Below are 57671 nucleotides of genomic sequence, written 5' to 3'. Positions count from 1 at the left end.
ATGACGAACCGTATGTAGTACAGCCTCTGGCACCTAACCACTTCAGCGTGGAGGTGGATGAACTGGGCTATGCCAGCCTCACCTGGAATGCGCAGCTTGACAAGACGGAACCTACCGCCAAGCCAACCAGCTACATTGTTTATCAGGCAGAAGGCAAAGGCGGATTCGACAATGGTACGATAGTTCGCTCCAACATCTACAACGTGAAGCTGGAGCCAGGCAAGCTCTACAACTTCCGGGTAGCAGCCGTAAACCAGGGCGGCGAGAGCTTCCCATCAGAAACCCTCTCGGCACTCTACAATCCTACAGCTACCAACAAGATTCTGATCGTGAACAATTTCCATCGCCTTGCCTCACCGCAGGTGGTAGATAACGACAATATCCAGGGCTTCGACTTCGACCAGGACCCAGGCGTAAGCTATGGTCTGACGGCGGGCTGGAGCGGCAAGCAGCAGGTATTTGACATCCATAGAATGGGTATCGAATCTTCCAGCGGACTGGGATACAGCGGCAACGAGATGATAGGACAGTTTATAGCTGGCAATGACTTCAACCATACCGTGGAGCATGCCCAGGCCATCGCTTCCGGCAACAAGTACAGCATCGCCAGCTGTTCGAGCGAAGCCATCCTTTCGGGAAGAGTGAAGATGACCGATTATCAGGCAGTGGACCTCATCAATGGTCTGGAGCGCTACGACGGATATACCCATCAGTACTACAAGACCTTCACCCCAGCCATGCAGAAGCGCATCAAGTACTATGCCCTCAACGGCGGAAAACTGCTTGTGAGCGGCTCCTACAACGGCAGCGACATGCAGGATGAAGAGGAGAAATCATTCATGGGCGCTATCCTGAAAGTAAACTATGAACCTACCGGCACCAAGTTTATCGTGCAGGATGTCAATCCGGAAGATTCCACCATTACCGAGCGAGACAGCATCGTTACCACATCGCCAACGGTAAGCGGACTGGGCAAGGAATTCAGCTACTATCATTCGCTGAATGCCAAGCATTATGCAGCCACCCATCCGGAAATACTCAAGCCAATAGGCAGCACAGCCTTCTGCGCCATGCGTTATCTTACGGGAACCAGTGCAGCAGTTGCCTACAGGAGTACCAGCTACCGCACCTTCACCATGGGATTCCCACTGGAGTGCATCAGCGATGAGAAAACCCGCTACAGCATCATGCAGGGTATTCTGAAGTTCTTAACAGAATAAATTTAAAATCAATAAAATATGTATAAGATTCAAGCAAACCAGTCTGGTACACGCTCTATCGAAGTGAGCGACCAGCATTTAGAGACTATTGACAAGTATCAGTTGCTCCGCAACCTCGTAGATAGCAACGGCATCATCGACGAGGAAGTGCTCGACAAGTTAAGATTCAACGTCCGTTCTCTTCTGGAGAGCAGCGACATCAAGGACAAGGAGCTGCTCGACCTCTGCCTCGACGTAATCTACAACCAGAATATGAAGGCACTCGGCCTCCACAACCTCGTATTGCTCTACGTAGATTGGAAGGACAAGAAAGATGCACAGGAAGCAGCTGAGGTTGAGCCAGATGCAGTGAATGACTAAAGTATATTGAATGGATTATAAGTTAACAGATTTTCTCCCAACAACCAAGAAGGAGTGCGAACTCAGAGGATGGGACGAACTGGACGTCATCCTCTTCTCGGGTGATGCCTACGTAGATCATCCATCCTTCGGACCGGCTATCCTCGGAAGAATCCTGGAGGCTAACGGCTATCGCGTAGCCATCGTGCCTCAGCCCGACTGGCATGGCGACTTCCGTGACTTCAAGAAGCTCGGTCGCCCTCGCCTCTTCTTCGGCGTATCTCCGGGAGCCATGGACTCGATGGTAAACCGCTACACGGCCAACCGCCGTATGCGCAGCGAGGATGCCTTCAGTCCTGACTCCCGCCACGACATGCGTCCCGACTATCCGTCTATCGTCTATACCCAGATACTGAAGAAGCTCTATCCCGACGTACCTGTGGCACTGGGCGGTATCGAGGCATCACTGCGCCGCATCAGTCACTACGACTACTGGAAGGATGAACTCCGCAAGTGCATCCTCTGCGATTCGGGTGCCGACCTCATCCTCTATGGTATGGGCGAACGCTCCATCGTGGAACTTGCCAATGCATTCGCCGAAGGCAAGACCATGGACCAGATTCACGAGATGCCGCAGGTGGCTTTCTACTGCAAGGAGAAGGACATTCCTGGCGGATTCAAGGACGATGACATCATCCTGCATAGCCACGAGGAGTGCCTGCATAACAAGAAGGGACAGGCGGAAAACGTGCGCCATCTGGAGGAAGAAGCCAACAAGATGCATGCTCAGCGCATGATTCAGGAGACCGATGGCAAGTATGTGGTGGTGAATCCACCATTCCCGCTGATGACCACCGAAGAGCTGGATGCTGCCTTCGACCTGCCTTACACCCGTCTGCCTCATCCTAAGTACAAGGGCAAGACCATTCCGGCATACGAGATGATCAAGTTCTCTGTGAACCTGCATCGTGGCTGCTTCGGCGGTTGCTCGTTCTGTACAATTTCGGCGCACCAGGGCAAGTTCGTGGTTTGCCGAAGTAAGGAGAGCATACTGAAAGAGGTGAAGAAAATCATCGAGATGCCTGATTTCAAGGGCTATCTGAGCGATTTGGGCGGTCCTTCGGCAAACATGTATGGCATGCACGGCAAGAACCAGAAGGCGTGCGAGGTGTGCAAGCGCCCATCGTGCGTGAACCCTCAGATTTGTCCGAACCTGAACACCGACCACAGCAAGCTGCTGGAGATCTATCATGCCGTAGATGCCCTGCCGGGTATCAAGAAGAGCTTCATCGGTAGTGGTGTGCGCTACGACCTGCTCCTACACAAGAGCAAGGACGAGAAGGTGAACCAGGCGGCAAGGGAATATACCCGCGAGCTGATCACCAAGCACGTGAGCGGCCGACTGAAGGTAGCACCGGAACATACCAGTCCAGAGGTATTGAAGTTCATGCGCAAACCATCGTTCGACCTCTTCTACGAATTCAAACGCATCTTCGACAAGATCAACAAGGAAGAGGGGCTCAACCAGCAGATCATTCCATACTTCATCAGTTCGCATCCGGGCTGTCATGAAGAGGATATGGCAGAACTGGCAGTAATTACCAAGGGACTCGACTTCCATCTGGAACAAGTACAGGACTTCACCCCTACCCCAATGACGATTTCTACGGAAACCTGGTACACGGGATACGACCCATACACCTTGGAAGCAGTATTCAGCGCCAAGACCCAGAAGGAAAAGCTTGCCCAGCGCATGTTCTTCTTCTGGTACAAGCCAGAGGAGCGCCGTGCCATAGAGAGCGAGCTTCGCCGTATCGGCAGAACGGATCTCATAGACAAGCTATACGACAAGAAGAGCTTCGGCGGAAATCATGGCGGAGGTTTCAAGGGCAAGAGGACCAACTTCGACGACAAGGCGATTGGTTCTACCTATGATAATCCGGGCGTAGGCAGAGGAGCCAAGGGCAAGCGTGGTGCCGGCAGAAATGCAGCAGAGCCAAATGGCGGAAGAGGCCGTGGCAGAAATGCAACAGACCGCTTTGCACCAAAGGGATATGGCAATGTGGGTTGCTATGATGAGGAGAAATACCTCAATGAAGGCCGTCCTTTGAATGGTAAATTTTCAAGAAACAGTCATGCTCAGCAAGGCAGAGGAAATAATGCTCCGCAGGGCAGAAGCAACAACGCCAATGCTAATATCCGCGATGCAGTAGCCGCAGCCAGAGCCGAGCTCCGCAATCAGAAAGAGCAAGGTGCCGGCTTCTTCAAGGACAAGAAGAAAAAGAGTTTCAATCCTAATTTTGACACCGACAACCACAATCGCAAGAACCGCTATAACAGCGGAGATAAGAACGAGCGTGGCAGCGGACGTGGAAACCAGGAAAGAAACGAAGGAAGAGGCAGGAGAAGATAATATGAAATTAATAAAAAATCGCCGTTTATCTCGAATATGAGATAAACGGCGATTTTTTTATTAATATTGTCTCAACGCCCCGAGCAATTCAGCATTCTCAGTCTTGTTTCCGATGGTGATTCTCAGACAGTTGCCGCAAAGCTGAACCTTATTGCGGTTTCTTACGATGATGCCCTGTGCCACCAGATAATCGTAGATGGCCTGCGCATCAGTAACCTTTACCAGGAAGAAGTTGGCATCCGTAGGATAAACCTTCACGGTGATAGGCAGATCCAGGAAGGCAGCCATCACCTTCGAACGCTCCTGAAGGATGTTCTTCACCCACTCATCCACCTTCAATGGATTCTTCAAGACCTCAAGTGCCTGCTGCTGGGTAAGCAGATTCACATTATAAGGATATTTCACCTTATTGAATATGTCAATAATCTCCTTGCTGGCAAACGCCATACCCAGACGAAGCGCTGCACAACCCCATGCCTTACTCATCGTATTGAGCACGATGAGATTAGGGAAATGCTTCAGCACACCACGGAAGGTGCGCTCGGAAGAGAAATCGCTATAAGCCTCATCCACAATGACTATACCATCAAAGAGGCGAAGCACCTCTACGATAGCCTCGCGATTGATGTGATTGCCCGTCGGGTTGTTAGGGCTGCAGAACCATACCACCTTGGTATTCTCATCGCAGGCATCAATGATCTTCTCTGCAGAAATCTGATAGTTCTCATCGAGCAACACAGAGCGATACTCCACGTCGTTGACATCAGCACAAACCTCATACATACCATATGTAGGAGCGATGGCTACCACATTATCCTTGCCAGGGCGACAGAATACACGGTAAACCAAGTCGATGGCCTCATCCGAACCATTGCCCAGGAAAATCTGGTCTTCAGCTACCCCCTTGATCTTACTCACCTGTTTTTTCAGTTCCACCTGCAGTGGGTCAGGATATCGGTTATAAGGGTCGTTATAGGGATTCTCGTTGGCATCGAGGAAGACGCGGGCATTTCTACCAGCGAATTCCGTGCGTGCGCAACTGTAAGGTGCCAAGTTCCAGATGTTTTCTCGGCACAAGTCTTTTAAATCTTTCATACCTTACTTTTATTTTAGACTTTTTACTCTCAATCTCATGGCGTTGGCATGTGCCTCCAACTGCTCGTTCTCCGCCATCGTCACCACAGCATCACCTATGTTACGAATACCTTCTTCCGTGAGATGCTGGAAGGTGATCTTGCGGTTGTAACTGTCGAGGTTCACGCCATTGTAAGCCAGTGCATAGCCATGGGTTGGCAGGGTATGATTGGTACCACTGGCATAGTCGCCGGCACTCTCACATGCATAGTTGCCCAGGAATACGCTGCCCGCATTCACCACTTTCTCTGCAAGCTGCTCATAATCAGCAGTTGCAATGATGAGATGCTCAGGGGCATAGGTATTGCAGAGATCGATGGCTTCCTCTTCGTCCTTCACAAGGATGAACTTGGAGTTGTCCAATGAGGTCTGCGCCATCTCCTTACGTGGCAACTGTTCCAACTGCATTTCCACTTCCTTCTTCACATCTTCCAAAACCTTCTCGGAAGTAGTGATGAAGAAAACCTGAGAGTCGAAGCCGTGCTCAGCCTGCGACAAGAGGTCGGCAGCCGCAAAGACAGGGTTGGCAGTTTCATCAGCGATGAGACAAACCTCTGAAGGTCCTGCCGGCATATCGATAGCCACATCGTGGAGAGAAACCTGCTGCTTGGCAGCCATCACAAACTGGTTGCCCGGACCGAAAATCTTATATACTTTAGGCACACTTTCTGTTCCGTATGCCATCGCACCGATGGCCTGCACGCCGCCAGCCTTGAAAATCTTGCTTACGCCAGCGATTTTTGCCGCCATCAGGATAGCTGGATTTACCTTACCCTCCTTGTTAGGAGGCGTGCAGAGAACAATCTCCTTGCAACCGGCAATCTTGGCAGGAGTGGCGAGCATCAATACGGTGCTAAACAAAGGTGCAGTACCACCAGGGATATACAATCCCACCTTCTCTATCGCCACGCTCTTCTGCCAGCAGGTGACACCAGCACAGGTTTCCACCTTCTTACCCTCAAACTTCTGGCTCTGATGGAATGCGGCAATGTTATGATGGGCGAGGTGCAAAGCGTCTTTCAGTTCTTGAGAAACCAGTTGCTCAGCCTCTTCGATTTCAGCCTCAGTCACAGCCAAAGAATCGAGATGGGCATGATCAAACTTCTCCTCGTAACGCTTCACGGCTTCATCGCCATGGTTCTTCACATCGTCGAGTACACCTTGTACGGTCGCATTCAACTGCGATACATCCAGGTGTGGGCGTTCTACAATCTCGCTCCATTCCTCCTTTGCAGGATACTTTATTACCTTCATTCCTTATTATACTTTGAAATTTATTAATACATTGAACTTTGCAAACAGTTCAATGTTACAATATCATCTTCTCGATTGGTGTCACCAGGATGCCCTGTGCACCGAGTTCCTTCAACTTACCAATGATTTCCCAGAAGCGCTTCTCATCGAGAACGGTGTGGATAGAGCACCACTCCTCGTCTGCCAATGGGATGATGGTAGGGCTCTTGATACCAGGCAATACCTGGGTAATCTCCTCGACCTTTGCCTTAGGGGCATTCATCATCACGTACTTCTTGTCCTGGGCAGAGCGTACAGCCTCGAAGCGGAACAGCATTTCGTTGAGAATCTGATGCTTCTCATCATCCATTTTCCAGTTGCCGATGAGCAGAGCCTCGCTCTTCATCACTACCTCAACCTCGGCGAGATTGTTGCTTACCAGTGTAGAACCAGAGCTGACAATATCAAAGATACCATCTGCCAGACCGATACCCGGGCTAATCTCCACAGAACCAGTGATGACGTGAATGTCAGCATTGATATTGTTCTTCTTCATGAAGTTGCGCAGGATGTTAGGATAAGAGGTAGCAATCTTCTTGCCATTAAACCATTTCAATCCTGGATAATCAATCTTCTTAGGGATGGCAAGACTCAAGCGGCACTTGCTGAAACCCAATCGGTCGATAATCTGTGCGTTTTCACCACGCTCTACAAATTCATTCTCACCCACGATACCGATGTCGGCAACGCCAGAGGCTACGCTCTGAGGAATATCGTCATCGCGGAGATAGAGCACCTCCAGAGGGAAATTACTTGCCTGCACCAGAAGAGTGCGCTTTGAGGCGCTAACCTTGATGTCCGCCTCTGCTAAAAGATTCATTGTGTCGTCGAACAGACGACCTTTACTTTGTACTGCTATTCGTAACATATTTCTGTATTTTGTTTGAAAAACATTGCAAAAGTACATAAAATTGTTAGAATATGCAAATAATTTCGCACTTATATGCTTTTTTTTTGTACTTTTGCAGTCGCAATGAGAAAAAAAATATATTTATACACATTATATTCGCTGTTTTTGCTTGCCAGTTGCGCTGACAAGAAACCGCAACAGGAACTCACTCCCTGGGGAACTCCCGTGGGCGAAGTGGAATCTATGGACGGTTCGGACGAAGAGGAATCTGACGAAAACGCAGCAGATGGCGATGCTGGCGCTCAGGCTCAGCAACGGGGTTTGTCGCTGTCGGATATCCAGGACAATGGCGAGCTGATCATGCTTACAGTGAATGGTCCTACCACCTATTATGATTACCACAACCACGGAATGGGTCTGCAGTACCTGCTCTGCGAGAAGTTTGCCCAGCAGATTGGTGTGTCGTTGAGAGTGGAGGAATGCAAGGACACTACCGAGATGATTCAGAAACTCCAAAAGGGAGAAGGCGACATCATCGCCGTTCCCCTGCCCCGTCATATATTAAAAGGTGAAAAGTCATTGGCAGGAAAGAACAATACGGCTGCAAAATCGGTTTCCGGAGATAGCAAGACTATCAATCTACTTTTCTGCGGCGTAACACCTGATAAAGGCAAGACGCAGTGGGCGGTAGTTGGCGGCAACAAGAGTCTCGCCGATACACTGAACGGATGGTTCAAGCCAAAACTGATAGCCGAGGTAAAGAAGGAAGAGTCCTTCCTGCTCTCTACGGCAAGCATCCGCCGACATGTCTATTCTCCTTTCCTCAACCGTTCCAAGGGAGTCATCTCCCGCTACGACCATCTCTTTATGAGATACAGCGGAACGGCACGTATGGACTGGCGCCTGATGGCTGCACAGTGTTACCAGGAGAGTTGCTTCGACCCGAATGCCAAATCATGGGCTGGCGCCTGCGGACTGATGCAGATCATGCCATCTACCGCTGCCCACCTGGGATTACCGATGAGTGCCATCCACGATGCAGAGGCGAATGTGGCAGCAGCAGCCAGATACATGGCAGAACTCCAGGGACATTTCTCGGATGTAGGCGATCCGGCACAGCGTGCGCTCTTCGCTCTGGCTGCCTATAATGGTGGTTTTCACCATATCCGTGATGCAATGGCACTGACCAGGAAACATGGTGGCAACCCACAGAACTGGGGACATGTAAGAGAATACGTGCTGCGCCTTACCCAACCCGCCTATTATGGCGACCCTGTGGTGAAATATGGTTATATGCGAGGTACAGAGACGGCAGATTATGTAGATAGAATCCGTGCCCGCTGGAGCGAGTACTGCGGCGGAGCCAGCTTCCACGAGAGCTATCGTGGCGGCAGCCGTGGTCCGCACATCGGAAGAGGTGCCGACTCCTTCAACGGAGCACCGGTAAAATCAAAGAGAAACTATCAAAGAAAATACCATATATAATAGGTATAAGGAAAATCAAATACTCTAAAATGACAAAGGCTTCTGCGAATCCGCAGAAGCCTTTATCATTATTTCAAAACTTCATCGAGCAAGGTGTAGAATGCTGGATCCTCACCCACGATGGTCTTCACAATCTTGCCGTCAGGACCCACAACTATCTTGGTAGGGAAACCCTGGACACCATATTTATCCAGAAGATCGCTACCCTTTGGATTATACACGTGAATCCAAGGCAACTGATGCTTCTCTACGGCAGCCTTCCACTTAGCCTCGGTATCATTGCAGTCAACACCCAGGATTTCGAACTTACCCTTATACTTCTCGTAGTACTCCTTCATCTTAGGCATACCCTTGATACACCAACCACACCATGAGCCCCAGAAGTCGATGACAACATACTTGCCACGGAGACTAGAGAATGTAAATGGCTTGCCATTGATGTCGTTCAATGTAAAGTCAGGAGCATCTATACCGGAAGCCTGCAACTTCTTAGCCTTCTCATCAGCCTCTGCACGCTTCTTAGCCATATCAATAAAATACTGATAATAGGCCTTCATTCTTCCATTCTTCACATTCTCAGAGAGTAAGCCCAGAAGTTCCTTCATCTGGTCGTAATCATCCATCTTCTCGAAAAGTGTGGCACATGCCTCGTTATCAGGGTTCTGCTTGACGAAAGCAAAGATTTTCTCCGTTCTAGCCTTCAGCAAAGCAGGCATTTTTTTCTCATACTCATTCATGATGGTCTCACGGTCTTCACCATTCTTCGTGCGAGCATTCAGAGATTCAGAATACTCCTTCAAATCCTTCTCGGCAGACTCCATCATCAAATCAACCTCATGATACTGCTGGTAGAACTTGCTACCGGCAATATCGAAACGGGTAGCGAAATCACCCTTTATCTCAGCCTTCTCGCCTGGCACGCAAGGGAAGTTGAACATCTTTCTTTCCAAACCACGATAGGTCTTTGGTGTCAAGAAAGCACGGTTTGACACCTTGGTAAGGTTATCAGAATAGGTAAACTTACCATTCTTAACCAAGATGGTATCCATCTTCACATCACGGCCCTTGAACACGATTACAGAATCGGTAGCAAAGTTCTTCAAATCCACTTTTACCTGAAAGTTGCTCTTCTGAGCCATTGCAGCTGTTGATGCCAGCACCAAGGCTGCACTCAAAATCATTTTCTTCATTTTGAATTATGTTTTATCTTTTATATTTCCACATTAACTTTTATCCATACCTTATTATATAAGGCATTCTTTATTCCTCATACTCCGTGGTATCCTCGATACCCGCCTCAGCCAGGGCTTCCTTGCGCTCCACGCAGGTACCGCACTTTCCGCAGTGCTTCTCACCACCCTTGTAGCAGCTCCAGGTCTCGGCATAGTCAATGCCCAGCTTCTTGCCGATGGCTGCAATCTCGCCCTTGGTGATGTTGGTATAAGGAGCCACCACGCGAACATCTACGAAGGTGCCAGCCTCGGCAGCCTCATCGATTGCCTTGATAAATTCAGGGCGACAGTCCGGATAGATAGTGTGGTCGCCGCCGTGATTGGCGATGAGCACCTTCTTCAGATTGTTGCTCTCAGCGATACCGATGGCGATACTCAGCATGATACCATTACGGAAAGGCACCACGGTAGATTTCATATTGTCATCGGCATAATGTCCCTCAGGGATGGCATCGGCACCTTCCAGGAGAGAGCTCTTGAAATACTGATGCATGAATCCCAGATCAATGGTGATATGCTTGATGCCCAGTCGCTCGCAGTGCATCTTGGCGAAAGGAATCTCCCGCTCGTTGTGATTGCTTCCATAGTTGAAACTGATACCCAGGGCAATCTCGTCCTTCTTGTCATAGAGCAGGGTAATACTGTCCATACCGCCGCTCACAATAATTACTGAATCCTTCATTTATTTTGAACTTTTTATTTTAAAGTCAGATTATACAATATTCATAAAGTCAAATTGTACACAAAAATCTGCGGAATCCGAGAAATCTGCGTGAGATTTTACCCGAACAGGCAGCGAAACGCCTCTTCCACCTTCCTTACGGGATGAATCTCTATCTGATATTTCTTATGGTCGAAACCATGATAATTATACTTCGGAATGATGATATGCTGGAATCCGAGCTTCTCTGCCTCAGCGATGCGCTGCTCGATACGGCTCACCGGACGAACCTCGCCACTGAGTCCTACCTCGCCACACATACACCAGCCCTGCTCTATCGCTGTATCTACATTGCTGCTCAATACCGCAGCCAGTACACTCAGGTCCATCGCAGGATCCGTCACTCGCAAGCCTCCCGCAATGTTCAGGAACACATCTTTCGCCATCAACTTGAAGCCCACTCGCTTCTCCATCACTGCAAGGAGCATATTCAGTCTTCGCTGGTCGAAACCCGTTGCCGAGCGCTGGGGAGTTCCGTATGCCGCCGTGCTCACCAGAGCCTGCGTTTCCACCAGGAACGGGCGTACACCCTCAATGGCAGCACTGATGGCAACACCCGACAATCCGTCGTGGTCTTCCGTAAGGAGCAGTTCCGACGGATTGCTCACCTGTCTCAATCCTCCCTGCAGCATCTCGTAGATGCCGAGTTCCGAAGTGCTTCCGAATCGGTTCTTGATGCTTCGCAGGATGCGGTACATATAATGCTGATCACCCTCAAACTGGATGACGGTATCCACAATATGCTCCAGAATCTTCGGACCAGCCAGGGTTCCCTCCTTATTAATATGTCCGATCAGGATAACAGGGATACCGCTGGTCTTGGCAAATCTCAGGAGCGATGCTGCACATTCACGCACCTGGGATACTGAACCAGGAGAGCTATCCACGCTCTCTGTAGCAATTGTTTGGATAGAATCGATAACTATCAGTTCTGGAGCCACTTGCTGAATATGGGAAAAGATTTTCTCTAACTGTGTTTCACAGAGAATCGTAATATGATCGAAGGCATTCTCCGGTGGGGTTCCTGCTAACGATGCTACGTCATCTGTCGAAGTTCCCTTCAGCATAGCTTGTCCCTTCGCCAGTCTGTCAGCTCTCAGTTTAATCTGATGGGCACTCTCCTCGCCGCTCACATACAGCACCCTTCTATGTTTCATATTCAGGATGGTTTGCAGCGTAAGGGTACTCTTTCCGATGCCCGGTTCACCGCCCAGCAGGGTAATGCTTCCCGGCACCATACCGCCACCCAGTACGCGGTTCAGCTCCTCGTCCATCATATCGATACGCGGCTCATCCACAGCCGAAATATCCTTCAGATTCATCGGCTTGGCATCTGCGTCGGAGTGTTGCCCACCAAACATGGTAACAGCCCCGCCATGCCTCATGGTCATGCCAGCGCTTTTAGCCGCCTGCGATCCCGAATCAGCCGCAATGCGTATCTCCTTAAAAGTATTCCATTGTCCGCAGCTAGGGCATTTACCCATCCACTTGGCACTTTCCTGCCCGCAGTTGCTGCAAACGTATGCTATCTTATCTTTTACCATAACGATTGAATTTGTCGGCAAAGATACAGTTTTTTTTTCTTTAAACACTAAAAAAGTAACCATTTTTACATTTTATAACCATCGTTTTGCAAAGTAGATATGGCAAAAAAGCTTATCTACCACAAAAAATCTTTAAATCGTAGCAGAAAGATTTGGTAGTACCGATTATTTTTGTTACTTTTGCCTACGGAAAGAGTTTGTTACGACCCGACACCACTCCTATTTTATATAGTATGCACATAGGAGCCTGATAAGCTCACTAGTCGTAGGGCAAAGGTCGTTTCAGCAGTAAACAGGGTTAATAACATAATACTAATATAAAAATTTAGGTAAAATGAAAATTGAGAATTTTAACTTTGCTGGTCACAAGGCAATCGTACGCGTTGATTTCAACGTGCCATTGGATGAGAATGGTAATGTAACAGACGACACTCGTATCCGCGGTGCCCTCCCTACTTTGAAGAAGGTACTCGCAGACGGTGGTGCGCTCATCATGATGAGCCACATGGGTAAGCCAAAGGGCAAGGTTAAGCCAGAGCTTTCACTCTCTCAGATTGTTAAGAACGTATCAGACGCTCTCGGTGTAGAGGTTAAGTTTGCTAAGGACTGCGGTAACGCTGATGCTGAGGCTGCTGCCTTGAAGCCAGGTGAGGCTCTCTTGCTCGAGAACCTTCGTTTCTATCCTGAAGAGGAAGGCAAGCCAGTAGGTGTAGAGAAGGGTACTCCTGAGTTCGACGCTGCTAAGGCTGAGATGAAGGAGCGTCAGAAGAAGTTCGCTGCTAAGTTGGCTTCTTACGCTGACGTATATGTAATGGACGCATTCGGTACAGCTCACCGCAAGCACGCTTCTACAGCTGTCATCGCAGATTCTTTCGACAAGGATCACAAGATGCTCGGTTTCCTGATGGAGAAAGAGGTTAAGGCTGTTGACGCAGTTCTCGGCAACATCAAGCGCCCATTCACAGCTATCATGGGTGGTTCTAAGGTTTCTACTAAGATCGGTATCATCGAGAACTTGTTGACTAAGGTTGACAACCTGATTCTCTGCGGTGGTATGACTTATACATTCTCTAAGGCTCTCGGTGGCAAGATCGGTATGTCTATCTGCGAGGATGACAAACTCGATGTAGCTCTCGACGTAATCAAGAAGGCTAAGGAGAACGGTGTAAACCTCGTACTCGGCACAGACTCTATCTGCGGTGATGACTTCAAGAACGACTGCAATACTCAGGTTTGCCCATCTAACAATATCCCTGACGGATGGGAGGGTATGGACGCAGGTCCTGAGACTCGCAAGGCTTTCGCTGCAGCTATCAAGGGTGCTAAGACAATCCTCTGGAACGGTCCTGCAGGTGTGTTCGAATTCGACAACTTCGCTGGTGGTTCTAAGGCTATCGCTGACGCAATCGCTGAGGCTACTAAGGAAGGTGCATTCTCACTCATCGGTGGTGGCGACTCTGTAGCTTGTATCAACAAGTTCGGTTTGGCAGATCAGGTATCTTATATCTCTACAGGTGGTGGTGCTCTTCTCGAGGCTATCGAGGGTAAGGTATTGCCAGGTGTAGCAGCTATTGAGAAGTAATCAATAGGTATCTATATAAATTGAGTTCGGGGGCATCCCATCCGTGGATGTCCTCGAATTTTTCAGTATAAGATACCCTGCCTTAATAATCACGATACAGTATTCCCTTTATTCAATATATTATTAAAACCGAAAATTTAAAAGAAATTAATGGATTGGATTATTAATCTTTTCACCAACACAGAGTCGGTGGCTCACATCGCCCTACTCTACGCAATCGTGATTGCGGTTGGTGTGTATCTGGGAAAGATCAAGATTGGTGGCATCTCGCTGGGTGTTACCTTCGTGCTCTTCGCAGGTATCCTGGCCGGCCACGTGGGCTTCACAGGCCCTAAGGAAATTCTTACCTTCGTGCAAGACTTCGGATTGATACTCTTTGTCTTCATGATTGGTATGCAGGTGGGTCCTGGCTTCTTCGAGAGTTTCAAGAAAGGTGGTGTGACGCTGAACTTGCTTTCTGCCACAGCTATCCTGCTCAACATCCTCGTGATGTTCGGATGCTATTACCTCTTCTTCGACACCAGCAACCCACAGAACCTGCCTATGATGGTGGGTACCCTCTATGGTGCGGTTACCAACACCCCAGGTCTTGGTGCTGCCAACGAGGCATTGCTCAGTGTTTTCCCTAACGGTGCTCCTAGCATCGCCAATGGTTATGCCTGTGCCTATCCTCTGGGTGTGGTTGGTATCATTGGTGCTACCATCCTCATCAAGTACATCACTCGCGTGGATATGGCTGCAGAAGAAGAGCAGCTCAACGAGGAGGAGGCTGCCAACCCTCATGCAAAACCTCACAATATGCACCTGCGCGTGGAGAATGCCTACATCGCAGGTAGAACGCTGAGAGAGGTTTCAGAGTTCTTGAACCGAGACATCGTCTGCTCAAGACTCCTCCACAACGGAGAAGTGAGCATCCCTAACAGCAAGACTACATTTGAGGTAGGCGACGAGCTGCTCGTGGTTTGTGCTGAGGCTGATGCAGAGGCCATCAAGGCTTTCATCGGTCCTGAGATTGATGCAGAGTGGGACCGCGAGAAGGATGAGGTTCAGCATTTCGTATCCAGAAGAATCATCGTTACCCGTCCTGAGATGAACGGTAAGACCCTTGGCAAGATGCACTTCTCCAGTGTATATGGTGTGAACGTGACCCGTATTTCCCGTCAGGGTATGGATCTCTTCGCAAGCCGTAACCACCACTTCCACGTGGGCGACCGCGTGATGGTAGTAGGTCCTGAGGAGAATGTAAACCGTGTGGCTGAAATCATGGGTAACTCTGTAAAGCGCCTCGATGCGCCTAACATCGCTACCATCTTCATCGGTATCATGGTGGGTATCATCTTCGGTTCTCTCCCATTCGCTATCCCTGGCATGCCAGTGCCATTGAAGCTGGGTATCGCAGGTGGTCCGCTCATCATCGCCATCCTCATCGGCCGTTTCGGTTATCGCATGAAACTGGTTACCTATACCACTACCTCCGCCAACATGATGCTGCGAGAGATAGGACTGGTACTCTTCCTGGCGAGTGTGGGAATCAAGGCTGGTGCCGGATTCTGGGACACAGTGGTTCAGGGCGACGGATTGAAGTATGTGGGATGCGGTTTCCTCATCACCATCATTCCTATCCTCATCGTGGGTACCATCGCCAGATTGAAGTTCAAGTTCAATTACTTCACCATCATGGGTATGCTTGCCGGTACTTATACCGACCCTCCTGCACTGGCTTACGCCAACGCCTCCTGCTCTAAGGAGGCTCCAGCCGTAGGTTACTCTACCGTATATCCATTGAGTATGTTCCTCCGTATCTTTACAGCCCAGATCGTGGTGCTGTTCTTCTGCGGAGCATAAACGCTTACAAAAGTTAACAAAACAACTAGTAATAGTTATAAATTATAAAAGAGGTGCACAAAGATAAAAATTTGTGCACCTTTTTTGTTGCCTTTTCACAAATTATTCGTAACTTTGACGCATTAAAACAACAGACAAGAAAACCTAATGTGATTTTCTTAAAAATGAAAACTTCTAAAACGTTGATATGCGTATGAAGAAATTGGGATTTTTGATAACCATGCTAGTCATCGCATCCTTGCCCGCTTGGAGCCAGGGAGTCAAGAGCATCCGTATTACGGAGGTGATGACCCACAACCGTACCAACCTCGTAGATGAGTACGGTCAGCACAAACCATGGGTGGAATTGAGCAATTCCTCCTTTACCACGTATAACGTACGTAGTATGTTCCTAACCACCGACCGACGGGTTCTCAACAAGAATCTTTCGCCCGAAGCACGCCGACAACTGATGTGCCCCTTGCCGAACAACGAGCCCCGAACCACACTGGGCGGCAAGAAAAGCATCGTCATCTTCGACAGCAGTTCCTGGTACAAGGACGGCAGGAACGGGCAGTTCTGGAAGGCAAAGGATTCTTCCAACACAGGTCCTTTCCACCTCAATCTGATTCTACAGGAAAAGAAGCCCAACTGGATAGCCCTCTATGACGGAAATGCTGTGGACTTGATAGACTCCGTAAGCGTGCCTATATTGGCAGCCGACGAGAGCTACGAACTAAGCCAGGATTTTAAGACATGGGAGAAAGCCATAGCTGGAGCCATCACCCCGGGCTATCTGCCACAACACATAGAGCTGAGCAAGGCACAGCTTCTGAAGAAGCAAGATCCATACGGCATCGGCATCTCCGTGCTTTCAATGGGCATCGTATTCTCATGTCTCGCCCTCCTCTTCGTCGTATTCTGGGCATTCGGAGCCTACATGAAACACAAGCAGCGCATCGCCCGTGCCACCGAGAAGCATGCCACCTTATTATATAAGACCGGCAAGAAGACCATTGAGGTAACGCAAGACCTGAGTCATAAGACCAATATCCTGCTGAAGGATGGTCTGAAGACCAAGGGTATCGACAAGGAAATCTACATGGCGGTCATCTCGCTCGCCCTCAAGGAATACCTGGAGGATGTACATGATGTAGAATCCGGCATCATTACCATCAAGCCTAAACAGACAAGATGGAATGCTCCGAAATTCAATAATGTTAAGTGAAGAACGAAAAGTGAAGAATTCAACAGCTTTACATTTCATAAAGTTCAAAATTCAAAATTCAAAGGATATGAAGTATCAATATACAGTGAAAGGAGTCGATTACGAAGTCGAGATCCAGGATATAGAAGGCAACATCGCCAATGTAACCGTAAATGGCATCCCATTTGAGGTAGAAATGAAGCAGCCTGTAAAGGCTGGCAAGCAGAAAGTGAAGTTGGGAGGGACAGCTAACGAAGGAGCTAGCAGCTCATCATCAGCCCCTCAGAGCGCAAAGGCATCTGCGGATTTGCAATCCGCAGCAAGCAGCGGCCAAACAGGAAATGCAGGAGATGCAGGAAAAGCAGCTACCGGCAAGCCAGTGGTAGCCCCTCTGCCTGGCACCATCAACGAAATCAAGGTGAAGGTGGGCGACAAGGTTAATGCAGGCGATACCGTCGTGATCCTCGAAGCCATGAAGATGCAGAACAACATCGAGGCTGAGACTTCCGGAACCATCACCGGCATCAACGTCAATAAAGGCGATGCCGTGATGGAAGGAGATACGTTAGTAACCATTAAATAGATAGCTTATGGATTTCATCATACAAAACTTCAATGAGTTCCTGACCTATACGGGCTTTGCGAATGCCACGGCAGGAAACCTCGCCATGATCGTGATAGGAGTTATCTGCATCTGGCTTGCCATCAAGAAGGATTTTGAACCACTTCTCCTGGTGCCCATCGGACTGGGCATCATCCTGGGCAACATCCCCTTCCGTGCTGATGCCGGACTCGAAATAGGTCTATACGAAGATAATTCCGTTCTGAATATCTTCTATCAAGGAGTAAGACAGGGATGGTATCCCCCACTCGTTTTCCTGGGCATCGGAGCGATGACCGATTTTTCGGCATTAATATCCAATCCGAAGCTGATATTAATCGGTGCAGCTGCCCAGTTTGGCATCTTCGGTGCCTACATGATAGCACTGGCTCTGGGGTTCGAACCGAACCAGGCAGCCGGTATTGCCATCATAGGTGGTGCCGACGGACCTACCGCCATCTTCCTGAGCAGTAAGTTAAGTCCTAACCTGATGGGAGCCATCGCCGTTTGTGCCTACTCCTATATGGCATTGGTGCCAGTAATCCAGCCCCCATTGATGCGTCTGCTCACCACCAAGGAAGAGCGCGTCATCAAGATGAAGCCAGCACGTCAGGTATCACAGACAGAGAAGATTCTCTTCCCTATCGTCGGTTTGCTGCTCACCACCTTCATCGTGCCATCAGGTCTGCCATTGCTCGGTATGCTTTTCTTCGGAAATCTCCTGAAGGAAAGCGGAAAGACTACTAGACTTGCCAAGACAGCAGGCAGCAGTCTGAATGACATCGTGGTTATGCTGCTCGGCTTGACTGTAGGCTGTTCTACCCAGGCATCTGAGTTTCTCACCCTGAACACCATCAAAATCTTCGCCCTCGGTGCCCTGGCATTCATCATCGCATCAGCCAGCGGTATCCTCTTTGTGAAACTGATGAACCTCTTCCTGCCAAAGGGCAAGAAGCTGAACCCACTGATCGGAAATGCCGGTGTGAGTGCCGTACCTATGAGTGCCCGCATCAGCAACAACCTCGGCTTGGAGTACGACCGCCACAATTTCCTGCTCATGCACGCCATGGGTCCGAATGTTGCAGGTGTTATCGGTTCCGCCGTAGCCGCCGGCGCCCTGCTGGGATTCTTCAATTGATCAATACGAAAAATGGGAACTTGCTCAAATGCAAGTTCCCATTTTTCGTATTTCCTATTTTCTAAAAGAGCACAATTTCTAAAAAAGCTAGCTCTTCTTGATCGTCATTTTGCCTTCGAGCGAGATGATGATTTCCACCTGATAGCTCACACTGCTGTCCGGCATAGCCAAAACCACTCTATAATGAAGTCCATCGGTATCCACCTTTTTCAGTACGATATCACTCAAAATCGCCTGCTTGAGGAACTCATGAGGAACCTGTCCATCGAAATCCTCCTTGCGGAAGTCACGGCCGAAAATCTTGCTGGCTCCCCGGTAGATATTCACATTCACGATGTTGTCGTAATAGACATTATCCACCTCTACGCCATCATCATTGTATGAACTCTTGAAAACCTTATAGGTAGTAGGGTTCACCTGCACATAGAGATGCAACTTCTCATCGCCTGCATACACCACAGAATCTCGCTTGATAAGCGTATTCTGGTTGAGAACCACAGGCTGATTATGCAGAAACTGCTGCAGATAAGAAGTATCGTCTGTCTTGACGAGTTTCATGATATCGCCATTCAGCACCTTAAACTGGAAGATATGCGCAGCCTGCTTGATAATCGGATATTTAGTCGTATTGGCACCCTTCATCACCAGCGTATCGCCAGCTATATAGAAATATACCGGTTGGCTGGTAGAATCAGGATAGTAGATGGTGTCACCCTTCACGCGAAAGACAACATTATCTTCATCATCGCCATCCAACCAGATGCCCTGGAGCATTTTCTTGGCAGCAGTATCCTCCTTTACTCCGGCAGAATCCTTACCCGCAGACTTCTGTCCGCAGCTGGCCATCGCCGCCAGGAGGCTTGCACACAACAATATGTTAATAACTTGTTTCATCTTTTCACGATATCTTACTCAAAATACTCAGCCTCCTCAAAAGGCAGCGCCTTATTGAGGTCTTTTTCTGAGAGCAATACATTTTCGCCCTCAATAGGCCACTTGATACCAATGGTTTCATCATTCCAGCGGATACTTGCCTCAGCTTGAGGAGCATAAGGGTTATCTACTTTATAGGTAAAGATTGCCTCGTCGCTGAGCACGAGGAAACCATGCGCAAAGCCACGAGGAATGAAGAACTGCAGCTTGTTCTCCCCGCTCAGTTCCACCATTACATACTTGCCGAAGGTCTTGCTGTCTTTACGCAAATCTACCGCAACATCCAGGACCTTACCCTTGATGACACGCACCAGTTTAGCCTGCGAACTTTCGCCCTTCTGATAATGAAGGCCTCGAAGCACGCCTCTACTCGACATAGACTCATTGTCTTGCACAAACTCAACATGATAACCAATGTGGGCATCGAACTCAGCCTGTTTCCAAGCCTCGAAAAAGTAGCCTCTAGCATCATCAAACACTTTTGGCTGTATGACCCACACACCTTCTATTTCGGTCTCTGTATATTCCATTGCTATACTTGTTCTATTTTTTAGTGGCAAAGGTAATACTTTTTGGCGATATAACAAAACAAATTAAACTTTTTATCACTCCTTACGAAAATTTCCTTTAAAATAGTTGTCCAATTCCCCAAAAAGCCGTACCTTTGCAAAAGATATTCAGAAAAAGAAGATAAACATTTAGACGTGATAGAAATTAACCGACATATAGAAATTCTGCTCTTGAGCAACGATTGTGTAATCGTACCAGGTTTTGGTGGATTCATGGCTCATCATGTAGATGCACGTTACGATGGCAGAGACAATATGTTTTTGCCACCGCTGAGAACTGTAGGATTCAATCCACAGCTCACGATGAATGATTCTCTCCTCGCACTCTCGTACGTGGAGACTTACGATATCAGCTACCCTGAGGCATTGCGCCGTATTGAGGATGAGGTAGTTGAAATCAGACAATCATTGGAAAACGAAGGTAAATTCGAAATAGAAAACATCGGTATGCTCTTTCTCAACGAAGATGGCAACATCAGTTTCGAGCCATGCGAGGCAGGCATTCTTACTCCAGACTTCTATGGTTTGGGAGGTTTCGACATGCTTCCTATCGCACAGATTGACAACGGTGAACAGCAGAACGAGAATCAAAACGTGGCAATGACAGTAAATCTTGCCAAAGAGGAACAGCCAGTTAAAAAAGAGGTAGAAGCACCTGCTGCTCCAGCCAACAATTCGGTATTCATCGCAGAAGAAGAGGAAAAGGCTGAATTCATCAGCATCAAGAAGAGCTGGCTGCGCAACATGGCAGCAGCCTGCATCGCCCTCATCGCCTTCTTCACCATCTCTACTCCACTCGGAAGTCCTACTATCGAGAAGAGCCAGATTGACACGGGGATGCTTACCCGCATCATGCCTAAAGAGATGACTCCGGTAAAAAGCAAAGAACTGCTGCTCCCTACTGATGAACCGAAGCTGATGGAGACCACTCCTACCGACAAGGCAGAAAAAACTCCGGCAATGGCACAGGATAGAGAGATTGCTACTCCAACAGCCTCTTATTACAGCATCGTATTGGCAAGCCGCGTGACCAAACGCAATGCAGCCAGTTATGTGGAACACTTGCAGGACAAGGGCTTCAAAGAGGCAAGAGTTCTGATTACCGACAACAACGTAAAGGTGATTTATGGCAACTACCGCTCTGAGAGCGAGGCATATAACACCCTCAACCGACTCCATACCAACGAGGCTTTCACTGATGGCTGGATTACAAAGGTAAAGGAGTAGTTTACATTATTATATATAGAAAGAAATTAAGGAAAGAAAAAAATAGATATGAAAAGAGTACGTTGCCCTAAATGCGATAATTTCATCACGTTCGACGAAACCAAATACGAGGCAGGCCAGAGTCTGGTCTTCGTTTGTCCTAATTGCAATAAGCAGTTTGGCATCCGTATGGGCGTTTCCAAACTCCGCGAAACCCGCAAGGAAGAACAGATTGATGAAAATGCCAATGAGAATGGCGTAGGCTCCATCGTCGTTATCGAAAACGTATTCGCCTACAAGCAGGTCATCCCTTTGCAGATGGGCGACAACGTCATCGGAAGATATATGAAGAACAGTGGCATCAACTGCCCTATCGAGACCGTAGATCCGAGTGTAGATATGAACCACTGCGTAATCAATGTAAGCCGCGACAAGAAAGGAAAATTGAAATATGTGCTGCGCGATGGTCCTAGCTACACCGGCACTTTCGTAGATAACGAAATCCTGGGCGACCGTGAGCGCCGTGTCATCGAAGACGGCACCCTCTTCACCATCGGAGCCACCAGCATCATCCTCCGCACGGCAGACAGCGAGGAGGAATAATGGGAAAATAACAAGTTGAAATAAAACCAAGGGTTAGAGTAGGAAAAATCTTACTCTAACCCTTTTTTTACTGATAAACACGTATAAATATACCAATAATTCTTACTTTCTGCAAGAAATCATAGCGATATAGTAATCTTTTTGCTAATATTTTCGTTAGATTGAAAGAAAATGTGTACCTTTGCAACAGAAATTAGCAATACGTGGGACCAATACTCCCGATACGTACAAAAAACAGAAGAATTACGTTAGGTTATGGATGTAGCAATCGTAAAATACAATGCCGGAAATATCTATTCCGTAGTCAACGCCATGAAGCGTTTGGGCATAGAACCAGTACTCACTGATGATGCCGAAATGCTCCAGAAGGCAGACCGCGTACTGTTTCCAGGTCAGGGGCAGGCAAGGGAAGCCATGGAATATCTCAAGGCCCACCAGCTGGACCAGGTGATCAAGAATCTCAAGCAACCCGTATTGGGCATTTGCGTGGGACAGCAGCTCCTGTGCCGACATTCGGAAGAAGGCGATGTAGATTGCATCGGCATCTTCGATGTGGATGTGAAGCGATTCCAGCCGCAGAAGCACGAAGACAAGGTACCAGCTATGGGATGGAACGAGATATACGATCTGAAGACGGAGCTTTACAAGGGATTCGGAAACAGAGCCGATGCAGCAGATGCAGCTATGGGAGAAGCCCTGCAGCATCCCTACTCTTATTTCGTACACAGCTACTATGTGCCACTCTGCGAGGAGACTATCGCCAAGGCTGATTACATTCTGCCTTACAGCGCATCGCTCCACAAAGACAACTTCTATACCTGCCAGTTCCATCCAGAAAAGAGCGGAAAGGTAGGAGAACAGATTTTAAAGAACTTCCTGGAAATACAGAAATAACTATCAGGAAATGTAAGAGGGGAATCCTGCAAGGCAGATCTCCTGATGATATGAAATAGGATATAAAGCAATAAAAGAAATATGATAGAATTAATTCCTGCCATCGACTTGATAAATGGCCAGTGCGTTCGCCTGACAAAAGGCGATTACGACCAGAAGAAGGTCTATAACGACAATCCGGCTGAAGTAGCCAAAGACTTCGAGAAGCTGGGATTCAAGCGACTCCACGTAGTGGATCTGGACGGAGCCAAGTCGAAGCATATCGTAAATGATGCTGTACTGAAGGCGATTACAACCGAAACGAATCTGACTGTAGATTTCGGAGGCGGTATCAAGACCGAGGAAGACATCGAGAAGGCATTCGCTGCAGGAGCCAGTATGGTAACCGTAGGCAGCATCGCCGTCACCAATCCCGACCTCTTTATGGAGTGGATAGATAAATATGGTGCCGACAAGCTTATCCTCGGAGCCGATGTAAGAAACGGCAAGATTTCTATCAATGGATGGAAAGAGGATTCTTCAGAAGACCTCCTCCCCTTCCTCAAGAAATACATCGACAAGGGTGTGCGCTATGTGCTCTGCACAGAAATCAGCAAGGATGGCACCCTGCAGGGTCCTGCCATCGAACTATATAAAGAGGTAATGGCAGCCTACCCTCAGCTTCACCTCATCGCCTCGGGCGGAGTGAGCTGCAATGAAGACATCGAGGCTTTGGAAGCCGCCGGCATCCCAGCAGTAGTCTTCGGCAAGGCATTCTACGAGGGTAAGATTGATGTAGAAAAGTTAGGAGTTAAGTAATCATAAAGTTCAAAGTTCAATGGTCAAAGTTCAAAGTAACAAAGGTTTGGCAAAGCGAATCGTCCCTTGTCTTGACGTGAAAAACGGAGAGACCGTGAAGGGAACGAACTTCGTGAACCTGAGAAGCGCAGGCGACCCGGTAGAACTGGGCAAGGCCTATAGCGATGCAGGTGCCGATGAACTCGTATTCCTTGACATCACAGCTAGCTTCGAAGAGCGCAAGACCTTTACAGATATGGTAACTCGCGTAGCTGCCGAAATCAATATCCCGTTTACCGTGGGTGGCGGCATCAACGAGCTGAAGGATGTAGATCGACTCCTCAATGCAGGCGCCGACAAGGTCAGTATCAACAGTGCAGCCATCCGGCATCCGGAGCTCATCAACGAGATAGCCAACCATTACGGCTCACAGGTCTGCGTCTGCGCCATCGATGCCCGTCTCGATCCCGACGGCTGGCATTGCTACGTGAAGGGCGGAAGAGAGCGAGTAGAACTCGGTCTGTTTGATTGGGCTAGAGAAGTTGCCGACCGTGGTGCCGGCGAGATTCTCTTCACCAGTATGGACCACGATGGCGTGAAGCAGGGCTTTGCCAATGAAGCCCTTGCCCGTCTTGCAGAGGAAGTAAGCATTCCTATCATTGCATCGGGTGGAGCTGGCAAGATGGAACATTTCCGTGATGCCTTCACCCTGGGAAAGGCAGATGCAGCACTGGCAGCCAGTGTCTTCCACTTCGGTGAAATCGCCATACCTGACCTGAAAAGTTACCTCCGAAAAGAAGGCATCAACGTCAGGTTGTAAACCGGAGCCTTAAGGCTAGATACTTTTTCCCTTAAGGGAAAATAATTATTTCCTTAAGGGAAAATATTTTTTTCCTTAAGAGTGAATAAATCCCCTATGATAGGGCGGAATTGACAATGGAGTAAGCAAACAATTAAATTGTAAAGATAAAATGGAAATAGATTTTGAAAAAATGGGCGGACTTGTTCCTGCCATCATCCAGGACGCTGTAACCAAGAATGTCCTGATGCTGGGATTCATGAACAAGGAAGCATACGATAAAACCATCGAAACCAAGAAGGTTACTTTCTGGAGCCGTTCTCGCAACTGTCTTTGGACCAAGGGCGAGACCTCAGGAAACTTCCTCAATCTGGTAAGCATTCAGATAGACTGCGACAACGATACCTTCCTGGTAAAGGTTCATCCAGATGGTCCTACCTGCCATAAAGGCACCGATACCTGCTGGGCTGAGGAGAATACGCTGAACCCTATCCTCTTCCTCTCTGAGTTGCAGGACTTCATCGACAAGCGCCACGAGGAGATGCCTGAGGGCAGCTACACCACCAGCCTCTTCAAGAAGGGCGTGAACAAGATGGCGCAAAAGGTTGGAGAAGAAGCCATTGAGACGGTTATAGAAGCTACAAACGGAACCGACGACAAGCTCATCTACGAGAGTTCCGACCTGCTCTACCACCTCATCGTGCTGCTCACCAGCAAGGGCTTGCGAATCGAGGATGTAGTAAAGGAGCTCCAAATGCGACACGACCCGGAATGGGACAAGAAGCGCCGCGTTGCAAAGAGCAAAGGAGAAATGAAATAATATATCTAGCTCAAGGCTATCTTGCAGCAGCTCGCCCTGAAAGGGCAGAAGCCCCTAGCCCAGGGCAACACCCTGGGTATAAAAAGATATTGGCAATACGCCCTGAAAGGGCAAAAGCTTTCAAATACATTAAATAAAGGAGAAAAAATTAGGATGTTAATAGATTATCAAAACGTCAGCATATACCAAGCCGACAAGTGCGTGCTCAAGGGCATCAACTTCCATGTGGATGAAGGAGAGTTCGCTTATCTTATCGGAAAAGTGGGCTCGGGAAAGAGTTCACTCCTGAAGACCCTCTACTGCGAGCTTGACCTCGTGGAGGGTGAGACCGACAAGGCAGAAATCCTCGGCAGAGACCTCAAGACCATCCGCCGCAAGGACATTCCTGCCCTGCGCAAGGAACTGGGAATCATCTTCCAGGACTTCCAGTTGCTCCACGACCGCAGCGTGCGCAAGAACTTCGAGTTCGTGCTCAAGGCTACCAAATGGAAAAACAAGAAGGACAGAGACAAGCGCATCGAGGAAGTGCTCAACGAAGTAGGCATGATTGAGAAAATCGACAAGATGCCTCATGAGCTCTCCGGTGGAGAACAGCAGCGTGTGGCCATCGCCCGTGCCCTGCTCAACAATCCGAAGATCATCATCGCCGATGAGCCAACGGGAAATCTCGACCCAGAGACCGCCAGCAACATCGTGGGACTGCTCAAGGATATCACCAAGCAGGGTACAGCTGTAGTGATGACAACCCATAATATCCCGATGCTCGACAAGTTCCCTGGCATCGTATATCGCTGCAAGGATGGTTTACTCCACGACGTGACCAACGAGTACAACCACATCGACCTGACAGAAGATGGCGAGGAGAATTAAAGGGGGAAAATGCAACAAAAGAACAATAAAAATTAAACATTAATATAATTTTACGACTATGAAGGTAATGAAATTCGGAGGTACTTCTGTAGGCTCACCAGAGCGTATGAAGGGAGTAGCCTCTTTGGTTACAGAATCAGGTGAACCAACTTTCATCGTATTGTCTGCGATGAGCGGTACAACAAACTCTCTCGTTGAGATCTCTGACTATCTCTACAAGAAGAACCCAGAGGGCGCCAACGAGGTAATCAACAATTTGGAGAAGAAATACATGCAGCACGTGGAGGATCTCTACTCTACTGATGAGATGAAGAAGACTACACGCGAGTTCCTGCAGGGCGAGTTCAACTATCTCCGTTCATTTACCAAGGATCTCTTTACTTCTTTCGAGGAGAAGAGCATCGTGGCTCAGGGCGAGATTATGAGCACCAACATGGTTGTAAACTACTTGAAGGAACAGGGTGTAAAGGCTGTATTGCTCAGTGCATTAGACTTTATGCGCACCGACAAGAATGCAGAGCCAGACCCACAGTACATCAAGGAGAAGCTCGCAGCCATCATGGAGGAGAACCAGGGCTATCAGATCTACATCACCCAGGGCTTCATCTGCCGCAATGCATACGGCGAGGTAGATAACCTGCAGCGTGGTGGTAGCGACTACACCGCATCACTCATCGGTGCAGCTCTCCCAGCAGACGAAATTCAGATCTGGACAGATATCGACGGTATGCACAACAACGACCCTCGTGTGGTAGAGCACACAGAGGCTGTTCGCCAGTTGAACTTCGAGGAGGCTGCTGAGTTGGCTTACTTCGGTGCCAAGATTCTCCACCCTACCTGCGTTCAGCCAGCCAAGTATGCCGGCATCCCAGTTCGTCTGAAGAACACCATGGATCCTAAGGCTGATGGTACTATCATCGACAACGTCATCGTACGTGGCAAGATCAAGGCTGTAGCTGCCAAGGACAACATCACTGCCATCAAGATCAAGAGTAGCCGCATGTTGCTCGCTACAGGTTTCCTCCGCAAGGTATTCGAAATCTTCGAGAGCTACCAGACTCCTATCGACATGATTGCTACCTCAGAGGTAGGTGTGAGCATGAGTATCGATAACGACGCTCACCTCAACGATATCGTCAACGAGTTGAAGAAGTATGGTACTGTAACCGTAGATTCAGATATGTGCATCATCTGCGTGGTAGGTGATCTGGACTGGAGCAACGTAGGCTTCGAGACCATCGCTACCGATGCCATGAAGAACATCCCGGTACGTATGATTTCTTACGGTGGCAGCAACTACAACATCTCATTCCTCATCAGAGAGAGAGACAAGAAGCAGGCTCTGCAGAACTTGAGCAACGTATTGTTCGAGAAGTAATGTAAGTGAAGAACGAAGAATGAAGAGTGAAGAATTCTAATGTAATGCTTCCTGTCCACTCTTCGTTGGATATTCTGACTTAACCATAAGTTGGATTTTCTGATTTGACTATAAGTAAGATATTAAAATAAGCATAAGCGAAATGAAAGGTACATTTCCAATAGATAAGTTTCAGGAGATACAGACTCCGTTCTACTACTACGACACCAACGTGTTGCGCCAAACCTTGAAGACCATCAACGCAGAGGCTGGCAAACACGAGGGCTTTGAGGTACACTATGCCGTAAAGGCAAATGCCAACCCTAAAGTGCTCAACATCATCTGCCAGGCTGGTTTGGGTGCCGACTGTGTGAGCGGAGGAGAAATTCAGGCTGCCATCAATGCAGGTTTCCCTGCCAATAAGATTGTGTATGCCGGTGTAGGCAAGAGTGATTGGGAAATCAACCTTGGTTTGGACAAGGGCATCTTCTGCTTCAATGTAGAGAGCGTCCCGGAATTGGAAATCATCAACGAACTTGCCGAGAAGAAGAATAAGATTGCACAAGTTTGCTTCCGCATCAACCCAGACGTTGGTGCTCATACCCATGCCAACATTACAACAGGTTTGGCTGAAAACAAGTTTGGTATCGCTATGCGCGATATGGAGAGCGTGATAGAGGAGGCTTCCAAAATGAAGAACATCAAGTTCCTGGGTCTGCACTTCCATATTGGTAGTCAGATACTTGACATGGGTGACTTCGAGGCTCTCTGCAACCGCATCAACGAGCTGCAAGACCAGTTGGAGGCTCATCACATCGTAGTGAAGAACATCAATGTTGGCGGTGGCTTGGGTATCGATTACAACCATCCAAACCGTGTGCCTATCCCAGATTTCAAGGATTACTTCGATACATACGCCAGGAAGTTGAAGTTGCGCGATGGACAGAAGTTACACTTCGAGTTGGGCCGTGCAGTAGTGGGTCAGATGGGTTCGCTCATCACCAAGACGCTTTATATCAAGCAGGGCACAGCCAAGCAGTTTGCCATCGTAGATGCAGGTATGACCGATCTGATCCGTCCTGCCCTCTATCAGGCATATCATAAGATAGAGAACATCTCCAGCGATGAACCTGCAGAGACATACGACGTAGTAGGTCCGATCTGCGAGTCGAGCGATGTATTCGCCAAGGCTGTAGATCTGAACAAGACCCATCGTGGCGACCTCATTGCTCTCCGTTCAGCCGGAGCCTACGGTGAGATCATGGCGAGCCAGTATAACTGCCGCCAGTTGCCAAAGGGATATATCACAGAAGATTTTTAAAGGAAAGCACGCCCTGAAAGGGCAGAAGCACTTAGCCCAGGGCGATGCCCTGGGCTAAGACAGTATTAGCAATGCGCCCTGAACCAACGGTCACCGGCCGAAGGGAAAGGTAAAGGGCAAAAGCTTTAAAATACGAGAAAAAAAGAAATGATGACAATTAGTTTAACAACTATCATAGCAGGCGCAGTAGTGGTATTATTGGCAATCCTCGGATCGCTGATAAATCCATTTCTGCGCTCGTTGCGTTTTCCTGACAATGCAGAAAATGAGGAAAATCCTGCTGAGGAGGAAACTGATTCTACAGCAGAAACAACAGCTAAGGAAGAGGAGGAATCCTTGGAATCTAGAGAACCTATCTCGGTGATTATCACCGCTCACGACAATCTCTACGAACTGGAGCATAATCTACAGATGTTCCTGCAGCAGAAATATCCTGCCGATTATCAGGTAATCGTGGTTTGTCAGAGCACCGATGGTGAGACCCAGGATTATCTGAAGCGCATGGCAGCCGAGAATTCTCACCTATATTATACATATATCCCTGAGAGCTCCCGCTATATGAGCAGAAAGAAGCTGCAGATTACACTGGGCGTGAAGGCTGCCAAGTATGAGTGGATCATCCTCACCGAACCTACCTGCACCCCATCCAACGACAAGTGGCTCTATACGATGACCCACAACTGCCAGGAGCCTAACCATCTGGTTCTGGGCTATGTAGCTTTAGACGAAGCAACCAAGGGTGTTCGCCGATTCGACAGCATCCGCAAGGCATTCTATCTGCTCCGCCGTGCCCAGCATAGCTACGGCTACCGCACCCACATGCCAAACGTAGCCTTCCGCAAGAGCGATTTCATGCGCGAGCAGGGCTATCAGGGCAACCTGGAGTATGTGCGCGGAGAATATGACTTCCTGGTCAACAAGTATGCAGCCTACGGAGATACTGCCGTAGAACTTGACTGCGATGCATGGCTCATCCATGATGAACCAACCGACAAGGCATGGCACAATGCCCACCTTTATCTCCAGGCATCCCGCAAGAGTCTGACCAGAGCCAAGTCGATGATGGCGCTGATGGCAATGGATCACCTCTTCCCTCACCTCAGCCTCATCGCCTCGCTGGCCACCCTGGCATACGCCATCCTGATGCAAGACTGGATCCTGACAGGCATTGCAGGTTTCGCCCTGCTTCTGCTCCTGATTCTCCGCACCGTCATCGCCCACAAGGCCATCAAGCATTTCGACGATGACATCTCGCTCCTGAAGCTGCCATTCTATGAGTATGGTATCATCTGGAGAAATCTTGCCAACAAGATAAGATACTGGCGTGCAGACAAGAACGACTTCACCAGTCATAAACTGTAGAACTTTAGAATCAACAAGCAAACTTAAAATAACGATGAAAGTATATTTGTTCATTTCCAAACATAAGAAGACACTGAAGATGTATCTTCCTTACATCGAAGCGCTGCAGCAGAAGTTCGACATCACCAGTAACCTGGTAGATGCCGATATCGTGATGATACTGGGAGCATGGACAAGACAAGGTGCCCAGCTCGCCAGAATGTCTCGCAAGATGGGCATCCCCTACATCGTTTGCCCACTCGGCGACCTCTCAGAGCGCAACTGCCGGAATCCGCATTTCAAGCGCAGTCTGCAGACCCTGATGTACCAGAAGGCGATGTACAGGCACTCAGACCTCATCATCGCCACCACCCCATTGGAGAAAGCCTATCTGGAGAAACTCGGATGGAACAAGCACATCACCCTCATCAGATACTTCGGCTACAGTCATCTCATCACCGAAGAAGGTACGATGGAAGACTGGCAGGAGACGGATGCCTCTACCCTCGCCGACTTCGAGCACAGAAAGGCAGAAGCCATCGCCCAGCAGACCCAGCATGCCATCATCGCCCAGATTATGCAGATTCAGAGCAGAATGCCGCATAAGAACATCCCACAGAAGTATCTCGACGACCTGCATACCTTATTATATGCAGACGATTATGATGAGGATGCTATCAACGAGGAACTGAAGAAGCTGAAACTCGACAGCTATGCCGCCTCCGTATTCCAGGCGATGACCGACAAAACGGGACTTACCGAGGGATTTATGCCACTTCCTGCCAAAAAAGGCAGAAAAAGCAAGGAGATTCTGAAGTATGTGAAGTAAGAGACTGACAGTAGTTGACCTGTATCAAGAGACAGACTGCCAGTATTTGACTTGTATCAAAAAATCACTTTCTTTCATCATTTTGTCACCCATTTGTTACCCGAATTCAAAAAAAAGGCATTACCTTTGCACTCGTAAAGATGAAACAAGAGATCTTGAGTATGCGAGATGAAAAGTCTTATATATATAAAAAAGATGAGAAATCTCAAGTACAGGAGATGGAAGGTTTCAGGTAAGAGAGATTGTAAAAGGATAACATGTAGAACAGGAGACAGAAAATGCAACGTCTCCACAAAGATTGAGAAAGGAAACAAATTATGATGACAACAGTAATGGCACTCGCAGTAGTAGCAATTATGATTGCTAAGGCAATCAATGTTAACAACCACATCGAGATGGGTAAGTAATTACTCCATCCCCTTGTAGGAAAGAGAATGAAAGAAGAGCCCGGTGAGGCTCAAGTATTAACGAAAAAGAAAGAAAGGATAACGATTATGAAAACAATGTTGAAAGAAATCAAGAAGGTCATGAAGGCATTCATTGCAAACTATAAGAATGCAATGTCAATTTATGGCGAAGCTATTTGCAAAGGTCGTGGTTGTGCATGCGCATAATCACTTGAAATATAAAGGAAGCGTGCTGGTATTTACTTACCGGCACGCTTTTTTCGTTGCCTCCAGCGTTAATATAGATTAAATAATCCGCCTTTTCTACGATAATTCGGAAATTATCTATACTTTTGCATCTATAATTATCACGGGGGTGCTGAGCAATCGGCTGAGATTATACCCATTGAACCTGAAACAGGTAATGCTGGCGCAGGAAATATGATAGATCGTTTTACACCCAGGCAGAGATAAATGCAACCAACTCTTGCTTCTCTACAACCCCTTTGCTTTCATCAGGCATACCCCCGTGTTGACAATTGTAAATTTATAAATGTAAACATAGGAACAGATTATGAAAGTTATCATCAACAGCAAAGAAACTGAGATTCAGGCAAAGACCGTCAAGAAACTTGCCCAGGAACTCGATCTTCCAGCTACAGGTTGCGCTGTAGCCATCAGTAACGAGATGGTACCTCGTGACGAGTGGGAAAGCCACGTGATTCAGGAGGGTGCCGACATCGTGATTGTAAAGGCTTTCTGCGGAGGATAGGATATAATGTTTAATGTTTAGAGGACTATGGCTAAAATATCATTAGACAGATTTCAACTGCAGTTCATCTCTCATCAGAATGAGAAGATAAGCTATCTCGATGGCATTCACGAGGCGATAACGGGACTCTGCGGATGGGTTCAGCTCCGCATGAAGGATGCCTCTGATGATGAAGTGCGCCCCATCGCCTACAAGGTGAAGGAATGGTGCAAGATCATGAATGTTACCTTCATCATCGACGACCGTGTGGAACTGGTGAAAGAGGTGGGCGCCGATGGCGTGCATCTGGGCAAGAACGATATGCCGATTGCCGAAGCCCGCAAGATTCTGGGCGATGACTTCATCATCGGCGGTACAGCAAATACCTTCGAGGATGTGAAGGCTCACTATGAAGCCGGTGCCGATTACATCGGTTGCGGTCCGTTCCGCTTCACCACTACCAAGGAGAAGCTCTCTCCTATCCTCGGTCTTGAAGGATACCGAGAAATCATCCAGAAGATGAAGGCAGAAAATATCGATATCCCTATCGTTGCCATCGGTGGCATCACCAAGGAGGATATTCCCGACATCATGAAGACGGGAGTTAACGGCATCGCACTCAGCGGCTGCATCCTCAATGCCAAGGATCCGGCATCAGAAACCCATGACATCATGGAAATGATGAAGGTATTCAGATAAGCAAACATTTAAAAATAAGAATAACAGAAAATGGAAAAATTAGTAATTGCAGGACGAGAGTTCAACTCCCGCCTCTTCCTCGGAACAGGAAAGTTCAACAACAACCAGCTCATGGCAGAAGCCATCAAGGCTTCTGAAACAGAAATGGTAACCGTTGCCATGAAGCGTATCGAACTCGAAGACAAGCAGGACGACCTGCTCTCTCATATCGTGCAGAACCCAAATATCCAGCTCCTTCCTAACACCAGTGGCGTGCGCAACGCTGAGGAGGCTGTATTCGCAGCACAGATGGCTCGCGAGGCTTTCGGAACCAACTGGCTCAAGCTCGAAATCCACCCAGACCCTCGCTATCTTCTTCCAGACTCTATCGAGACTCTGAAGGCTACCGAGAAACTGGTAAAACTCGGTTTCGTGGTATTGCCATATTGCCAGGCAGACCCTACCCTCTGCAAGCACCTCGAAGAGGCTGGTGCTGCTACCGTGATGCCACTCGCTGCACCTATCGGTACCAACAAGGGTTTGAGAATGAAGGACTTCCTGCAGATCATCATCGAGCAGGCTACTGTTCCTGTGGTAGTAGATGCAGGTATCGGTGCGCCTAGCCACGCTGCCGAGGCCATGGAGATGGGTGCCAGCGCTTGTCTGGTCAACACAGCCATCGCCGTTGCAGGAGACCCTGTAGAAATGGCTAAGGCATTCAAGGAAGCAGTGGTATGCGGTCGCCGTGCTTACGAGGCAGGTCTCGGAGCCATCAGCGATTGTGCCGAGGCAAGTTCTCCACTCACCGCATTCCTGAACGACTAATTACACATTATTATATATCGACAGGATATATATATCAACTGATACATTATAAAAAATAACAACGACATTAAAATGCCAAACGATAAGAAAGCTTACGCCCAGAGAGAAAAGGCGTATATGCAGGGAAAACTTTTCCCACAGATCAAGGTTGGAATGACCAAGGTAAACCTCACTCCTACTGTTGTGAAGGATGAGCGCGGCATTCCACATACAGAGCCAAACGCTCCAGTTTACATCTACGATACCAGCGGTCCTTACAGCGACCCTAACTATCAGGTAGATTTGAAGAAGGGCTTGCCAAGAATGCGCGAGCAGTGGATTCTCGACCGCAACGATACCGAGCAGCTCAAGGAGGTTACCAGCGAGTATGGCAAGCAGCGTCTTGCTGACCATAGCCTCGACCACCTCCGCTTCGAGCACATCCAGTTGCCTCGCCGTGCTCAGGCTGGCAAGCACATCACCCAGATGGCTTACGCCAAGGCGGGCATCATCACTCCAGAGATGGAGTATGTGGCTATCCGCGAGAACATGAACTGCCAGGAGTTGGGCATCGATACCCATATCACTCCTGAGTATGTGCGTGATGAGATTGCACGCGGACGTGCCGTTCTTCCTGCCAACATCAACCACCCGGAGAGCGAACCGATGATTATCGGCCGCAACTTCCTCGTGAAGATCAATACCAACATCGGTAACTCTGCCACTACCTCCAGCATCGAGGAAGAGGTAGATAAGGCTGTATGGTCCTGCAAGTGGGGAGGCGATACCTTGATGGACCTCTCTACCGGCGACAACATCCACGAAACCCGTGAATGGATTGTGCGCAACTGTCCTGTACCAGTAGGAACCGTGCCTATCTACCAGGCTTTGGAGAAGGTAAACGGCAAGGTAGAGGATCTGAACTGGGAGGTATTCCGTGATACCCTCATCGAGCAGTGCGAGCAGGGTGTTGACTACTTCACCATCCATGCCGGCATCCGTCGCCACAACGTGCATCTTGCTGATAGCCGTCTCTGCGGTATCGTGAGCCGTGGCGGTAGTATCATGAGCAAGTGGTGTCTCTACCACGACCAGGAGAGCTTCCTCTATGAGCACTTCGACGACATCTGCGACATCGTGGCACAGTACGACGTAGCCCTCTCTTTGGGCGATGGTCTGCGCCCAGGCTGTATCGCCGATGCCAACGATGCAGCCCAGTTTGCCGAGTTGGATACCATGGGCGAGCTTGTTACCCGTGCCTGGGACAAGAACGTGCAGGCATTCATCGAGGGTCCTGGTCACGTGCCATTGCAGAAGATCAAGGAGAACATGGAGCGCCAGCTCGACCACTGTCACGAGGCACCATTCTACACCCTCGGCCCATTGGTTACCGATATCGCTCCAGGTTACGACCACATCACTTCAGCCATCGGTGGCGCTCAGATAGCATGGCTCGGCACCGCCATGCTCTGCTATGTAACACCAAAGGAGCACCTCGCCTTGCCTAACAAGGAAGATGTGCGCACAGGTGTGGTAACCTATAAGATTGCCGCTCATGCAGCCGACTTGGCTAAGGGTCATCCAGGTGCAACCATCCGCGACAACGCCCTCTCCAAGGCCCGTTTCGAGTTCCGCTGGAGAGACCAGTTCCACCTCTCTCTCGACCCAGAGCTTGCCTTGAAGTATTTCGAGGAGGCAGGTCATACAGACGGAGAGTACTGCACCATGTGTGGTCCAAACTTCTGCGCAGCCAAGTTGACACACGATTTGAGAAAATTTAAAAAGTAAGAAAATGTTTTCAGACGAATTAAAGAATATCAGTTGGGAGGAGACCACGGAGCGCATTGCTCGAATGACCGATAACGATGTGCGCCGTGCCCTCGCCAAGGACCATTGCGATGTGAACGACTTCATGGCGCTGATTTCACCGGCAGCCGAGCCATACCTGGAGGTGATGGCGCGTCTTTCCCGCAAATATACCGAGGAGCGCTTCGGCAAGACCATGTCGATGTTCATTCCTCTCTACATCACCAATTCATGCTCCAACTCCTGCGTGTATTGCGGTTTCCATCGTGAGAATCCGATGGCCCGCACCATCCTCACCCCAGAGCAGATTGAGAACGAGTACAAAGCCATCAAGCAGTTGGCTCCATTCGAGAACATCCTTCTCGTTACGGGCGAGAACCCGGCAAAGGCTGGCACCCCTTATCTTGCCAAGGCCATCGACATCGCCAAGAAGTATTTCTCTAACGTGAAGATTGAGGTGATGCCGCTCTCTACTGAGGATTACAAGACCCTCGCCGACCATGGTATGAACGGCGTAATCTGTTTCCAGGAAACCTACAACCACGAGCACTACAAGCTCTACCACCCACGTGGCATGAAGAGTAAGTTTGAGTGGCGCTGCGATGGTTTCGACCGCATGGGGATGGCAGGCGTTCACTCCATCGGTATGGGTGTGCTCATCGGATTGGAGAAGGAGTGGCGCACGGATGTAGTGATGATGGCTCATCACCTGCGCTACCTGCAGAAGCACTACTGGAAGACCAAGTACAGCGTGAACTTCCCTCGTATGCGCCCTGCACAGAACGAAGGTTTCCAGCCAAACTGCTACATGACCGACAAGCAGTTGGCACAGGCTACTTTCGCCATGCGTATCTTCGACCACGATGTGGATATCTCCTACTCTACCCGTGAGCCTGCCTACATCCGTGACAACATGGCAACACTGGGTGTCACCACCATGTCGGCAGAATCAAAGGTAAATCCTGGTGGTTACCATACTTATCCTCAGGCATTGGAGCAGTTCACCGTGAGCGATGAGCGTACCGCCAAGGTAATCAATGCGAGATTGAAGGAATTGGGCAGAGAGCCAGTATGGAAGGATTGGGATGCCTCATTCGATTTCTTCGGAAATATCGCAAACGGATAATTTTACAGAGTAGCATGCCCTGAAAGGAAAAAAACTGCAAGCAGCACGCCCTAAAAGGAAAAAAACTGCAAGCAGCACGCCCTAAAAGGAAAAAAACTGCAAGCAGCACGCCCTGAAAGGGCAGAAGCTCCTAGCCCAGGGCATCGCCCTGGGTTTAGAATGTGATATAAAACAAAGTCGCCCTGTAAGGGCAAAAGCTTTAAATATAAGAAGCTTTTGCCCTTACAGGGCGACTTTCTTGCTTATGCGTAACCCAGGGTGTTACCCTGGGCTAGGAGCTTCTGCCCTTTCAGGGCGTATGGAGATAAACTATACATACCATCCAAGGCGTATGGAGATAAACTATACATACCATCCAGGGCGTATGGATGTAATCCAAAGGCTTATTCCTTCAGCCATCCCCCAATCAGATCGATGATTTCCTGTCTGGTAGGCTCAGGGAACGACAGGATGCGGGTGAGATGCGAACCGCCATGACACATATAGACATGCAGGTTCTTCTTGTTCTTGGTGAATGGCAGACCATAGATGCCCGATGCACCCCATGGGTCGATATCACCATAAATATACACCATCTTCGGATCGTTCTTGGTCAGGAAATCCACGGTATAATTGTAAAGCTTTGGCGAGAACTCCACGTTCTCGGCACCCTTAGGCACCATCAGCTTCTTCAGATAACCCTTTGCCGACTTGATGCTCAGGTATCTCTTGAATGGCTTGGTGTAATATCCGTAATATCCCAACTCCCTGGCAGCCTGCACATCGAAAGATGCTGTGGCATTGTAGTTGGTGAAATACTCCGGCTCACACATGTTGATCCAGTATTTGAACACCTGGTCGTCGGTGGCATCATTCGTAGGAATCTTCCTGATGTCCTCCCCCCACTGCCAGAAGGCGAAGGCATACTCAAACACCGAGTAATCGAAAATCTCGGCGATAGGCGCATTGAAGCGATACTGCTTCTCGCTGCAATACTTCTCGAACATCGGCAGCAGCGCAGCCTTACGCTTGAAGAGCAGCAGCTGGAAGTTGAGCACCTTCTGTCGGTTCTCCTTGGTAGAAACCTCATGCTGCAGGAACTTCTCGTGTCTGCCATCCTCCACGCCCTTGTTCAGCGGTGCAACGTATGGCACGGAGACGTCCACATCATTCGGGAAGTAGGCGCGGTAGAACATCGTAGTCTGTCCGCCCTTGCTGATGCCCGTGGCAATCCACTTACCCTTGTACATCGCATGCAGGGTCTGGTTTACGTGGTGCAGATCGTAGAGCGAGTTCTCCACGGTGAGGTAATCCCAGTTGCAAGGACTAGGCATCGACTTGTCGAAATAGCGGTATTCCACGGTGATGATGTTGGTATCGAAGAGCTTGGAAAGTTCCTCGATGTATCCCTCGCGCAATGCATACTTGGCGTTGTAGCCTTCAGTTACGAGCACGGTAGGACGGTCGAATCCTCTGTGGCAGAGTATCACTCGCTGCTCAAAACTACCCTTGGAAGCATCCTTGGCATCCAGTTGCTGCTTGATGAAGAACACATATTTTTCAGGGAAATGCGTACTTTTCAGCGTTTCCACGTCACTCACTCCAGGCAGCGTCGCCAACAGCTTGCCCGCCTCTCCCAGTTCTGCCGCCAGCATCTGCAAAGGCAGGATGAAGAGCAGCAGCATCAATTTCAAGAATTTCAATTTCATTTTCGTCTCTCTTTTATATTTTCTCTTTTTAAACTTTCGTCGGTAATCTCCACATACTTTAAATGCTATGCAAAGGTAAGGAAATATTCTTGTCCGGCAAAAAGATTCGCCACCTTTTTTATATTATCCCCCATTTTTTCTTGCGAAATCAAAATATTCGTCGTATCTTTGCAGAAAGAATTTGCAGAAAGGTGGATGGCTCGCAAAAAGCTATCCTGAAAACATAGGAGACCAGATTATGACAGATACAGAAATGAACGATAGAAGATTGCCGGTAGGTATCCAGTCTTTTGAGGTTATCAGAAAGGGTGGTTATCTTTATGTTGACAAGACTGATATGATATGGAGACTTGCCAACAGGGGGAAAAAGTATAATTACCTGAGCCGACCACGCCGCTTCGGTAAGTCGATTCTCGTGGATACACTTCGGGCTTACTTCGAAGGAAAAAAGGAACTCTTCGAAGGATTGAAGGTGATGGAGCTGGAGAAAGAATGGACCTGCTATCCTGTCATTCGACTCGACATGAGTTGCGGAGGAGCTACACCAGAAGAACTCAACTCCTATCTCGATGACGCCTTCTATAAACTTGAACAGAAGTATGAGGTAGCCGTGCGCCCAGAGGCTTCCCTTGCCGTCCGCTTCCAGAACATCATCGAAACGATGTTTCAAAAGACCGGAAAACAGGCGGTTATCCTCATCGATGAGTATGATTCCCCATTGCAGCATTCCTGGAAGACTCCAGATCATGATGCCTGCACAGCCATCTACAAGTCCGTGTTTGCCGTCTTGAAAAAAGAGGACGAGCACGAGCGCTTCGTCTTCATCACGGGCATCACCAAGTTCACTCAGATTTCTCTCTTCTCTGTTCTCAATAATCTGAGCAACATCAGTTTTGATGCACCCTACGCCACCATCTGCGGCATTTCGAAACAGGAAGCTGCCGACAACTTCATGCCTGAGATTGAGGCGATGGGAGAAGAAAACGGATGGACTCCGGAGGAGACCCTGAAGCAGCTCACGGCCTATTACGACGGATATCATTTCTGCAGCGATAATATGGTAGATATATTCAATCCGTTCAGCCTCATCAATGCCCTGTCGGATAAGAAATTGAGAAATTACTGGGCCTCATCTGGAGCAACCTCGTTGCTTCCTAAGTTTATAGATGATATGGAAATACGCTTGAATGATTTTGATCATTGTGCCTTGTTAAGCTCTATAATAGAGTCGTCAGATGTAACAGGTGGTGGACCAGAACTGTTTCTTTATCAGTCTGGCTATCTCACAATAAAGGGCTACATGAACGGAACTTACCTCCTTGGTATTCCAAACTTCGAGGTAAGACAGGCTCTGAATGAAATAGTTTTGCCAACCCTTTCCATGCGTAAGGGTAATGACATTCAGTCACCACAAGCATTTCTGAATCTTTACCTGAACATGGGAAATCTACCAGAAGCAATGAAGTGTCTGAAAGCCCTTGTTGCGGATGTGCCATACAGCAACAAGAAGCTTGCAAGCATGGATATGGAAGAACGTTACCGTCTTATTCTGAGTACAATTTTCAATGCCATTGGCTGTAGAGTGGAAGTTGAGAAGATGATATCTACAGGTAGAATCGATATGGTGGTAGAAACATCAACCATCATCTATGTATTGGAATTGAAACTGAGCAACAATGGTGGTGTTAACGCTGCTGCAGAACAAATTAAAGCTAAGCGGTATGCAGAACCATTCAAAGCAGACAAGCGCAAAATAATAGCTCTTGCCATAGAACTAGAAGATTTAGGAAAGGGATTGATAGATTGGAAAGAAGTTTCTTTCGCTTAACAGTTCCACGTTTCTTATATAAGCCAGCCTTCTCCTGCGAAAAGGCTGGCTTTCTTTATCATCATTACAGCAATTACTTTATTATTACAGTAATAGCTTTATTATTACAGCAAATGCTTTATTCATAGCATTTGCCCTTTACATATCAAACAGATTGCCCGTTGCCACAGAATACGAAACCTTACACATATTGCAGATATCGGTAATCGTAGCACCACTTCCACTCAATGAGTAGAACACGCTCTCGCCTACCAACACATACTCCCAGGTGCGATTCATCCTATCCCCAGGCTCCAGAGCATTGATTTTCTTAATCCATTCTACAGTAGCCGTCTGCTTCTGGCGAACGTTCACATCATCCACTTTGTCGTCGCCCTTGGTCTCAATCAGATAAACCTTATCCCCCGTTGCCACGATGAAGTCAGGATGATACGTTGCCATCAAGCCATCCTTCCTCACATAGAAGATGATGGCGAAAGAATGGCCATTCTCATTAATCTTCAGGAATCTTTCCACCTCAGCATCCCTATCCAGAAACTCGATGAAAGCCTTTTCCAATCCTCCGCCATGAGAAGGATAACCCAGTCGGGGATAGATACACTTCTGTACCTCCATCGAGTAAGACTCTCTCATCTTGATGGCTCTGAGCGAAGAGAAATCCGTATGACTGACCTCGGCATTGATTGTTGTCAGGCGGTTCTGCATCTTATAGATGGCCACGGCAAACTGCTCCACGAAATGCTTCGTCACGATGCCATCCTTAGCCAGCAATATCTTCCAGTCGTTGCCCTGGAACGGATTGAAAGGCGCGGAGAAAAGTTTCTCCCGGATATACCAGTCCATCACCTGCACCGTTTGGGCACCATTAATCTGAATGGTCGGGAACCCCTGGCGGCGACAGTTCTCAAAGCGCAGGGTTACTACCCTCAGCAATTTCTGCAGATACTCATTATATCCGCTGGCATTGAAGAGATTGGCCGTCACCTTATACTTACCAAAGGTAGTCTTTGTCAGAGATTCCTGCGATACGAAGGTCTCACCCTCTTTTGCCAGGAACTTGCGGAGCAAAGGCAGCGGATACATCGTAAACGGCTCTAAATCATCCAGATCTATCTCTGCATCCTCAAATTCATCGATGGAATCATGCAGGATAACCGGCCATTGGAAATCATATTTCCCGTAATCCTCACGAAGTCCCACGGTCAGAATATCTCCAGTGGCGCCTCCTGTACCCACGTCGCCTTCATCCACAGCCACCAAGCCTTGATCCTGCAAATCATCATAAAACTTGATGAAAGCCGGATGCTCTACGATAGACAAGGTGTCGATATAGGTGCGGGGAGGCTGATGATTCTTCAACACCCTCAGGCGGTCTTCACGCTTGATGTCGATGTAATCAGACTCTCGCCACATCAGTCGCAAGCCTCTACCCACCAACTGCTCCAACAGGATTGGCGCCTGCGAAGAACGCAGCGGAACGAGCACGCAGATGTTGTTGACGTCGAAACCCTCACGGAGCATCAGCACCGAGATGACCACCTTCGGACTCTTATACCTATCTATATCGAAGAGCTTCTTCTTGATTTCCTGCCATTCTTCATCCTTCACCTCGCCCTGCTTGTTGCTGTCGATGGTAACGATGTCTTCATCTTCCAGACCTTCCGACTTCAGAAACTCTTCTACGAAAGGAGATACCGTGGTATCCTGGCAAACGATGAGCATCTTCGGGTTCTTAGACGCATCATTTTTCAGGAATTCTTCTTCCAGCTTGTTCAGCTTGGTCAATCCGGCACGGAGCATCATGCGCTGGCCCTCGCTCAGTCCTACCACCTTTCCCTGCTCATCACGCTCGGCGTTGTAATCCAGGTTCTCCAGGTCGGTAAGTTCCTGCCGACGGTCGAGCAGCAGCAGCTTCACCAGTCCCTGCTTCATCGCCATCGGCAAGTCGAAATCAACGATGATATGCGGAAAGAAGAGTTTCACCTGCTTCTCTCCTGTTCCCTTCGTATCAAAAGGGGTAGCCGAGAAGTCCACCTGTATGAATCTTGTACCCTTGGTGGCACTGATGGCATTCAAGCCTCTTTGCCATTCCACCTCCTCTGTTTCGCCATTACGCTTGATTTCGTGGATATGATGAGCCTCATCATTGATTACCATCAAATCCTTTAAACCCGCCAGATATTCCAGTTCGGTGCCACCCAGGGCACGGCGGTCGAGCATGCCGAGGTCATTACCCGCCGACTTGCCCGGACGGATAGGCAACAGATCACTGATGATTTCAGCGGGTGTCACCGTGCTGGAATCGTCCACATCCTCATCCTGTTCCTTCTCTTCCATCTGATTTTCAAACAGATGCCAGTTGGTCAGGGCAATCAGTCCCTCTCCGGTGGTCTTCCTGCCGATGCCATCCTCCTTGGTCACCACATTGTTCTGGATGAACGAAAACACCTCGTCACGATAACGCTCGGGGATGAACACCTCCTGGTTCATGTAGTAGTCGTTGGTCTGAGGGTCACGATATTCTTCGTCGCGCTTCTTTCTGCCGCAGAAGGCATCCAGCAGACGGTCGTAAACAATCAGACCCGGAGCCACTATCAGGAACTTCTGCGTAAATCGTCCGCTCTCCACATCCTCGTGCCGGGCATTCAGCATCTGCCAGATTATCAAGGCATGCATCACCCACGTCTTTCCCGTGCCCGTAGCCATCTTCACTGCATACTTAGGCATCTGATATTTAGGCTTGGCAAGCTGAGCCAGGTCGGCCCTATCCATCAGCTCCGGAATGATGCCCTGATAGGCATCCATCACGCAGTTTTCTCCCATCACTTCGTGCAGATAGATGATGTTGAGGACAGCCTGACGCTGACCCTCATGGAAATTTCTCGCACGCTCGTTGCAGAAGCCCTCTCCAAACCAATAGTTCAAGAGCGAAGCGGTGGTTGGGGTCACCTTCTCCAGCATCTCCCCACTCTTCCAGGCTGCATTGACCACATCGGTGAGTCGATGCGCCAATTCCAAAGATATATTACTTGAATTGATAGCCATAGTCGTAATCTCCTATTCGTTCTTAACACTAACACTTCACATCTAGGATAACCTGACTCTCGAATCCGAACACATCCACCGCCTTGACGCAGACTTTTCGCTCGTCCTTATGCGGCATGGCAATTCGGGTGGAATATACGCAGTGCAGCGGGTCGCTGTCGTTATCCACGTTCTCACGATAATCCTGCCAGGTGCTGCGGAAGGTATCGCCGTCATAATCAGGGTCGATACACCAATATTCTATCAGCGAGAGAGGGTCCTGCTCCATCACCTGCTGCAGCTTCTCCTTGTCCTTATCGTCCAACGGGATATTATCTGGTGAGAGCAGCACATAGTTGCTGAGACTGATGTCGAGTTCATCCTCGCCATTGCCGTTCACGGTTACTTCAACTGGGTTCACCACCAGATATTGCAAAGAAGAGAAGCGGACGGTTTTGTCGGCGATGAGCTTCTTGAAACCCTTCTTAGATAGCTTGTCGAGCAGATCGGGCGGAATCACCAGCACCTCTACATTGCTGTTCTTATATTTCTCGATGGCTTGCGAGATGTCGAAGGCGAAGTTCCAGCCGAGCACGATGACTTTATCCCAGTCGCCGCCAAGCAGAGAAGCCTTTGCTTCCACGGCACGGCGAACGGTAGCAGCAGTGGTCAGGCGGTTAGGGCTATCCACCATCACCAGATTTCGGGTGCCCTTTACGTAACCGAAGTTTCTGTCGCTCACCTGCTCTGGAGAGAATGGTAAGGCACCGAAGAGGCCTAAGACTACCTGAGAGAGATCGCCCACTCGGCGGAGTTTCTTGTTGTTATGGAAAGCCTCTTTCTGATAGTCGCCGATGCTCTGATAGAGGAACGGATTTACTTCCTGGTCGATGAAACGCTTGCGCATGACGAGGGATGCCGGCTTGCCGATGTCGCAGGTAATCCAGCGACGGCCAAGTCTTTCGGCTACAGCTGCTGTGGTGCCGCTGCCACCGAAGAAATCGCAGACGAGGTCGCCTTCGTTGGAAGATGCCTTGATGATACGTTCGAGGAGGGCTTCGGGTTTTTGAGTGGCGTAGCCTATTCTTTCTTTTGCAACAGGATTTATCATTGAAACATCCCAAACGTCAGGCATAGGAACACCTTTCGTTGGCTCATCTGTCATGATAGAATGTCTTACACCATTCTCATCTATAACACTTTTCCATGATTTACCCTGTGCACTCGACTTTTCTGATTTTGGTATATAGAGTTGATTATAGACTCTATTAGATTTGTTTTTCCCATAATATAGTATTGTATCATGATTTGTTGCAAAAGAACTTCCTGCAATATTCCAACGACGATAATACCAAATAATTTCATTAACAAAATTTTCTTTACCAAAAATATCATCAAGAATAACTTTCATGTATGAACCGATATGCCAATCTATATGAACATAAATACTACCTCGTTCTGAAAGCAATTCCTTCATAAGTATTAATCTTGGATAAATCATCTTTAGGTAAGAGATTGTTCCTTCTTCCCATGTATCAGCATAAGCAAATTGTTCAACAACAGTAGGTTTCTGCTGAAAATCCAACCCTGGCAACGTAACCTTCGTTCTATAATCCGCCTTAGAATCAAACGGCGGGTCGATGTATATCAAATCCACTTTGCCCCTTAAAGAAGGCAAGCCCGTCTGAGGGTCTCCGGCAAGCAGCGCTTGCATGGTCAGGAGATTATCACCATACACCAGACGGTTCATCCAACTCCCCCCATCCAGGGCGGCATTGAATGCATTAGGGATATTGGGAACTTGTCCACGGAAGAATCCGGAGACATCCTTGCGAGGCAACACCAGCTCATTGGTCTGCAATCCAATGCGTGTGCCACTGCTCAATCGCTCAATGATGCGCTGAGCCTCTTGCCTACCTTCGCTTGCAATGCGAGGTAGCTCTTCAATCAATGATTTTGCCATAGCATTAAAGCTTAAATATAGTTTTAATGCGACTGCTTTATTACTCAGAAAATAAAAGCTACAACCAAACACCCTTATCCATAGCAACAAAGCTAACCTAGGTTTGCATCAAGACCAGCCTCATCCCCATCAGAACGCAGAAACGTGGACGATCCACTTATCCAACGTTCCAAGGTGTTTGGCCTAACCTAATTCCATAGATAAGTTTTACGTCCACGCTATAGCGGACGCTTACTTATTTATTCTATGGAATTGTTCTTTCCGCGGCCAAACTTCAGGAACATTATTATCGAATAAACAGCAAACGCTATTATTTTAACCCACAAAAACAGATATCATCGCCCTAAGGCGAATCCATCCAAATGCAAAGTAAATGCAAACGGGCGGAATGAAAGCTTGCTTTCAAATTGCCGAGTGCAGCTTTGCATTTGCAAAGATACTGCAAAAATCAGAGATAACAAAAAGAATCGCCACCTTTTTTATACTATCCCCCATTTTTTCTTGCGAAATCAAAATATTCGTCGTATCTTTGCAGAAAGAATTTGCAGAAAGGTGGATGGCTCGCAAAAAGCTATCCTGAAAACATAGGAGATCAGATTATGACAGATACAAAAATGAACGAAAGAAGATTGCCGGTAGGTATCCAGTCTTTTGAGGTTATCAGAAAGGGTGGTTATCTTTATGTTGACAAGACAGATATCATCTGGAATCTTGCCAACAGGGGGAAAAAGTATAATTACCTGAGCCGCCCACGCCGTTTCGGTAAGTCGATTCTCGTGGATACACTTCGGGCTTACTTCGAAGGAAAAAAGGAACTCTTCGAAGGATTGAAGGTGATGGAGCTGGAGAAAGAATGGACCTGCTATCCCGTCATTCGACTCGACATGAGTTGCGGAGGTGCTACACCCGAAGAACTCAACTCCTATCTTGATGACGCCTTCTATAAACTTGAACAGAAGTATGAGGTAGCCGTGCGCCCGGAGGCATCCCTTGCCGTCCGCTTCCAGAACATCATCGAAACGATGTTTCAAAAGACCGGAAAACAGGCGGTTATCCTCATCGATGAGTATGATTCTCCATTGCAGCATTCCTGGAAGACTCCAGAGCATGATGCCTGCACAGCCATCTACAAGTCCGTGTTTGCCGTCTTGAAAAAAGAGGACGAGCACGAGCGTTTCGTCTTCATCACGGGCATCACCAAGTTCACTCAGATTTCTCTCTTCTCTGTTCTCAATAATCTGAGCAACATCAGTTTTGATGCACCCTACGCCACCATCTGCGGCATTTCGAAACAGGAAGTTGCCGATAACTTCATGCCTGAGATTGAGGCGATGGGAGAAGAAAACGGATGGACTCCAGAGGAGACCCTAAAGCAGCTCACGGCCTATTACGACGGATATCATTTCTGCAGCGATAATATGGTAGATATCTTCAACCCGTTCAGCCTCATCAATGCCCTGTCGGATAAGAAATTGAGAAATTACTGGGCCTCATCTGGCGCCACTTCTCTATTGCCAAAGTTCGTGGAAAATATGGAGATGAAGATGGAATATTTTGACCATTGCTTCATCGAGGGCGACACCCTGGAAACATCGGATGTGGTGAATGGCGGAGCCGAGCTCTTCCTCTATCAGTCGGGTTATCTCACCATCAAGGGTTACGATGATGGCGTTTACATCCTGGGCTTCCCTAACTTTGAAGTTCGCAAGGCATTATACCGGGTAGTGGTTCCAGCCTTGACCATGAAGTCGAATTCGGAAGTGGTTTCTGCGCAGAGCTTCCTCAGAAAAATGATGCAGGACGGCAACACCGCTGAAGCCAAGAAGGCATTGAAGGCTCTAATCGCCGATGTTCCATACAGCAACAAGAAGATGGCACGTATGGATATGGAGGAGCGTTACCGGCTGATAATGAGCACAATATTCAGAGCCTTGGGCTTTAGGGTGGAAGTAGAGAGAATGCTAGCCACTGGCAGGATAGATATGATTGTGGAGGTTCCATCCATCATCTACGTCCTGGAGCTGAAGCTATCGAACAATGGCGGCATTTCTGCTGCCGAGAGCCAGATCAAGGACAAGAGTTACACCGAACCATTCAAGGCGGACAAGCGCAAGGTCATCGCCCTGGCAGTGGAACTTGATGAACAGGGCAAGGGACTGATAGATTGGAAAGAAGTGGATGAGGGTGTGTAAAATACAAAGCCAGCCATCTTTCGTTCCGACGGATTTGCAATCCATCGTCTAAAAATGCCCCAACCTCTTTAAGACCTGCGGATTTGCAATCCGCAGCAAGCAAGATTGCAAATCCTTTTTTTGTGCATCCAGGTGAGGCGGATTGCAAATCCGCAATGCCCTAAATGGTCGAACATTTTTTATGCCGGATTGCAAATCCGGCAGGACGCCTGACGGTGGTCCAGAAAGGTGGACCAGAAAACAAGAAGGTGGACCAGAAACTAGGAATGATATTTTGCATCCTATCGCCAACAATAAGGCCAACAATCATTAAAGTTCTTTTACAAAGCTTATTATTAGCCTCGAATTAACAAGATTGCTTCCTTGAGCTTATCCTCGAAAAAGTGTATGATTTAACATTTGTTATCATCGAAAAAGTGTGTAGTTTTCTTGTTTTTATCATCGAAAAAGTGTATCTTTGCAGCAGAAATATTTAAAATACAGACAGATATGAGAAGAAAGATATACAAACAGCTCCTTAAATGGAAAAGAAATGTGGACAGAAAGCCCTTGATGTTACTAGGTGCCAGACAAGTGGGTAAGACTTGGATTATGCAACACTTTGGAGAAAAGGAATACAAAAACGTAGCATATATCAACTGTGACGATGAGCCAAGAATGAAACAGCTCTTTGAGCTCGATTACAACATAGACAGAATCCTCATTACCATCCAAGCCATTACTGGCGTAAGGATTACACCTGCTGACACTCTCATCATCATGGATGAAATACAGGAGGTTCCGAGAGGACTCCACAGTTTGAAGTACTTTTGCGAAAAAGCTCCCGAATACCATGTCATGGTAGCAGGTTCCCTCCTTGGGGTTACCCTTGGTAAGGGAGAGTCGTTCCCTGTTGGAAAAGTAGATATGCTTACCATGTACCCCATGGATTACGAGGAATTTCTTGATGCAACCGGCAATGAAGGATGGATAGAATTACTCCATTCCAAAGACTGGGGACTTATCGACATCATGAAACCCAAGATGACGGAATTGCTCCGGCAATATTACTTTGTGGGCGGCATGCCAGGAGTGGTAAGCAAATTCATCGAAAATACAGACTTGCAGCAGGTTCGCACCCTGCAGCGTGACATTCTGGAAGCCTATCGCAGGGATATTTCCAAACATACTTCAGCTGCGGAATCAACAAGAATCCGGGAGGTACTGGATTCGCTCCCTTCCCAACTGGCACGTGAAAACAAGAAGTTCATCTATGGAGCTGTGCGCAAAGGTAGCAGAGCCAAGGATTTTGAACTGGCCATACAATGGCTGGTAGATGCCGGCATTGTATATAAGGTGAACCGCATCAAGGAGCCTAAAATGCCCCTCAAGTTTTATGAAGCCATGGATGTCTTTAAAATGTTCTTATTAGATTGTGGTCTTCTGGCATGCATGACGGATGCCTCAGCAGACCAGATGCTGATAGGCGACAATGTATTCACAGAGTTCAAAGGTGCATTTACAGAGCAGTATGTGCTACAGCAACTATTGGCCTTGGGACTAAAGCCCTATTACTGGAGCAATACCAAGACACCTTCGGAGATAGATTTCATCATTCAAGACAACCAGAGGGTTATACCGGTAGAAGTGAAGGCTGAGGAAAACGTACGTGCTAGGTCCCTGGCCCAGTTCATCAAAGACAACCCTGGGCTGAAAGGACTGCGTATCTCCATGAAAGGATATGTAGATCAAGAATGGATGGAAAACATCCCTCTCATAGCCATTGGCACGTATTTTGAGAAATGATGTTTTAAGAATTATACGGCTTTTCAGTCAGAGTGAAACAAACTTAAGACTGTTCTTTCTGTTAGCTCGGACTGAAAAGCCATTCTTTATTAACGTTTAAATCTTAAAAATTAACTATTGTTTGATTCTTAAATTTACACTAAAACACTACTTTTGTGGCAACTTTTGGAATCGGCAGAAACTAAAAATTTCCAAAAGCAAATCATAAAATACAGAATATCAAAGACTTAGTATTTTTTAACACAAGAAAAGTTATCCATTTTGTTTTATTTCCGCAATCTTTTCGTAACTTTGCAAATGAAAGCAGGATATCCTCACGCACACCCCTATAAGATGTACGAGACTATTACTGCCCAGTATTAATTTAAACTATCAGCTAATGAAGTACACAAGTGTTTTAGATGCTTCTGAGCAAAGCTTTCAGAACCTTATCAATGATGCAGAGGACTTTGAAAACGATAAGATCTTTGCATCCATCAGAAGTCGTGATTATGACGAGAGTGATATCAATTTAATCAATGCTGAAGTAAGAATCAGCATTGCCAAAATAGATAAAGAATACATCTCTTTAGAAAAATTTTCTAAAGAGTTCAATAAGTTATATGCCACCGACCACAACCAATGCTACGACACAGCTCTTAAGCTTTGTCGAAAACTGAGAAGTACATTAGCTGGAACCAAGAAACTATTTAGAAAGATGTGTCCCATCATTCGCAAGAAGGCTGGAGGTAATGGAACAGAAAAGAAGCTATCTGTTTTTGACCACTCATACTTAACAGGTCTTACATTCAGTAGAGATATGTTTGGCTTGGAAAGCTACCCAGATTGCGTGAAAGATCTATGCTGTTCTGTTAGCTTATTTTTTTGTAAGCTAACGGGCGTAATGGCTCTTTGTAGAGAAATTATTGCAAAGGAGAATTACATCAGATGCCATCCTGACTTATGTTACAAGATTTATAAGGATAACTATGACAATGTTGCTAAGAAATCGAGAGATACCATTAAATTCATAGAAAATAATAGCGGTATCACATATCAGATGAATAGTTTGAAAGAAAGAATGGATAAGGCAAAGTCTTTGCAGCAAGTTATCTGCGACTGTTTTCATACCTATAACGAGAGCCAGTTTCAAAATTTCGTCATTTTCGATACTATTGCGAAAGGTAAGAAGGATAATTTGAGCCCTATAGAGTCTTTACTATGGCCCAACAATCATGACTTGGCCAAACAAGTAAGATTTGTTATTACCCATCTTGATGATTTGATAGAACCTTGCAAACTAGTAGGACTAAAGGTTCTTGGAAGAACAGACAAAAAGGAAGGGAAACATCATATCTATGGTCCTATTATAGTAATGATAATGGAATGGGCTGGAATTACAGGAACAGGCAAAGAAGCAAAATTCAACAGATATTTTAATGAAACCTATCGTGGTAATCTCCTTCCCCCAGGCAATTCGGGTACTAATGGTGCAAAGAACAATAAAAAATATACCACGGAAGAATATAATCTGTTCGTGAGCGAAGTAAGCAAACTTACTAAAAACATGAATAAAGCGATGAACATTTCTATCAGTTCTATCGCATGTGCCAACTAATCATTTTTACTTAATCAGAAGGATATTATCTGTATTTTTACTCCCTCAGAAGATAATTATCTGTATTTTTACTGAAGAAGAAAAAATTATCTGTAAATTATTAAAGTCCCGATTTGAATAAATGGATTGCTTTCGAAAGAAGTAATCCATTTATTTTTTTCAGATAACTACCAAATCTTACAGATAATTCTGTTATCTGTATACAGATCCTTAATTATCTGTAAGAAAAGACCATGAACTTTACAGATAATTGCAATTATCTGTATAGGCACATTTCAGCCTTACAGATAACTACTTTTTAGGCATACAAATAAGCAAAAATAGTCAACTTATTGATAATCAAAGCTTTCCATATGCGTATTTTTATTTTCCATCACTATTTTGTATATTTGCACCAGAAAATCCGACAGGGGTCGCTCCCCGATGGCAAGGATATGGAGGTCAATAAACACAAAGACTCTCTTATCTTTATCCAAGCCAAGTCGGTGATGTAGGAGGTCCCTATCAGAGAGTTGGGCATCACCCTCCTATTTTACAAAAATGAAGATGACAAGTAATTCTTCAACAGCGCAGCATGCCGACACCGGCATGCACGCTCCGCAAGGTTTGCAAACTTTGCAACCGATGCAAACTATGCAAAGTCAGGGAAGCCAGGAAGTGACTGAGCAACTGACGCCACTTTCTGAGTGGCACGACAACTACGAGGTGATGGAGATGTTCCACATCAGTGCCAGAACCCTGCAGACTCTTCGCTCCAACGGCAAGCTGCCGTTTGCCAAGATGGGCGGAAGATGCTACTACAAGGAACGAGACCTGCAACGACTCATGGACGAATCGTACAGAGACAGCCGTATGAAAGGAGGCTCCCTATGGCGATGAACATAGAGCAGCTGAAGGAGCACAAGATGCAATACTACCGTCATCCTATCTCCAATGTGGTGAGCCACAACCGGGTAGGTATCTACCACTTGTGGCAGTACATTACAGACCCTACCCTCTTCAAGAATGCTACGGATACGCTCCGTGGCATTCCGGAGGAGGAAGAGAAAAGACGCAAGGCATATAAGGCCAAGGAGTTTGACTATGTACTGGCCAGCGGAACCTTCAATGCCCGCAAAGACCAGGGACTCATACAGCACTCCGGCATCATGTGCCTGGACATCGACCATATAGGTAAAGACCAGGTGGAGGAACTGAAGCAGGAATTCATCCACGATGAAATGATGCAGAAGAACTTCGAACTGGAACTTGCCTTCCGCAGTCCTTCGGGCGACGGACTGAAACTCTTCGTGCAGATAGACCTGCAGCAATGCGACCACCAAACCTGGTTCCTGGCATTGGAGCACTATATCTGGCAAGCGTATGGAGGCATCAAGATTGATGCTGCCTGCAAGAATGTGAGCCGGGCTTGCTTCTTGCCTTACGACCCCAACTGCTACGTGAATCCTCTCGTCTGCCCTTTTTAAGTGAAGAGTGAAGAACGAAGAGTGAAGAAACAACGTTCGGCAGTCCGCAGGGGAATGACAATTCAATTGTTTAAAAAATTAATTTAAATAGACAAAATATGAATAAGACTTCATATTTCGACCCAAATCAATGGGCACAAGCAAGTAAGGCGGAGCAAATCCGCACAGTAGCCAACCGTATCGTTGAGATGAACATCGACATCACAGAGGGATACAACAACTGGCGCAACATTGCCTTCGGCATCTCTCTGGAGCTGGGCGAGGAAGGAAGAAGCATCTTCCATGACATCAGTCGGTTCAATGCCGGCTACAAGTACGAGAAGTGCGACAAGCTGTATTCCAACTGCATCAAGCGCCTGCATGATACTACCGACCACTCTGGTATCACCATCGCCTCTTTCTTTAAATATGCCAAGGAGGCCGGCATAGATATCAAGGTGGCTCCTAGCCATGACGACGTTGCCAGAAACGGAAACTTTGCAATCCTTGCAAACCCTGCAAAGAGTGCAAAGGGTGCAAACATGACAAACATGACAAACATGGCAATGGCACCGAATGCTTCTACGGCTATCAATGGCACGACAGCAGAAGCGGGAGTAGAACACGAAGTGGCAGAGGCTATCCCTCTGCCCACCTTCTGCGACAAGGTAACAGGCTCCCTGCCCCTCATCTTCAAAGACATCTCTTCCCTCGGCAAGACGCTCACCGAGAAAGACATGCTGCTTCTCGCCTCCATCACCATCCTGAGCGGTGCATTCCCCGAGGCCTATGCCATCTACGACAGCTCGAAGGTGTATGCCAACCTCTTCACCTTCCTTGTAGCCAATGCCGCAAGCGGAAAAGGCAGAACCACATCGTGCCTCAAGCTGGTAAGCCTCATCGAGCAGGAGGTTAGGGAAGCCAACAAACAGGAGATGGACAACTATCAGCAGGAACTTGCCGACATCAGAGCCATGGGCAAGAAGGCTTCGGGCATGCCGCTGCCTAAGGAGCCACCCTATCGCTCGCTGATAATTCCTGCCAACTGCTCTTCTACAGCCATCTATCAGGCGCTGCACGACAACCACGACCAGGGCATCACCTTCGAGACCGAGGCCGATTCACTTGCCAACACGCTGAAGAGCGACTACGGCAACTTCTCGGATGGTCTGCGAAAGGGTTTCCATCACGAGGATATCACCTATCGACGAAGAAAGGAGAATGAGCATGTAGAGATTCACAACCCGAAATGGACGGTGTATCTGACGGGGACGCCAGGTCAGGTTACCAATCTGATTCCATCGGCAGAGAACGGTCTCTTCTCCCGCTTTCTCTTCATGAAAGTGGATATTCCAGCCAAATGGCACAACGTGTTCTCCAAGTCAAACCGAACCATCGACGAGGAGATGGAAGCCATCGGCAAGCGGGTGTATGACATTCATCTGATTCTGAAGAAGAAGCAAGGTGGCATCGAGTTCAAGTTGACGGAAGAGCAGGAAGACCAGTTCAACGATTTCTTCAACAAGCTGGTAGAAGAATACAAGGATATGCTGGGCAGAGACTTCGTTGCCAACATCTACCGAATGGGATTGAGCGCCTATCGCATCGCCATGATTCTGAGCATCACCCGCCTGGAAGGTACCACCTCTCTGCCAGAGTGCATCATCTGCAAGGACGAAGACCTGGAGTGCGCTCTAATCATTGCCGATACGCTGATGCAGCATGCGGCACGCATCTTCTCTACCCTGCTGCCTAGCAAGGAGGGAGACGATGTGATGGGCATCAAACTCAGCCCAAAGAGCGAGAAACTCTTTGCTGCCCTGCCTGCCAGCTTCAACCGCCAGATGGTACTGGCCGCTGCACAGAAACTGGGTATTGCCAAGAGAACGGCAGAGAAGTATGTGGGCGAATACGTGAGCAGATACAACCTCTGCAAGAGAGTGGACAATGGTAAGTATGAGAAGGTGGATTTGGCTGGAAATCAGCAGGATTCTACACCGCGTTAAAGCTTTAAGCAAAGGAAACTACGCAAACAGACGCAACGCTGCGCAACGTACTACTGATGCTTGTAAACAAGCAAAAAAAGTAGTATCTTTGCAATGTGGTTAGGAAACGAGGGCTACGGAAGACTTCAATCGACGAGTAGCGATCGGACTTTGAGAAAGACCTGCTCCGTACCCTCTCCGTACCTGCTCCGTACCAACTCCGAGAAACGCTGTTTTTAGGGGTTTTAAAAGAAGGGAGAAGGGAGCCACGAATTGTACCCTGCAGAAAGAAGGGGTGCAAAGAATAGTGTTCATTGACTTTTTTATTTATGTTTAACCCATTAAAGAAAGAAAGGAAAAGATTATGGGAAAGATTAGACAAGGTATTCTTGGCGGTTTCAACGGAACCGTAGGAACAGTGGTAGGTGGCAGCTGGAAAGGCACAGCTTATATGCGTGGCAAGGCTCAGAGTATCAAGAACCCTCGCACCGAGAAGCAGATGGCTCAGCGCATGAAGTTTGGCTTGGCGCAGAAGTTTGTAAAGGTGATGACGGCTTACCTGCAGGCAGGTTACCGCAACTACACCCAGCATCAGACTGCCACCAACGCAGCCATGAGCCACACCGTACGCAACTGCATGGTGGGCAAATATCCATCCTTCGGTATCGACCCTAGCAAGGTGCTGGTAAGCAGCGGTTCTCTGATGCCTGGCAGATTCTGCTCTGTAAAGGTAGCGAACAACATAGCCACCTTTGCCTGGGAAGACAATTCTGACGAAAGTCATGCCAGCATGGATGATTTTGCGATGCCGCTCATCTACAACTTCACGAAGCGCGAAGCCATCTTCACTACAGAGGATGCCAGCCGAGTGGATTGCAAGGCTACCCTGAAATTACCTACAGACTGGGATGGAGACATGCTTTCCTGCTACATTGCTTTTGCATCTGTGCAGAACAACAGCGTAAGCAACTCTGTATATGTAGGCGATGTGAAGCCCGACGGTTCGGTAGTGGCAGGTGCCAATGGCATTCTTTACAATGATGGCGTCATCGACAAGACACCAAACACAAACACCGGGGAGGATGACAACAAAGATAACACCAACCAGGGCGGAGGTACTTCGCAGGGCGGAGGTACCAGCCAGGGTGGTGATTCCAGCCAGGGAGGTGATTCCAGCCAGGGCGGTAACACCAGCCCGGGTGGCGGCACTACCGAAGGCGGAGGAGGCGACGACAACGTAAGTCTCTAAAAACAAAGTAGATCTCTAAAAACAACGGAGATCTCTAAAATCATCAAGGTGTGCCAGATCACAAGGAAGTGAATCTGGCGCACCTTCTTTTTTTATCTTTTTTTTCCTTAAAAATGGTCTTTTTGGAAAAACCTCATTCGTTATTCAAGTTTTTTTCGTAACTTTGCACGCGAAATCAATAGACTGGAATATCAAACTGGCTAGAATATCAGATAGGCTAGAATATCAGATAGGCTAGAATATCAAACTGGCTGGAATATCAGATAGGCTAGAATATCAGATAGACTAGAATATGAATATGTATTTAAAATAAGGTATAAGATATGAAATCTCACATTAAAATGTATCTACTTGTCTGTATCGCCGCCCTGCTCCTTACGGGCTGCGATACCGTATTCGATGTTCACCCTTACGATGTTCGCGTAAAGGGCGAAACCAATCTGAATGCCAAGAACATACAGAAGATAGAGCAGACGGTGAAGAGCAAGGATACCATCCGGTTTGCCGTGATCAGCGACAGCCATCAGTGGTACGACGACCTCGTGGATGCCGTAAATGATATCAACAGACGCAAGGACAGCATCGACTTCGTAATCCACTGCGGCGACATCTCCGACTTCGGCGCTACCCGCGAAATGAAGTGGACACGAGAAAGAATGCTGAAACTCAAGATGCCTTCGGTGGTACTGCTGGGCAACCACGACTGCCTGGGCACGGGCAACCAGACCTATGAGACCATCTACGGCAATCCCGACTTCAGCTTCATCGCCGGAAAGGTAAAGTTCGTCTGCCTCAACACCAATGCCATCGAGTATGACTACTCCCGTCCGGTGCCTAACTTCGACTTCATGGAGGCGGAACGCTCTGCCGATTCGCTCGACTTCGACCGCACCGTGGTGTGCATGCATGCACCTCCCTACTCCGAGCAGTTTAACAACAACGTAGCGAAGGTATTCAATTATTACATCCACGATTTTCCTCGCCTGTTGTTCTGCCTGGACGGTCACGGTCATCATACCAAGACGGAAGACCTTTACAACAACGGCACCCTGTTCTATATGGCAAGCAGCGTACACTTCCGTCAATATTACATTTTCACCATCACACCAAAGGATTATCATGTTGAAGTCATCGATTTTTAAGTTCAGTATATGGGCGCTCCTCCTGCTATCGGCAGGCACTACGGCAAGCGCCGGCGAGGAGGGGTTAGGAAAGGAGAATTTAGGAAAGGAGAATTCAGAAGAAGATTCACTCACCCAATACGACAGGCGTATCCTCCGCTATCGCAAGCACTGGGATGTGCTGATGCCTACGCAGAGCGTGATACAGACCTGCGGCAACATGGGTATCATCTCGCTGGGTATCGGATGGGACTACGGCAAGCGAAGCCAGTGGGAGACGCATCTGCTCTTCGGCATCGTTCCGAAATATGATTCGGATGAAGTAAAAATGACAATCACGCTGAAGGAGAACTTCATTCCCTGGCGAAAGGACTGGGGAAAGGGATGGCAGTTTGAACCCCTGGAGTGCACGCTGTACCTGAACACGGTGTTGGGTCACGATTTCTGGACAAAGCAGCCTACCAAGTACGAGAGCGGATATTATCCCTTCTCTACCCGAATCCGCCCGAATCTGGGATTTGGCGAACGGTTTACGTATCAGATTCCGAACAACAGGCGCAAACGTGTGAAGAGCCTCACGCTCTTCTATGAGTTGAGCACGAATGATATCTATTTCATGCGGTTCTACCGCAACGGCAATGCCGGTTTCTGGGATGTCTTCGGACTGTCGTTTGGCGCAAAAATGCAGATATTATAAAGGGATAGTGAATGGGGGATTGCAAATCCCCCGGTTTTATAGGTCGAACCTTTTTAACGACGGATTACAAATCTGTCGGGACACCTGGCGGGAGACTTTAGGATTTAAAAAGTGAAAAAAAAGATGGAAACAGAAGAGATTGTTCATAAGCTGGAGGCGAAGGGCATCAAGCCCACCTCCAACCGCATACTGGTAATGAAGACTCTGGTGAATGAGCAGAATCCGCTGAGTCTTAAGGATTTGGAGCAGAAGATGGTGTCGATGGACAAGTCGAGCATCTTCCGCACGCTGACGCTCTTTCTGGAGCATGATGCCGTTCATGCCTTCGAGGATGGAAGGGGGATATTGAACTACGAAGTGTGTGAGGAGGAAGGAGAGTGTGACCATCATGATGGTCATATTCATTTCTACTGCGAATCATGCCACCGTTCGTTCTGCATGGAGGATATCCATATTCCGAGCTTCGAATTGCCGGAAGGATTCTATCCTCACTCCGTCTCCTTCGTCATCAAGGGAGAATGCCCTGAGTGCAGGAAGAGGCTTCGCTGAAAGCAATGCCTATTCAAAAGGAAGAGGCTTCGCTGAAAGCAATGCCTATTCAAAAGGAAGAGGCTTCGCTGAAAGCAATGCCTATTCAAAAGGAA

The 57671-nt window shown here is 47.9% G+C and carries 48 protein-coding genes and 1 riboswitch (1 of these 49 running past the window's edge); of the genes, 37 read left to right on the top strand and 11 right to left on the bottom strand.

The window, feature by feature from the left end:
• The 3 genes in view from AAAT87_RS07310 to AAAT87_RS07300 are tightly spaced (at most 18 nt apart) and all read left to right on the top strand, a layout consistent with a single transcriptional unit that may run on beyond the window.
• Positions 1–1220: the 3' portion of a golvesin C-terminal-like domain-containing protein gene (locus AAAT87_RS07310; RefSeq protein WP_349226066.1), read on the top strand. 1447 nt of this gene lie to the left of the window's left edge; 1220 of the gene's 2667 nt are visible here — the last part of the coding sequence; its start codon lies beyond the left edge, outside the window; its stop codon occupies positions 1218–1220.
• A gap of 18 nt (positions 1221–1238) precedes the next feature.
• On the top strand, positions 1239–1580 hold the full coding sequence (locus AAAT87_RS07305; protein ID WP_349226065.1) for a DUF8442 family protein: 342 nt from the start codon (positions 1239–1241) through the stop codon (positions 1578–1580).
• A 10-nt stretch (positions 1581–1590) separates the two neighbouring features.
• Positions 1591–3972: a YgiQ family radical SAM protein gene (locus AAAT87_RS07300; RefSeq protein WP_349226064.1), complete on the top strand. Its 2382-nt coding sequence runs from the start codon at positions 1591–1593 to the stop codon at positions 3970–3972.
• A 60-nt stretch (positions 3973–4032) separates the two neighbouring features.
• Here the strand turns inward: AAAT87_RS07300 and hisC are convergent, their stop codons facing one another.
• From hisC to hisG, 3 genes are read right to left on the bottom strand one after another with little or no spacing between them, the layout of a single operon-like run.
• Positions 4033–5067, bottom strand: a complete 1035-nt coding sequence (gene hisC, locus AAAT87_RS07295; protein ID WP_118312789.1) for a histidinol-phosphate transaminase — start codon at positions 5065–5067, stop codon at positions 4033–4035.
• A 9-nt stretch (positions 5068–5076) separates the two neighbouring features.
• Positions 5077–6360 (bottom strand): histidinol dehydrogenase, encoded by a 1284-nt coding sequence (hisD, locus tag AAAT87_RS07290; RefSeq protein WP_119248872.1) that lies wholly within the window; start codon positions 6358–6360, stop codon positions 5077–5079.
• A 55-nt stretch (positions 6361–6415) separates the two neighbouring features.
• Positions 6416–7267, bottom strand: a complete 852-nt coding sequence (gene hisG / locus AAAT87_RS07285; protein WP_089542755.1) for an ATP phosphoribosyltransferase — start codon at positions 7265–7267, stop codon at positions 6416–6418.
• Between the two features lie 105 nt (positions 7268–7372).
• On the opposite strand from hisG, the gene AAAT87_RS07280 reads away from it, so the two are divergent.
• Positions 7373–8734: an MltF family protein gene (locus tag AAAT87_RS07280; protein WP_349226063.1), complete on the top strand. Its 1362-nt coding sequence runs from the start codon at positions 7373–7375 to the stop codon at positions 8732–8734.
• A gap of 68 nt (positions 8735–8802) precedes the next feature.
• Here the strand turns inward: AAAT87_RS07280 and AAAT87_RS07275 are convergent, their stop codons facing one another.
• From AAAT87_RS07275 to radA, 3 genes are all read right to left on the bottom strand, one after another.
• Positions 8803–9924: a redoxin domain-containing protein gene (locus AAAT87_RS07275; RefSeq protein ID WP_349226062.1), complete on the bottom strand. Its 1122-nt coding sequence runs from the start codon at positions 9922–9924 to the stop codon at positions 8803–8805.
• A gap of 70 nt (positions 9925–9994) precedes the next feature.
• A complete protein-coding gene (gene queC / locus AAAT87_RS07270) occupies positions 9995–10648 on the bottom strand; it encodes a 7-cyano-7-deazaguanine synthase QueC (RefSeq protein ID WP_089542758.1) in 654 nt (217 codons plus the stop codon).
• Positions 10649–10746: 98 nt separating this feature from the next.
• Complete coding sequence (radA, locus tag AAAT87_RS07265; RefSeq protein ID WP_296974386.1) at positions 10747–12231, bottom strand: DNA repair protein RadA; 1485 nt, start codon at positions 12229–12231, stop codon at positions 10747–10749.
• 334 nt (positions 12232–12565) lie between these two features.
• Between radA and AAAT87_RS07260 the strand changes: the two genes are divergently transcribed.
• From AAAT87_RS07260 to AAAT87_RS07240, 5 genes are all read left to right on the top strand, one after another.
• Positions 12566–13813, top strand: a complete 1248-nt coding sequence (locus tag AAAT87_RS07260) for a phosphoglycerate kinase (protein WP_089542760.1) — start codon at positions 12566–12568, stop codon at positions 13811–13813.
• 150 nt (positions 13814–13963) lie between these two features.
• Positions 13964–15658 (top strand): putative transporter, encoded by a 1695-nt coding sequence (locus tag AAAT87_RS07255; protein ID WP_118312159.1) that lies wholly within the window; start codon positions 13964–13966, stop codon positions 15656–15658.
• Positions 15659–15851: 193 nt separating this feature from the next.
• Positions 15852–16865: an OadG family protein gene (locus AAAT87_RS07250; protein ID WP_349226061.1), complete on the top strand. Its 1014-nt coding sequence runs from the start codon at positions 15852–15854 to the stop codon at positions 16863–16865.
• Between the two features lie 67 nt (positions 16866–16932).
• Positions 16933–17427 carry a biotin/lipoyl-containing protein gene (locus tag AAAT87_RS07245; protein WP_295024160.1) on the top strand — a complete coding sequence of 165 codons (495 nt, stop codon included), beginning with the start codon at positions 16933–16935 and terminating at the stop codon, positions 17425–17427.
• 7 nt (positions 17428–17434) lie between these two features.
• Positions 17435–18583: a sodium ion-translocating decarboxylase subunit beta gene (locus AAAT87_RS07240; protein WP_119248879.1), complete on the top strand. Its 1149-nt coding sequence runs from the start codon at positions 17435–17437 to the stop codon at positions 18581–18583.
• 87 nt (positions 18584–18670) lie between these two features.
• Here AAAT87_RS07240 and AAAT87_RS07235 read toward each other — a convergent pair whose 3' ends face one another.
• A complete protein-coding gene (locus AAAT87_RS07235) occupies positions 18671–19477 on the bottom strand; it encodes a DUF4738 domain-containing protein (RefSeq protein WP_295024162.1) in 807 nt (268 codons plus the stop codon).
• A gap of 14 nt (positions 19478–19491) precedes the next feature.
• Positions 19492–20046, bottom strand: a complete 555-nt coding sequence (rfbC, locus tag AAAT87_RS07230) for a dTDP-4-dehydrorhamnose 3,5-epimerase (protein ID WP_295024164.1) — start codon at positions 20044–20046, stop codon at positions 19492–19494.
• A gap of 174 nt (positions 20047–20220) precedes the next feature.
• Between rfbC and AAAT87_RS07225 the strand changes: the two genes are divergently transcribed.
• The 17 genes from AAAT87_RS07225 to thiH all read left to right on the top strand — a co-directional run bounded on the left by AAAT87_RS07225 (position 20221) and on the right by thiH (position 36453).
• A complete protein-coding gene (locus AAAT87_RS07225; RefSeq protein WP_295024166.1) occupies positions 20221–21312 on the top strand; it encodes an HU domain-containing protein in 1092 nt (363 codons plus the stop codon).
• A 48-nt stretch (positions 21313–21360) separates the two neighbouring features.
• A complete protein-coding gene (locus tag AAAT87_RS07220; RefSeq protein WP_089542767.1) occupies positions 21361–21894 on the top strand; it encodes an FHA domain-containing protein in 534 nt (177 codons plus the stop codon).
• Positions 21895–22149: 255 nt separating this feature from the next.
• Positions 22150–22788, top strand: coding sequence for an imidazole glycerol phosphate synthase subunit HisH (gene hisH / locus AAAT87_RS07215; protein ID WP_295024168.1), 639 nt, complete (start codon positions 22150–22152; stop codon positions 22786–22788).
• An 81-nt stretch (positions 22789–22869) separates the two neighbouring features.
• Entirely contained in the window at positions 22870–23586 is a 717-nt protein-coding gene (gene hisA / locus AAAT87_RS07210; protein WP_295024169.1) for a 1-(5-phosphoribosyl)-5-[(5-phosphoribosylamino)methylideneamino]imidazole-4-carboxamide isomerase, read from the top strand.
• 19 nt (positions 23587–23605) lie between these two features.
• On the top strand, positions 23606–24385 hold the full coding sequence (gene hisF / locus AAAT87_RS07205) for an imidazole glycerol phosphate synthase subunit HisF (protein ID WP_295024171.1): 780 nt from the start codon (positions 23606–23608) through the stop codon (positions 24383–24385).
• A 109-nt stretch (positions 24386–24494) separates the two neighbouring features.
• The gene (hisIE, locus tag AAAT87_RS07200) at positions 24495–25184 is read left to right on the top strand and encodes a bifunctional phosphoribosyl-AMP cyclohydrolase/phosphoribosyl-ATP diphosphatase HisIE (protein WP_295024186.1); all 690 of its coding nucleotides are present in this window, start codon (positions 24495–24497) and stop codon (positions 25182–25184) included.
• A gap of 153 nt (positions 25185–25337) precedes the next feature.
• A complete protein-coding gene (locus tag AAAT87_RS07195) occupies positions 25338–26054 on the top strand; it encodes a cell division ATP-binding protein FtsE (protein WP_117662063.1) in 717 nt (238 codons plus the stop codon).
• 58 nt (positions 26055–26112) lie between these two features.
• Positions 26113–27432, top strand: coding sequence for an aspartate kinase (locus AAAT87_RS07190; RefSeq protein ID WP_089542773.1), 1320 nt, complete (start codon positions 26113–26115; stop codon positions 27430–27432).
• A gap of 142 nt (positions 27433–27574) precedes the next feature.
• Entirely contained in the window at positions 27575–28732 is a 1158-nt protein-coding gene (lysA, locus tag AAAT87_RS07185) for a diaminopimelate decarboxylase (RefSeq protein WP_153090022.1), read from the top strand.
• 147 nt (positions 28733–28879) lie between these two features.
• Positions 28880–30094 carry a glycosyltransferase family protein gene (locus tag AAAT87_RS07180; protein ID WP_295024176.1) on the top strand — a complete coding sequence of 405 codons (1215 nt, stop codon included), beginning with the start codon at positions 28880–28882 and terminating at the stop codon, positions 30092–30094.
• Positions 30095–30128: 34 nt separating this feature from the next.
• Complete coding sequence (locus tag AAAT87_RS07175) at positions 30129–30902, top strand: glycosyltransferase (RefSeq protein ID WP_349226060.1); 774 nt, start codon at positions 30129–30131, stop codon at positions 30900–30902.
• Between the two features lie 434 nt (positions 30903–31336).
• The gene (locus AAAT87_RS07170; protein ID WP_295024179.1) at positions 31337–31516 is read left to right on the top strand and encodes a hypothetical protein; all 180 of its coding nucleotides are present in this window, start codon (positions 31337–31339) and stop codon (positions 31514–31516) included.
• Between the two features lie 134 nt (positions 31517–31650).
• A riboswitch (TPP riboswitch) is annotated at positions 31651–31744 on the top strand.
• A 118-nt stretch (positions 31745–31862) separates the two neighbouring features.
• Positions 31863–32060 carry a sulfur carrier protein ThiS gene (gene thiS / locus AAAT87_RS07165; RefSeq protein WP_349226059.1) on the top strand — a complete coding sequence of 66 codons (198 nt, stop codon included), beginning with the start codon at positions 31863–31865 and terminating at the stop codon, positions 32058–32060.
• Between the two features lie 27 nt (positions 32061–32087).
• Positions 32088–32738 carry a thiamine phosphate synthase gene (locus AAAT87_RS07160; protein WP_349226058.1) on the top strand — a complete coding sequence of 217 codons (651 nt, stop codon included), beginning with the start codon at positions 32088–32090 and terminating at the stop codon, positions 32736–32738.
• A gap of 30 nt (positions 32739–32768) precedes the next feature.
• Positions 32769–33542, top strand: a complete 774-nt coding sequence (locus AAAT87_RS07155) for a thiazole synthase (protein WP_089542780.1) — start codon at positions 32769–32771, stop codon at positions 33540–33542.
• A 72-nt stretch (positions 33543–33614) separates the two neighbouring features.
• A complete protein-coding gene (gene thiC / locus AAAT87_RS07150; protein ID WP_022121899.1) occupies positions 33615–35309 on the top strand; it encodes a phosphomethylpyrimidine synthase ThiC in 1695 nt (564 codons plus the stop codon).
• A gap of 4 nt (positions 35310–35313) precedes the next feature.
• The gene (gene thiH / locus AAAT87_RS07145; RefSeq protein WP_089542782.1) at positions 35314–36453 is read left to right on the top strand and encodes a 2-iminoacetate synthase ThiH; all 1140 of its coding nucleotides are present in this window, start codon (positions 35314–35316) and stop codon (positions 36451–36453) included.
• Between the two features lie 383 nt (positions 36454–36836).
• Here the strand turns inward: thiH and AAAT87_RS07140 are convergent, their stop codons facing one another.
• Positions 36837–38141 carry a S28 family serine protease gene (locus AAAT87_RS07140; protein WP_349226057.1) on the bottom strand — a complete coding sequence of 435 codons (1305 nt, stop codon included), beginning with the start codon at positions 38139–38141 and terminating at the stop codon, positions 36837–36839.
• Positions 38142–38379: 238 nt separating this feature from the next.
• On the opposite strand from AAAT87_RS07140, the gene AAAT87_RS07135 reads away from it, so the two are divergent.
• The gene (locus AAAT87_RS07135) at positions 38380–39969 is read left to right on the top strand and encodes an ATP-binding protein (protein WP_349226056.1); all 1590 of its coding nucleotides are present in this window, start codon (positions 38380–38382) and stop codon (positions 39967–39969) included.
• Positions 39970–40107: 138 nt separating this feature from the next.
• Here AAAT87_RS07135 and AAAT87_RS07130 read toward each other — a convergent pair whose 3' ends face one another.
• Positions 40108–43014, bottom strand: a complete 2907-nt coding sequence (locus tag AAAT87_RS07130) for a DEAD/DEAH box helicase family protein (protein WP_349226055.1) — start codon at positions 43012–43014, stop codon at positions 40108–40110.
• A 28-nt stretch (positions 43015–43042) separates the two neighbouring features.
• The gene (locus AAAT87_RS07125; protein WP_349226054.1) at positions 43043–44956 is read right to left on the bottom strand and encodes a site-specific DNA-methyltransferase; all 1914 of its coding nucleotides are present in this window, start codon (positions 44954–44956) and stop codon (positions 43043–43045) included.
• Between the two features lie 599 nt (positions 44957–45555).
• Here AAAT87_RS07125 and AAAT87_RS07120 point away from each other — a divergent pair.
• The 10 genes from AAAT87_RS07120 to AAAT87_RS07075 all read left to right on the top strand — a co-directional run bounded on the left by AAAT87_RS07120 (position 45556) and on the right by AAAT87_RS07075 (position 57576).
• The gene (locus tag AAAT87_RS07120; RefSeq protein ID WP_349226053.1) at positions 45556–47148 is read left to right on the top strand and encodes an ATP-binding protein; all 1593 of its coding nucleotides are present in this window, start codon (positions 45556–45558) and stop codon (positions 47146–47148) included.
• A 489-nt stretch (positions 47149–47637) separates the two neighbouring features.
• Positions 47638–48933 (top strand): ATP-binding protein, encoded by a 1296-nt coding sequence (locus tag AAAT87_RS07115; RefSeq protein ID WP_349226052.1) that lies wholly within the window; start codon positions 47638–47640, stop codon positions 48931–48933.
• A gap of 379 nt (positions 48934–49312) precedes the next feature.
• Positions 49313–50530, top strand: a complete 1218-nt coding sequence (locus AAAT87_RS07110) for a hypothetical protein (RefSeq protein ID WP_349226051.1) — start codon at positions 49313–49315, stop codon at positions 50528–50530.
• Positions 50531–51070: 540 nt separating this feature from the next.
• Positions 51071–51409, top strand: a complete 339-nt coding sequence (locus AAAT87_RS07105) for a helix-turn-helix domain-containing protein (RefSeq protein WP_349226050.1) — start codon at positions 51071–51073, stop codon at positions 51407–51409.
• Positions 51400–51996 carry a BT4734/BF3469 family protein gene (locus AAAT87_RS07100; protein ID WP_349226049.1) on the top strand — a complete coding sequence of 199 codons (597 nt, stop codon included), beginning with the start codon at positions 51400–51402 and terminating at the stop codon, positions 51994–51996. Before AAAT87_RS07105 ends, AAAT87_RS07100 begins: the two co-directional genes overlap by 10 nt.
• A gap of 98 nt (positions 51997–52094) precedes the next feature.
• Positions 52095–53981 carry a DUF3987 domain-containing protein gene (locus tag AAAT87_RS07095; RefSeq protein ID WP_349226048.1) on the top strand — a complete coding sequence of 629 codons (1887 nt, stop codon included), beginning with the start codon at positions 52095–52097 and terminating at the stop codon, positions 53979–53981.
• Between the two features lie 343 nt (positions 53982–54324).
• Positions 54325–55209, top strand: a complete 885-nt coding sequence (locus AAAT87_RS07090; RefSeq protein WP_349226047.1) for a DUF6266 family protein — start codon at positions 54325–54327, stop codon at positions 55207–55209.
• 323 nt (positions 55210–55532) lie between these two features.
• Positions 55533–56351, top strand: a complete 819-nt coding sequence (locus tag AAAT87_RS07085; RefSeq protein WP_298532027.1) for a metallophosphoesterase family protein — start codon at positions 55533–55535, stop codon at positions 56349–56351.
• On the top strand, positions 56329–57027 hold the full coding sequence (locus AAAT87_RS07080) for a hypothetical protein (RefSeq protein WP_349226046.1): 699 nt from the start codon (positions 56329–56331) through the stop codon (positions 57025–57027). The genes AAAT87_RS07085 and AAAT87_RS07080 overlap by 23 nt, the downstream gene beginning before the upstream one ends.
• Positions 57028–57150: 123 nt before the next feature.
• Positions 57151–57576 (top strand): Fur family transcriptional regulator, encoded by a 426-nt coding sequence (locus tag AAAT87_RS07075; protein WP_089545350.1) that lies wholly within the window; start codon positions 57151–57153, stop codon positions 57574–57576.
• Positions 57577–57671: the final 95 nt, after the last annotated feature.

Origin of the sequence: Segatella sinensis, assembly GCF_040095255.1 — a bacterium.
Classification (GTDB): domain Bacteria; phylum Bacteroidota; class Bacteroidia; order Bacteroidales; family Bacteroidaceae; genus Prevotella; species Prevotella sinensis.
Note: the sequence above shows the minus strand (reverse complement) of the source record. Positions and strands in the feature narration are given on the sequence as shown.

Bases quoted from the DNA above. Each gene is read 5' to 3' on its own strand.
- AAAT87_RS07195 (WP_117662063.1), top strand. From the start codon at position 25,338: ATGTTAATAGATTATCAAAACGTCAGCATATACCAAGCCGACAAGTGC.
- AAAT87_RS07155 (WP_089542780.1), top strand. From the start codon at position 32,769: ATGGAAAAATTAGTAATTGCAGGACGAGAGTTCAACTCCCGCCTCTTC.
- AAAT87_RS07100 (WP_349226049.1), top strand. From the start codon at position 51,400: ATGGCGATGAACATAGAGCAGCTGAAGGAGCACAAGATGCAATACTAC.
- hisA (WP_295024169.1), top strand. From the start codon at position 22,870: ATGATAGAATTAATTCCTGCCATCGACTTGATAAATGGCCAGTGCGTT.
- AAAT87_RS07255 (WP_118312159.1), top strand. From the start codon at position 13,964: ATGGATTGGATTATTAATCTTTTCACCAACACAGAGTCGGTGGCTCAC.
- AAAT87_RS07160 (WP_349226058.1), top strand. From the start codon at position 32,088: ATGGCTAAAATATCATTAGACAGATTTCAACTGCAGTTCATCTCTCAT.
- AAAT87_RS07110 (WP_349226051.1), top strand. From the start codon at position 49,313: ATGAAGTACACAAGTGTTTTAGATGCTTCTGAGCAAAGCTTTCAGAAC.
- AAAT87_RS07115 (WP_349226052.1), top strand. From the start codon at position 47,638: ATGAGAAGAAAGATATACAAACAGCTCCTTAAATGGAAAAGAAATGTG.
- AAAT87_RS07095 (WP_349226048.1), top strand. From the start codon at position 52,095: ATGAATAAGACTTCATATTTCGACCCAAATCAATGGGCACAAGCAAGT.
- queC (WP_089542758.1), bottom strand. From the start codon at position 10,648: ATGAAGGATTCAGTAATTATTGTGAGCGGCGGTATGGACAGTATTACC.
- AAAT87_RS07075 (WP_089545350.1), top strand. From the start codon at position 57,151: ATGGAAACAGAAGAGATTGTTCATAAGCTGGAGGCGAAGGGCATCAAG.
- thiC (WP_022121899.1), top strand. From the start codon at position 33,615: ATGCCAAACGATAAGAAAGCTTACGCCCAGAGAGAAAAGGCGTATATG.
- thiS (WP_349226059.1), top strand. From the start codon at position 31,863: ATGAAAGTTATCATCAACAGCAAAGAAACTGAGATTCAGGCAAAGACC.
- AAAT87_RS07175 (WP_349226060.1), top strand. From the start codon at position 30,129: ATGAAAGTATATTTGTTCATTTCCAAACATAAGAAGACACTGAAGATG.
- AAAT87_RS07120 (WP_349226053.1), top strand. From the start codon at position 45,556: ATGACAGATACAAAAATGAACGAAAGAAGATTGCCGGTAGGTATCCAG.
- hisH (WP_295024168.1), top strand. From the start codon at position 22,150: ATGGATGTAGCAATCGTAAAATACAATGCCGGAAATATCTATTCCGTA.
- AAAT87_RS07250 (WP_349226061.1), top strand. From the start codon at position 15,852: ATGAAGAAATTGGGATTTTTGATAACCATGCTAGTCATCGCATCCTTG.
- hisD (WP_119248872.1), bottom strand. From the start codon at position 6,360: ATGAAGGTAATAAAGTATCCTGCAAAGGAGGAATGGAGCGAGATTGTA.
- AAAT87_RS07305 (WP_349226065.1), top strand. From the start codon at position 1,239: ATGTATAAGATTCAAGCAAACCAGTCTGGTACACGCTCTATCGAAGTG.
- AAAT87_RS07235 (WP_295024162.1), bottom strand. From the start codon at position 19,477: ATGAAACAAGTTATTAACATATTGTTGTGTGCAAGCCTCCTGGCGGCG.
- AAAT87_RS07105 (WP_349226050.1), top strand. From the start codon at position 51,071: ATGAAGATGACAAGTAATTCTTCAACAGCGCAGCATGCCGACACCGGC.
- AAAT87_RS07135 (WP_349226056.1), top strand. From the start codon at position 38,380: ATGACAGATACAGAAATGAACGATAGAAGATTGCCGGTAGGTATCCAG.
- lysA (WP_153090022.1), top strand. From the start codon at position 27,575: ATGAAAGGTACATTTCCAATAGATAAGTTTCAGGAGATACAGACTCCG.
- AAAT87_RS07085 (WP_298532027.1), top strand. From the start codon at position 55,533: ATGAAATCTCACATTAAAATGTATCTACTTGTCTGTATCGCCGCCCTG.
- hisG (WP_089542755.1), bottom strand. From the start codon at position 7,267: ATGTTACGAATAGCAGTACAAAGTAAAGGTCGTCTGTTCGACGACACA.
- AAAT87_RS07180 (WP_295024176.1), top strand. From the start codon at position 28,880: ATGATGACAATTAGTTTAACAACTATCATAGCAGGCGCAGTAGTGGTA.
- AAAT87_RS07125 (WP_349226054.1), bottom strand. From the start codon at position 44,956: ATGGCAAAATCATTGATTGAAGAGCTACCTCGCATTGCAAGCGAAGGT.
- AAAT87_RS07240 (WP_119248879.1), top strand. From the start codon at position 17,435: ATGGATTTCATCATACAAAACTTCAATGAGTTCCTGACCTATACGGGC.
- AAAT87_RS07300 (WP_349226064.1), top strand. From the start codon at position 1,591: ATGGATTATAAGTTAACAGATTTTCTCCCAACAACCAAGAAGGAGTGC.
- AAAT87_RS07190 (WP_089542773.1), top strand. From the start codon at position 26,113: ATGAAGGTAATGAAATTCGGAGGTACTTCTGTAGGCTCACCAGAGCGT.
- radA (WP_296974386.1), bottom strand. From the start codon at position 12,231: ATGGTAAAAGATAAGATAGCATACGTTTGCAGCAACTGCGGGCAGGAA.
- hisC (WP_118312789.1), bottom strand. From the start codon at position 5,067: ATGAAAGATTTAAAAGACTTGTGCCGAGAAAACATCTGGAACTTGGCA.
- thiH (WP_089542782.1), top strand. From the start codon at position 35,314: ATGTTTTCAGACGAATTAAAGAATATCAGTTGGGAGGAGACCACGGAG.
- AAAT87_RS07260 (WP_089542760.1), top strand. From the start codon at position 12,566: ATGAAAATTGAGAATTTTAACTTTGCTGGTCACAAGGCAATCGTACGC.
- rfbC (WP_295024164.1), bottom strand. From the start codon at position 20,046: ATGGAATATACAGAGACCGAAATAGAAGGTGTGTGGGTCATACAGCCA.
- AAAT87_RS07080 (WP_349226046.1), top strand. From the start codon at position 56,329: ATGTTGAAGTCATCGATTTTTAAGTTCAGTATATGGGCGCTCCTCCTG.
- AAAT87_RS07130 (WP_349226055.1), bottom strand. From the start codon at position 43,014: ATGGCTATCAATTCAAGTAATATATCTTTGGAATTGGCGCATCGACTC.
- AAAT87_RS07275 (WP_349226062.1), bottom strand. From the start codon at position 9,924: ATGAAGAAAATGATTTTGAGTGCAGCCTTGGTGCTGGCATCAACAGCT.
- AAAT87_RS07170 (WP_295024179.1), top strand. From the start codon at position 31,337: ATGAAAGAAGAGCCCGGTGAGGCTCAAGTATTAACGAAAAAGAAAGAA.
- AAAT87_RS07245 (WP_295024160.1), top strand. From the start codon at position 16,933: ATGAAGTATCAATATACAGTGAAAGGAGTCGATTACGAAGTCGAGATC.
- AAAT87_RS07280 (WP_349226063.1), top strand. From the start codon at position 7,373: ATGAGAAAAAAAATATATTTATACACATTATATTCGCTGTTTTTGCTT.
- hisF (WP_295024171.1), top strand. From the start codon at position 23,606: ATGGTCAAAGTTCAAAGTAACAAAGGTTTGGCAAAGCGAATCGTCCCT.
- AAAT87_RS07220 (WP_089542767.1), top strand. From the start codon at position 21,361: ATGAAAAGAGTACGTTGCCCTAAATGCGATAATTTCATCACGTTCGAC.
- AAAT87_RS07090 (WP_349226047.1), top strand. From the start codon at position 54,325: ATGGGAAAGATTAGACAAGGTATTCTTGGCGGTTTCAACGGAACCGTA.
- AAAT87_RS07140 (WP_349226057.1), bottom strand. From the start codon at position 38,141: ATGAAATTGAAATTCTTGAAATTGATGCTGCTGCTCTTCATCCTGCCT.